Here is a 57,671-nt window from a genome sequence, read left to right on the forward strand (position 1 = left end):
CGGGCGAAGTCACCTACGGCGCCTGGGTTGCGGACGGTAGCGATACCTTCCCAGCCTTGGATAGTCCAACAGTGACGGATTACACGCCAGACCAGGTCACGGTGCCAAGCTTTAAGGATGACACGGCAGCCGATGTGGCTTAGTCGTTTACTACTACCCAACTGATCAAACGGTAACGCCAGGGAATCCAAAGAATCCGGACACACCAGTTGACCCGAAAAACCCCGACGGGCCAAAGTACCCCGCAGGGGTGGACCAGGACAGCCTGAACCGGACGGCCACGGAAACTGTGCGTTATGTGGACCAGAATGGCCAAACGGTGGCTACCAGCAGTCGGCAGACAATTCACTTTGTACGGACGGCAACGGTTGATATTAGTACCGCAACGCCAACCGTACGTTACGGAGCGTGGACACCGGCGACTGGCGATGGCACCTTTGCATCGGTTGCTAGTCCAACTGTTAAGGGGCTGACACCTGACCGGTCAGCAACCGGTGTTATGGCTGATGCAGGACCGTTCCCAATCAGCCTGGTTGTGACTTACTTTCCAACCGTTCAGAATATTGACCTGACGAACACCAAGACAACCGGTGACCTGCTCAATCCGGATAACCCAGACAGTCCGCGCTATCCAGGCGGTTTGACCGCTGGTGATTTGCAAATGACTGCGACCCGGACGGTGCACTTCGTTGATGGCTTCGGGCGGACGGTTGCGCCCGACGCGGTGGAAAGCATCCACTACGAACGGACGGCCAAAGTCGACTTTACGAACCCCGACAACCCACAAGTGACGTACGGAGCTTGGATTGCGGTTGGTACCAACGGCTTTGCAGCTGTCGGTGTACCTACTATTGCCGGGATGACACCTGACCGTACCATCGTGGAGGCCATGACGTTTAGCAAGCTGCCAGTGATATGTCCGTGACGGTGGTTTACCACACGACGCCGCGGCACGTACTACCACAGACAGGCGGCAGTGTGGCCACGACGACGGCACGGAGCTTGCCACAAACTGGCGGTACAACTACACCTGCACCAACTAAGGCTGCGCGCTCGTTACCACAAACCGGTGACGACCACGAGTCTGCGGCTTCGTGGATTGGTCTGACCGTTCTGGGCATGTTGCTCGGACTGGTTGGTTACAAGAAACGCCGCGACGACGAAGATTAGTCGTTTACTCCACACAAATAGCGTCGTTGTTAGTTACCCATTGGGGGCGACTAGCAGCGGCGCCTTTGCGTTACTTACGACTAGTTTACGCACCCATGCTAATGCTACAATGTGCATAGTGTTTTTATAACAGGGGGTTGTTATGCGTACTTTAATCATCGTGAGTCATCCGGACATTGCGGCCAGCAGCACGCAGAGCTTCCTGGCCGCCACTGCCGCACTGGAGTCTGACAACGAGTTGGTGGCCCTTGACGAGCTGCCCGCTGCTGGCCGTCACGAGCTCTGGGACAAAGTTGTGACGGCGGACCGCATCATCCTGCAGTTTCCGCTCTACTGGTATAGCGCGCCTGCTAGCTTATGGGCGTGGCTCGATGAGGAGTGGACCGACCGTCACGTCAGTGTTGGGCGTGATGCAACCTTGAGCGGCAAGGATCTGGCGTTGGTTGTGACAACTGGTCACCCCGATGCGGCGTTTCGTGTCGGTGGTCTGGAAAAGGTCTCACTAGATGAACTGATGGCACCATTCTGGGCGTTAGCACGCAAAGCCGGCATGGTGGTCGTGCCGGCGGTGTACATCAACGACTTTGCACACCAGGACGACCAGGAACGTACGCAGACGTATATTCGTTACCGGCAATTGCTCAGTATGCGTCACCCCGGGGCACCCGAGGAAATGGCCGCGTGGTTCGCGCAACGAGCAGCGGCCCTGGGCGACGAACTAATCGCTACTGAGCTGACGGATCGCGACGATGACTTGGGGCAACTACGTGGTGTGGTCGGGGATTTACGACGGGGGAGTGATGACTGATGGACGATGTCGAGAATCAAGCACAGGCGGAGCGGACGACCTGGTTGTTGACGCGGGTCCGGACCAACCAGCAACAGGCGTCAAAGTATCAGGAGCAGCTGTTTTGGGCCGCCTGTGCCGATTTTGTCCGCCAACAGGACCACGAGTTGACGGTTGCGCATGGCGAGGTTGATGGGCGGACCTGGGATCACGAACAGTGGTAAACTAAAAAAAACAGATTTGTATTGATGGAGGTTGTTTATGCAAAACAATTCACGGTGGGTCGGAATCGGCCCGAACATGGGCGTCGCGGTAGTTATGCTCGTGCTGGGAGTGGTCATTGCGGCCGCGCCCAAGCTGGTATTTAACAGTAGCGTGGCGATTATTGGTCTACTGCTGCTGATTCTGGGTATCTACCAGCTTATCATGGCGATTCGCCACCGGGGCGGAAGCCTGTACGGTGGGATTGTTTTGATTGTACTGTCGTTACTGGCAGAGGGGTTAGCGACTATTATCATTAGCATGTTACCCTTTTTCCTCGGCGTTATGCTGGTACTGTTTGGGGTGAACAAAATTCGCAACGCTACGGCTGACCGGGAATACGTGAACGTGCCGGCCTGGCCATCCGTTGTGTACGGCGTGTTGACCATCATTGCGGGAGCCGTGTTACTGTTCAATCCGTTTGGTACGGCGATGGTCGCCTTCCGTATCTTTGGTGGCTACCTCGTGGTGATGGCCATCCTGGAATGTGTGGATTGGTTCCGCCTGCGCCGCGGTTAAATAGTGACACAAAATGCCCGCTACGGTTGATGTAGCGGGCATTTATTTCTACTTATCCTGATTAATATAGATGGCCTGTTGCCCCATCTGCTTGTAGGCGGCCGCAAAGTCGTCCCAGTCTACGGCCTCGTTTTTCTGGCCGTACGGATTGTTGATGTAAATCAGTCGCTTGGCTTTGTTGTAGCCAGTAATCACGACGCTGTGCTGGGAGTAGGTCACCTTAATGTCACCTTGTGGCGTCGACCACTCTTCAAAGTCCTCAACCTTAGCAAAGGTGGCGGTGGTAATGGTCCACACCGGGTGGCCGGATGAGAGCGCGCGGATGACGGCACTAAAGTTACTGCCAGAAATGTCGGTGACGTTGCCGATGTAGTGCTTGGCTAACTTACGGATGGGCCCGTGGTAAACGCCCAGCCCCGGTGTATCACCGCTGACCGAACCCACAAATCCAACGTTTGGATTGCCGTGATCGCCGTCGTCGTACGTGAGCGGCACCGTCTTGATCGCGTCCGCCAGGTCGTTTTTAGACACGTCTTTACCGTAGTACTGTAGCAGCATGGCTAGCGAGGTGACTTCGCAGCCGTTGTACAACGCTGGAGACGACATTTGGTCAATCAACGGGACGTTGTACTTGACGTGACCCTTCACCGGAGCGTTCTGTTGCGTTGCCTGGTTTTCCCGATTGGTATTGTTTTGCGCAGTGTTGTCTTGTTGCTGGCGATAGAAAAGTAGCCCCGCCACGGCTAGTAACGTGATGATTAACGTCACCATCAAACGTACGGGATGTTTCATTGAATTGCCTCGTTCTTAATGAGATAGGTTCAACGTTAACACAAAAACGTCCCACAATTGCATATGGGGCGTTAGATTCACACTATTTTCATAATTAGTTACTTTCGTTAACCATTGCTACTTGATGTAAATCGCCTGTTGGCCCATCTGGTTATAGGCGGCCTGGAACTTGTCCCAGTTGACGGCTTTGTTTTTGTGACCATACGGATCGTTGACGTAGATAAGCTTCTGGGCGCGGTCGTACCCCGTGATGACGACCCCGTTCATTGAGTAGGTGATTTTGATGCGGCCCTGCGGCGTATCCCACCGCTGCCAATCATGGACGGGGGCAAAGGTGGTGGTGGTAATCGTCCACACTGGATGTCCCGTCGCCAGAATCCGCACGATTTGGTCAAAACTACTCCCTGAAACGTCACTGGCGTGATTCGTGTAGTGGTGCGCCAGCCGGATCATCGGTTGGTGGTAGGCGCCTAAACCGTAACTTTCTCCGGTGACTGAGCCGACGAAGCCCACGTTCGGGTTGCCGTGCTCGCCGTCTGGAAAGGTCCACGGCACGCGTGGTAGGTTCGCAGATAAGTTATTCTTGGTCTCGTGGTACCCATAATACTGTAGCAGCATTGCCATCGCGGTGACTTCACTACCATTGCCCAGTGCTGGCGGTGTGTCTTTGCGCAATAAGGTACATCAAGTTGCACGTGCTCCTGCACGGGCACAATGCCAGCGTTTAGCAGCCGCTGGTAGACATCCAGTTTGTACGCCCCGAATACAGCCAGAATAACGACCCCGAGGACGATTAGGCCGTTTAAAATCTTCTTCATTGGGTTCCGCTCCCCGTCCCTTACGTTTTCCTACCGTCAAGGTAACGCATCTGGGCGCGTTCTGCAGGGGGTCCGTCGGCAAAATTATAAACTCTTTATAATTTAACGATTATCAAAAGTTTAGCGGGAATAAAGAGGGTTGACCACAGTGTGGTTAGCTCCCAAGCACTAACGTAATAAGGACGATATTCCCGAACTTAGGAATATCGTCCTTATTACGTTAGGTACAGGAAGTTGCATTGTGGTCCACGGTTGTTGGTCGGCTTATTCATCAACCGTGTGACTACGGGTCCAAGTACGGTTGATGAATGCGTGCACACCCGCTACGAGCACAATGATGATGGTTGCGGCCATGAAGAGAATTCGGTACGAACTGCCGTCAATAATCAGGGCACCAACGAGTGGTCCCAGAGCACGACCACTAGCAGCACACCCCTGGACGAAGCTTGGTAGCGACCCTTTTGCGATTCGGGTGCAAAGCGGTCAACGTACGTCGAAATGGCGGGGAGTGCCGTGATTTCGCCCAGCGTCAGGATGGCCATGGAGGCGATAAAGATACTGTAGTGGTGCGCCACAATCAGTAGTGGGAAACTCACAGCGAGTAGGGCGATGCCACTGTAGATGCGTCCGTTGAGGTGTTTGGATAGCCAGTCGTCAAAGAACGTGAGGACGGGTTGGAAGGTGACGATGATGACGGCGTTAATGGTCCAGAGAAAACTGTAGTCGCGGACTTTGAGCCCCATACCGAGCATGTAGGCGGAGATGTTGCTGTTCCACTGTTCGTAGAAAACCCACACAATAATGAGAGTAATTAAAACGGTAATGACGGGCATGGCGAAGTGCACGCGCGACTTCGGTGCGTCACCGGGAACCGCGTGGCGGACTTGGGACCGACCGCGGTATTCGCCCAGCCAGATGGCAAATAACAATAGGTACATGGCGAAGGCTAGCGCGAAGACGATGGTGATACCCAGCGGCAGAACGAAGCCCACCGCCAAGGTCCCGAAGACCAGGCCGAGGTTGCTGGTGAAGTACAGCACGTTAAAAACATAGCTGGCCGGTCGGTTTTGAATCCGCGTAGCAAAGCCGTTGATGGCGGTCATCACGATACCGCTGCCGAACCCACTGATGACCAAAAAAAATAGGATAGGCTGGCCAGCCGTGGAACGGCACCAGCAACCCGGTGGCGGTACTAACCAGGATGACCCCAATCAGCATGGTGCGGTCTTCGCGCCACTTATCGAATAAGCGGCCACCGATGATGTTGCCCACCACCTGCGCCATTGAGTTGAAGAAAAGCACGATGCCGGCTGTCGTCAACGTTTCGCCCAGGTACTGGTGCATGTATATGGTGGTTAACGGCCATATAAAGCTGGCCCCCGTATTGGTAATTAGGTATCCGAGAAATAACCACTTGAGTTTGAGCTCACGTTGCGTTGACACTACCGACACTCCCTTTCGTTTCTTGCTCCGTAGGCTAGTATATATTTGCGTTTACGCCTTTGGCTAGCAAGATGAGCAAATGATGGGCAACATATGGGCACTTTGCTCATTTCGCGCGGGTGCAAAGCCGTTGCCAGCAACCGTTGTTAGTGTTCACCAGTAATTTGTGGGTGCAAATTTTGGTTGGGGCGGGGTGCGGGCGACCCACTACCCGCGTCTTAGTTATGGCACCGCGCATGCTCAAAAATTAGCTTTCCGGAAAAACCGCGTCGTTACGGGCAGTTTGGGCTTGTCATCACGTCTAGATGCGGTAAAATGGTGTTATTAGAACAATAAGAATAATGGGGTATAAAACATGTCAGTAGAAACGAGCCTCAAATACCAACAGAATTTTTTTTGATCATTTTGCCTCGGCGTGGGCCGACCAATCAACGTTCCGTATCTACCAGGGCATTGATGATACCGCCGCTAACTTGCGACTGGATGCACACGACGTCCCAGGATACATATTGGCGTACGACAAGCAGGCCGAACAGGAACTGATGGATTTTCTCCAAAGTGGCCTGGTAAGCTGGCTGCGTGAGCACGTACCGTTCTTTGACGTCACTGATGATGGGCGGGTCTTCTTTGGTGACTGGTACCACCGCCGTCAGTTTGGCCGTCTGGATGTGATTAACCGCACCATTTTGCACCAGACGGATGAACAGCGGGCTATCATGCCACAGCTATCCAGCTTTGCGGACCACCAGGCGACCTACCTGGACGACCAATTGGAGGACATGCGGCGGCAGGTATACCAGAACGCCACGGACCTTCACAACCAGTTGGAGATGCTGGAAGCGGACCAGGCGGGCGAAAGCGAGGCCAGCACCGGCGGCCGCGTTGCCAGCAATGCTGCTAGCAGTGGCGCTACGGGTAGCGGCCTACGGGGACTCTTGCGGAACTTCATTGATCCTGATGAAGACGGGGACGATGATGAACCGGCACCCGCACGCCCGGCCCGGCAGCCACAACGTCGTGGCAATGGGTTGGATATCAACCGCGTGCGGCGTCAGTTTGATCAGGCCAAAGCCGAGGCTGACAAGGAATTTGACAGTCAAAAGCGGCAGTTACAGGTTGCTGCGGCGGTTACTAACTACGAGTACCAGGCGCTCACGAAGCAGTACGACACGGTTGCCGACTTTGCGAACGTCCTCACCAACATGCCGGACGACTACATGCAGGCGCTGAAGGCACGGGAAGGGGGACGTCACGATGCTTAATCTCAACGACAAAGAAACACTTGATATCATTACGACCCAGATGGAGGCCGCCACTGCGCGGACACGGACCACGCTCAAGTACGAGGAACGGGTCAACCAGTTCTCTAGTAGCCCGGTCTGGTCTGCTAACGATACGGCGCATACGAACCTCATCCACGAATTCACGGAGTTACTAGCTAACAAGCTGGTCCAGTCCTTTAACGCGACCCAGGGCCTGCACGAAACCGACTTTATGGACCGTTTCTGGTTGCAAAGTACCGCAACGGACTCCGAACATTCAACCATTACGGCGTTCTTGGCCAGTGACGGTGATAACCACGAGCTGATGAGCATTATTGACCCGCTCAGCACCGATGGCTATATGGTCGCCACTAACCTGCCGACTTTGCTGCAGATTACGGCCCAGGATGGCCCCCAGATTGACTATAGCGAATCCGAAATGAAGGCCCTGAGTGCGTTGACTAAGGCGTTGTACGCGACGGGATACCAGTTCCGTAGTGTGGATGAAACCGTGCTGCAGCCGGTTGCGGGCCTGACCTTTGGCACCAAGTTTGATAACGACAAGCCGCTGACTAATAGTGCCACCATCACGGAGCCCGGCAATGTTCGTCTCTTTGTGGAAACGGACGATCCGGTTGCGAGCTTCCACGTTTATGACGATGAGGGCCACGACTGGATGGACCTCGGTGCGGCGTCGGAACCTGGTGACGGGTTGGCGTGGGAATCGACGACCATTCCGGATGAGTTGGTGGGGAGTAATTTGACCCTATCCGTTAACGTGCACAGCGACCAGAACGTCCCGGCGCTGGACGAGCTGTTTGTGACGGCGGCGAACAACGCCATCCTCATGCGGGAAACAACGCGTGAGGGCCAGTACGTGCTAGCGCTGCCGGACCACAACGATTTGACCGTGACGGTTGATGCCGAGCAGGGTAACATTTCGTTGGGCTACCCGGACGCGACGGTACAGGTCGTTGAGCTGGTTCACAACTACGCGTTCTTGGGCACGTGGTTACGGGGAGTGCTACCAAAGCGGCCAGCTTTTAACTAATAACGAATATTAATGGTAGCGTGAGTGGATTTCATGCAGAATGACACGAACATGACTATCTTTTCATGGCAGGACGGGGTATTATCTACGTGAGTCCTGCTTTTTTTGATACCAGAGCGGAGCAAGGCGGTTAGAAAGCGGAGTGTAACGTGCTCGCACCGAAAGGCCCGGGTTTGGCCTTTTGGTGGGAGCGGGTTACATGCAGCTTTCTGCCTTGGGGAGCTCGACGATCAAAGCACCATCTTTTCAGTAACAATATTTCAGTTAATTTTGAGGAGGCTGCACTAGATGGCAAATGAGTACCCACAGGTAATGGTAATTGGTGGTTCCGATAGTGACGGTTCCGCCGGAATTGAAGCGGATTTGCACAGCTTCTTCATGCGCGGTGTGTACGGCACAGTTGTACTGACCGCCGCGGTGGCAGGCAATTCGTACGGTATTCACGATAGTGTGACAATGCCGCTACCATTTATTAGTACTGAATTTAAGGTGTTGGCCGATGACTTGCACGTCCGGGCCGCCAAAACGGGGATGCTGGCTGATGCCGATTTAATTAATACGGTCGCCGACAACTGGGAAAAGTATGATTTTGGCCAGCTGGTGTTGGATCCCGTCATTGTTACAAAGCACGGTAACCTGCTGTTGGAGGCTGACGCATTCGAAACGCTGAAGTCCCGGTTGATCCCGCTGGCCGACGTCATGACCCCTAACTTCTATGAGGCTGAACATTTGGTTGGCCGCAAGCTAACCAGTAAGGCTGAAATTGAACAGGCTGCACACGAACTGCAGGCGATGGGCGCCAAGAACGTGCTGCTCAAAGGTGAGCGGGTCGGCGGTGACCAAACCACGGTGGACGACTTTGTTCTGCTCGAAGACGGCAAGTCATTCTGGCTACCGGCCGAGTTCTTTGACACCGACCGGCGTAACGGTACCGGCGACACCGTCAGTGCTGTTATTGCGGCCGAGTTGGCGAAGGGCACGGACGTAGAAAGCGCTATTCGGATTGCCCGCGCGTTCGTCACTAACGCAATCGGTCATGAGATTGCTGTGGGACACAAGTTTGGTCCGATTAACCACTGGGCTAACGATCCCGCATTTTAAAACAAACAAAGAGTGTCCGTTGCCGCATTGTTGCGGTAGCGGATTTTTTTGTTGACTGTGGTAAAAGTTTACTGAATTTTAGTAAAGAAAAGGTTTACATTTTACTTCAATCAGTTTACAGTGAAATCATGTTAGGGGGGGAGCGCCATCGCAACTTTGAAGGACATTGCTGAGCGGGCGTCGGTTTCTGTAGCGACCGTCTCACGGGTATTAAGCGGCGACACGACGCTATCCGTCGGGGCGTCCACCAGGCAGCGAATTTTTGCCGCGGCTGAAGCTTTAAACTACACGAAACATAAACGCCGGCAGTCGCAAAGTCGCGGTACTGTTGCTCTCATGCTGTGGTATACCGAGGCACAGGAGGACGGGGACTTGTATTACCGTTCCATTCGCTGGGGCGTCGAGAACGAGCTCGCTCGGCTGGGTTACCAGTTAACGCGAGTGTTTCCGGGGGAGGCATTACCGGCGGATCATGACATTACCGGGATAATTGCGGTGGGCAAGTATAGCGATGAGCAATTGGAGTCTATACGGCATCATTCAGTGCCCCTAGTGGTCGTTGATCAGGACGTCTTAGCTGCTGGTATTACTTGCGTGGTCCCGGACTTCGCCACTGCGGTGAAACAAGTGGCACAAAGATTTATCGGGGCAGGCCACCAACTGATGGGGATGATTGCCGGGCAGGAGCAGACCACTGACCATGTGACTTTGCACGACCCGCGGCCCGATTTATTCGTTAGGGCGGTTACGGACGGGAGTCGTGCCCAGCCGTTAGTGGCTACCGGGGAATTTTCAACCGAAAGCGGGTACGCAACAATGCGGGCGTTGTTGCAAAGTACGCCCAGAGCGCAGGTGCCCACCGCCTTCTTTGTTGCCAACGACACCATGGCGATTGGGGCAATTAAGGCGTTGCAAGAAGCCGACCTGGAGGTGCCGGGTGACGTGACGGTGGTCGGTTTTGATGACCTGGCCATTGGTCGCTACCTGACGCCGGCCCTCAGTACCGTGCACGTCGCAACTCAGGAAATGGGGCGCATTGGGGTGCAAGCTTTGCACTCACTAATTGGTGACCAAATACAAACGCCCACCCGCACGACGCTGGCTAGTACGCTCGTTAATCGGCAGAGTTAGATAAAACACACGATAAGGGGAATCGATTATGGACACAAATGAACTGGTTGAAGGTTTTCAGCAGCAATTTGGCCACAGCGCGGACGCGACGTACTTTGCGCCGGGCCGGATTAATTTAATTGGTGAGTATACGGATTTCAACGGTGGTCACGTGTTCCCGTGTGCAATCAGTTTAGGGACCTACGCTACGGTGGGTGCCAATGACCAGGATGCGCTGCGCCTTTACTCCGCCAACTTTGCGGAGCGGGGTGTGATTGAGATTCCGTTGACCCAGATTGACACACCCAAAGAAGGGCAGTGGACCGACTACGTGAAGGGGATGGCGCGCGAACTCCTGGCGCATGGTGCTAAGTTAACTCACGGATTGGACATATACATACAGGGCAACTTGCCGAATGGTGCGGGGCTGTCCTCATCCGCGTCGTTGGAGATGCTGACCGGGACGATTCTCCAGGCGGAGTTCGGCCTCAGCTTTGAACCCGTTGAGCTGGTCAAGATGGGTCAGCTAGTGGAGAATAATTACATTGGTGTGAACTCGGGCATCATGGACCAGTTTGCGGTAGAGATGGGTCGCGCCCAGCACGCAACGTTTATGGATACGAACACGCTGGAGTATGAATCCGTACCTTTGGATTTGCAGGACAATGTCATTTTAATTATGAACACCAACAAGCGTCGGGAACTGACCGATTCCAAATATAACGAGCGCCGGAGTGAATGTGAGGAAGCTTTAGCCCGGTTGCAGCGGCAATTGGATATACAAAGTTTGGGCGACCTGGATGAAAACACGTTTGACGAGTATAGCTACTTGATTTACGATGCCACGTTGATTAAGCGGGCGCGCCACGCGGTTGTAGAAAACCAACGTACGATTTGGGCGGCGACGGCGCTTAAGGCGGGTGACCTAGAGCGGTTTAGTCGGTTAGTTTCGGCCTCTGGCGTCAGCTTAGCGTATGATTTTGAGGTCACTGGCGTTGAGTTGGATACGTTGGTCACGACGGCTTTGCAGCAGCCGGGAGTATTGGGAGCGCGGATGACGGGCGCCGGTTTTGGCGGCTGTGCAATTGCAATTGTCAATAAGGATGCGGTTGCGGACGTCAAGCAGGCCGTCGGGGACCATTATCGCGATGTAGTGGGGTATGACGCGGACTTTTATGTGGCGGAGATTGGGAACGGGCCGGAGAGAGCGCAGCAGGCCGTTTAGAAAGCAGAGTCTAAGTAACTATCGCCGAAAGGCCCGGGTCTGGCCTTTTGGTGATAGTTACTTAGACGTCGCTTTCTGGCCTGTGGAGCTCGTTTTCATAAGCACGAATAACGGGGAAATGTGGTAGCATTCCCGGACCAGGTTGGTAAAGGCCCGGGTTTGGCCTTTTGGTTAGAGTTGCTTATGCGGCGTCTTCTGGGCTATGGAGCTCGTTTAAGGGAGAGAGCGCAGCAGGCCGTTTAGACGTCGCTTTCTGGCCTGTGGAGCTCGTTTTCATAAGCACGAATAACGGGGAAATGTGGTAGCATTCCCGGACCAGATTGGTAAAGGTCCACACGGTGGAAGGATGTGCGAATTGAGAACTGCAGTTGACCGGCATGGTGAATATATTTTGGCAACCAACCCGCAGTACACGGAGATGGATCGTGTGTATTTAACGAATCGTATTCTCGGGATGGTTGGTGATGCTGCGGCGGATGTGCCTGGTAAAGACGACGCGCTCGCTAATTTGGATGCGCTCATCGACGCGGCGGTTGTTAATGGCGTCATTGATGATGCGCAATCGGCACGGGCTATTTTGGGCTCTAGACTGATGGACCTTGCTACGCCAACGCCAAGCGGAGTGAACAGTACCTTTAATGATAAATATCAGGATAGTCCCCAAGCCGCAACGGATTGGTTCTACAGTTTATCACGGGCCAATAATTATATTCAGACGCGGGCAATCGCGCAAAACGTTGCATTCCGTACACCGACGGAGTTTGGCGATTTGGAAATCACCATTAACCTGTCCAAGCCGGAAAAGGATCCCCGCGATATTGCGGCCGCGGCCCGGCAACAGCAAAGTGGTTACCCGGCGTGCCAACTTTGCCTTGAAAATGAGGGCTATGCTGGGCGGGCTGATTTTCCTGCCCGGTCGAATCACCGTATTGTGCGTTTTGAATTGGGCGGGCAAACGTGGGGGCTGCAGTATTCGCCGTACGCCTATTTCAGTGAGCACGCCATTTTTCTGGATGCAGTCCACGAGCCCATGCATATCAACGCGCGCACGTTTACGAATTTGCTCGATATTGTGACGTGGTTGCCACACTACTTTGCGGGGTCCAACGCTGACCTCCCGATTGTCGGTGGCTCAATGTTGGCACACGAACATTATCAGGGCGGGCGCCATACGATGCCCATGCGGTGGCCAAAGTTGAGCGGGTAATCGACCTGCCGGATTATGCCGACGTACAAGCGGGAATTTTAAATTGGCCGATGAGTGTGATTCGCCTGACGTCAGCCAATCGGAGCAGTATTGCTGCTGCCGCGGAACATATTCGCGCGGTGTGGGCCGAATATTCTGATCCCGCCGTGGATATTCTCGCTGTGACTGACGACGGCACTAAACATCACACCGTGACTCCGATTGCGCGGCGTATGGGGGATGATTACCAGCTGGATATTGTCTTGCGCGATAATCAGACGTCAGCGAAATATCCGGATGGTATTTTCCACCCACACCAGGATGTTCAGCACATCAAAAGGGAAAATATCGGCCTGATCGAAGTGATGGGACTGGCTATTTTACCAGCCGTTTGTTGTCCGAGATGGATGAGGTGCGCAAATACCTGTTGGGTGAACCGAACCACATGGCGGTAATGCACCAAGAGTGGGCGGACCAGCTACGGGAACAGTACACGTGGACTGCCGATAACGCTGAGACCCAATTGCAGCAGGCCATCGGGCACGTGTTTGCGCGCGTATTGGCGGATGCCGGCGTGTTCAAGCGGACGGACAAGGGACGTAAGGCGTTTGGGCGGTTTGTTGATCAGTTGTAGATGAAACTAACGGTTTATAGCACAATGGATAAAGGTAACGCCCACTGCAAGGTTGTTTGACTTTGCGGCGGGCGTTTTTGCTTTTTTTTCTGTTGAGCATTGGTAGTTGAGAGTACCAGTGGAGTGTGCTACTATGCGAGGTCTGACTGCGGTCAAATCAGTAAACGCTCCAGTCTCTCGGCTGTGCTTTGCACACTGGCCTTGCAATTAGCAGACCCTAAGCGATGGGGCACACAACTGACTGGGGTCTGACCACTATCAAGTCAGTAAACGCTACAGTCTCTCGGCGGTGCTTACGCACAGCCTCCGAGTAGCACTCCCTAAGCGCTAAAGCGCAAAGGGACTGCGTAGAAAAAAAATAGGCCCCGTCGTCCGAACGGGGCCTCAAATGAGGGAGGTGTGGAATCTGGGAATTCCACAGTTATGAAGAAGAGGTAGCAGATGAGGTTCTGGGTTCCTCATCTCTACACTCATTATACTAGTCGCTAATTGTGAAGATTTTGCGGTGGTTTTTTTGTTAATTTGCGATAAATATCGTTGTTGGACAAAATATGCAAGGAATAATTGCAGATTTATACCGCTTGAGGGGTAGCGGGGAAATTTTCCTGATTAGTTAGGAGATGGTGCTATTTTCTTTCTGGATTTTTGGCTAAGTAGAGAAAGATGATTTGTTCGTATTTACCCTCGAAGTCGTCTTTACATGACTGGGCACTCTGCCTTGTGGGATTTGACTGCTGTCAAACCAGTAAACGCCACAGTCTCTCGGCGGTGCTTTGCACAGCCTCCGAGTGGCAGTCCCTAAGCGCTAAAGCGCTAAGGGACTACTCAAAAAGACTGCCGGGGGTTGAGCCGACAGTCCATGGAGTAAGGGTCTGTTGACCGGCGGGTAAACCGGCCAACTATTTTACTTTGGAGGAGTAAAATGAAAAAAAGTTGGGTTGGGTATCGGGATAAGTATTGCCTCATCTCGATGGTCCCTATATTAGCGGCTAATTGTGAAGAAAGTGTGACGAAAACAACACAGACATTTTAAAAGAATGTAAAGACGCGCAAATAATCCTGTGGGTTTACTATAAGTGTTGCTTTTGGAACCGCTTTCCGCTATTCTTTTGGCAAGAGGTGATTAATATGGAAATTCGTTTTGATGACGCTACTAGCAAGTTTATTCAAGACCGCCTGGGTGACAACAAGCTATTGCTGACCTTTGAAGACGGTGTTGGGCCTTACTCTCAACATGCCATGATGCACATGCAGACCCAATTTACCGTTAACATCGTCAAACCCGATGCGGATACTAGCGATTACGATCTCACCATCAACAGTAACCTCGGTCCCGTCTTGGTCAAAGGGTACTCCTCTGACTATCTGGACCCACACCTGTCACTGCACAATAACGCTAGTGATGGTAGCTGGTCGCTCCATGGCGACGTCGGCGTTCTTGACGATGATGTGCATTTCATCGACTTTATTACTAACGAACGTAAGTAATTTTCTAATGAAAATATTAATTAGGGTGGACTTTGTGCGCTTGTGCGGTAGAATCATGACGACTAATAATTTCGGAGGCCGTTTTGATGGTTGAGTATATGTTTGAGCGTGGGTTGAACATCCATGAAATTAAGGCACTGTATGGCGGTGCTGGTTGGCAAGCGGAGGCGGACAACGCCGCGACTTTGGCCGAAGGGTTGGCTAACTCAACGGTGATGACCGCGCGTGACAACGGTCGGCTTGTGGGATGGTGCGTGGCGTCTCCGACATGCACACCGTGTTGCTGCTGGATCAACTGGTCGTTCTGCCTGAATACCAGGAAGATGGTGTTGATGCCCACTTGCTACAGGAAATGATCGAGTACTTCCGGCAGGTAGAAAGCATCGTGGCGGTTGGTCATGACGATCACTTGAACCGTCTACTGCAAGACAACGGGTTTCGTGCCGGCGATGAAAAGAGCCCGTGCCTTATTCGGCCTAAACAGCTCGTTGAAACTGATTTTTAACGCATAAAGGCAACCTAGATTGACATGCGAAAAAGGGACTGACGCACATCTTCCGTGTACGGAGGGTGTGGGTCAGTCCCTTTGTTTTGCTCTCAACCACTATTACTCCCAGCCACCACTGACCACTACTTTGCCGGCGGTATGGCCGGTTTCCACCGCGGCAGTAGCCTCGCGGAGGTTGTCAACGGTAATGGGTGTCAGGTTCGTGGTGACGTCGCTGGTAATCGTGCCCGCCGCCAGTAATCCGGCCAGCCGCAACAGGATGGCTCCCTGGGAATCGAGGTCTACCTGGTTGTCAGTCTTGGCGAACATGTACTCAAAGTCGAGGCTGGCGGCCTTGTTCTTGAGCAACGTGACGTCCAGTGGTGCGGTCGGAGTCACTAGCGCACCGACGTGTCCCAAAGGTGCAACCAGTTTGGTCGCCGGCATAATGTAGGGTTCAGTCTGGTGGAGGATGGCCACGCCGTCCACGGTGGCAAAGCCGGCCCGCTGGACGCTCTCGATGAGGTTGTCATGATAATCAACCGCCACGTCCACGTGGTGTTGTTGTAGCCAGTCAAAGTGGCGTGGGCTGGCCGTCGCGATGACTTTGAGCCCGGCCCAGTGCGCTAGCTGGGCCATCATGGATCCGACACCGCCCGCCCCGTTAATGATGAGCAGACTTTGCCCCGCGTTAGCACCGGCATCGGGGAGGAAGCCCATCCGTTCAAAGAGGAGTTCCCAGGCCGTGAGCCCCACCAGTGGCAAAGCCGCGAGGGCCGCATCGTCAGGACCCGCCGGCGCTTTGGCCGCGATGCGCGCATCCACCACGTGGTAACGCTGATTGGCACCGGGGCGCGTGGTTGTACCGGCGTAGAGCACCCGGTCGCCCACGTGAAAGCCCGTGACCTGATGACCTGTTGCAACGATGGTTCCGGTAGCGTCGTAGCCCTGAATGGTCGGTTCCTCGGACTCGGATATGTTGACGCGTAGCTTAGTATCAATAGGGTTGACGCTGACCGCCTGCACTGCGACCACTAAGTCCATGGGGCCGGCGGTCGGCATGGGCAAGTCTACATACTGCAATGCGTCTGGGTCAGTGAGTGGAAGTCCGGCGTAGAAGCCGATACCGATGTTTTTTTGTCATGGTGCTCTCCTTTGCTTGGTGAGAAGTGTTGTTTACGGTGGTCTGAAACGGATGCTGGATTGCTGAATTTTGTGGGCAAAAACTTTGATTGTGGCTATCTTAATTAGCTTGGTGGGGAATGCTGCCGTGCGCCTGCGTTAGTCGTGATTACTGAAATGGGTTGCGCAAGGCAGAAAGCGACGCATAAGGTACTATCACCAAAAGGCCAAGTGCAGGGTGTAATCAACTTGGTGGGGGAATGCTGCGGCGCTTCCACGTTAGTCGTGCTTATTGAAACGAGCTCCGCCCCGCAGAAACTTGCGCGTAACCCGCTACGGCAATGAAGCCAAGCCCGGGCTTCACCGCCGTAGCAAGTTACACTCCAGTTTCTGAACGCGGGGCTCCGCTCTCTCCAAATATTTAAAACTCATTACAAACTCCCCCAAGCCGTGCGTGTCACCCCAATGTTTGGTACACTTTGCCTTAACGAGGTGAAACAAATGAGTAAACACGCTGCACATACAACTGTCAATAACACTAAAAAGAGCGCCCGGAATATTGTCATCGCCATGATCGTCGTGGCCCTGATTGTCATCACCGGTTGCTGGTACGCCACCACCCCTAGCACCTTCATGGAAAAGTGGAGCACCATCAGCTTCGGCGTCATCTTTACCTTTAGCATCATGGTCCTGACCGTCCTCGATGGCCGTGCCCGCTCCCGTGGCGTACGCTTCCTCGTCGACTGGGTCGGTGGCACCGTCTTGCTGGTGTTAGCGCATGTTTACATGATTGGCATCACCTGGGAATGGAAGTTCCTCGGCTACGGCACCCTAGCAATCGCCATCCTGGCCTTGATTGCCGCCTGGAGCCTCAAACCACTCGCCATCAAGCGTGAATTTGAAGACGCAGAATAATTGAATTGCCGGACGCCCGTACCAATGGGCGTCCTTTTTAGTGCACGTGGAAGTGCTGTCTGTGGGCCGCCAGGTACTGCCCGGTATGGCCACCAGTGCTCATGGCTACCTGGTATGGTGTACCACTCGCAACAATTTGTCCACCTTCGCTGCCACCACCTGGCCCCAGATCCAAAACGTAGTCGGCGTTCGCTAACACGTCGAGGTCGTGTTCGATGGCCAGTACGGTGCCCCCCTGGTCAAGGAGCCGCTGGAACACGCCGAGCAACACCTGCACGTCTAACGGGTGCAAACCAACTGACGGTTCGTCAAAGACGAAGAGGGTACCTTGCTGACTCCGACCCATGTGCGCTGTGAGCTTGAGGCGCTGCGCCTCACCACCAGACAGGGTGGGCGTACTTTCACCCAAATGTAAGTAGCCTAACCCCATGTCGTGCAATGTCTGTAACGTCTTGGCAACCGCGGGGATGTCCGCCAACGTCGTCATGGCGTCATCCACGGACAGGTCGAGGAGGTCAGCAATGCTGTAGCTGTGCCACTTGACGGTGAGGACGTCAGGGTTGAAGCGTCGCCCGCCACAAGTGGGGCAGGTTTGCTGCATGTCCGGCAGGTACTGAATGTCCAAACTGATGACGCCGGTACCGCCACAGGTGGGGCACGCCCCGGCCTTTACGTTGTAAGAAAAGTGGCTCGCGGTATACTGCCGTTCTTTGGCCGCCGGTTGGTCTGCATACAGAACCCGGAGGTTGTCGAGAATGTTAGTGTAGGTAGCAACCGTCGAGCGAATGTTCTTGCCGACCGGCGTGGCGTCAATGGCTACGACCCGCCGTACGCCGCCCCGTTGAACATCGCGTACAAAGCTGGGTGCGGGGTGCGCCTTCGTGGCCGTTAGTGCGGGTACAAGGGCGTCGAAGACCAAAGTAGACTTGCCCGCGCCCGAGAAGCCGCTCACGACGGAGAATTGGTTAACCGGAAAGTCGGCGTGAACGTTGTGCAGGTTGAAGCGATCCGTGACGGTGAGCCCAAAGTGTTTGTGGAAGTCGTCCTCATGGTTGAGCGCCGTGGGCCGCACGACTAGCTGGGCACTGCCATTAAGAAACGGGCCAATGAGTGAGTGGGGCGCAGCAGCAACTGCGTCCGGTGTGCCCTGATTGATCAACCGTCCACCTTCCGCACCTGCCGCTGGTCCAATCTCCAAGACTGTATCGGCAGCATTGATAATGGCGGTGTCGTGGTCCACGACAATCACCGAGTTGCCCTGGTCAACTAGACTGTGCATCACGTCGATTAACCCCTTGACGTTGGCGGGGTGCAAACCAATTGATGGCTCATCGAGAACGTACAGGACGCCGGTTGTCTGGGTGCGCAGGGTCCGGGAAAGTTGAATGCGTTGCAGTTCCCCAGTGGATAAAGAGGCACCGACCCGCGCTAGCGTTAAGTAGCCTAACCCCAGTTCAGTGAGAGGACGCATAATTTGGTCCAATTCACTAATGATGTCCTCAGCGAGCGATTGCATGTCCGCGGGTAACCATGCGTACACGGTGGGGATGAATTTCCGTAGCTCCGTGAGAGTGAGGTCGCTGACCTCCGCGATGTTCTTACCGGCCAGCTGTTGCGTCAACAACTCGACTTTGAACCGTGCCCCGTGACAGGTGGGACACGTGCCAAATTCATAGAAACGGTTAAGGCGCGCAATTGCCCGCTCGTTGGTAGTGGTGGCCATGCTGTCCTCAACGGCGTTAAAGGCGTTCTCGAACTGCGCGTTGTCCATGTGGAAAATCTTGCCGGTTTTGCTCGGGATGTTGATGGCGTACTTTTTCCGTGGCCCGTGCCACACCATGTCCTGTTGTTCTTTGGGAAGGTCTTGAAACGGTACGTCAATATTAATGCCAATTTGCTCAGCCACGATGTGCATGAAGTTCCGTCCGGGTAACCGCCACGACGCCACCGCGCCCTCACGAATAGTTTTCGTGGGGTCGGGGATGAGGCGGTTGGTCGCCAAAGTCTTTGCCTGGCCGGTTCCACCACATGTGGGGCAGCGCCCGCGGAATTAAAAGCAAAGTCCTCCGCGGAGTACGCCTGGAAGTGGACACCACATACGGGGCAAATAATCTCGCCCATGTGGCTGACGCCGTCATTGGGCCGGTCCATACTTTGCGCAATGCCCAGTGTTGGCGGCACCTGGTGGCCGTTCGGACAGCGGGGTGAACCTAGACGGGAGAACATGAGGCGCACCACGTTGAGTGCCTCAGTTGTGGTCCCCACGGTCGAACGGATTCCTGGCACCACTGGCCGTTGACGCAAAGCAATGGCGCTAGGAATATGCTCGATTGTGTCCACCGCCGCACGACTTGTCTGCCCGAGACGCCGCCGGGTGTACGTCGACAACGCGCTGACGTAACGCCGCATCCCCTCAGCGTAGAGGACGCCCATAGCCAAAGATGATTTACCCGAACCGCTACGGCCGGTTATGGCGACTAGTTGGTGGAGGGGGATGTCAACGTCAACGTTTTTGAGGTTATTGACGTGGGCCCCACGCACGGTGATGTTTTGGGGAATCGTGTTATGATGCATAGATAAACCTTCTAACTATATGAAAGAGTGTGAGTAACTTTGAGTAAAATCGAATCAGCGGCTTTGCAACACCGTTCCGTCCGCCAGTTTGCGGACGTTGCCCTCAGTGAGGAGCAACTACGGACCCTCGAGGCCATTGCCCAGGCAACGGCTACCAGTAAATTTATGCAGCAGTTTAGCCTGATTCGGGTCAGTGACCCGGAATTAAAACGGCAAATTGCGGCCGTAACCACGTATGACTACGTGGCTGGTCCGGGTCAGCTATACGTCTTCGTGCTGGACCAAGCTCGTAACGTGCGGCTCGTTGAGTCTGTTCATGGTGACTTGCACCAGTTAACCAACTGGGACGCGCTGCTGGGCTGCGTTTTCGATGCGACTTTGGCCGCCCAAAATATGGTGGCCGCGGCCGAACGCAGCGGGCTGGGCACGGTCTACCTGGGGAGCGTGCTGAACGACCCGCGGCGGATGATCGAGTTGTTGCACCTGCCCCGCTACACGTTCCCGTTGTTGGGACTCAAAGTGGGGGTGCCCGCCGACGTCCCGGCAATCAAGCCCCGGTGGCCCCGGAGCGCCGTGGTTGGGGTGGACAAGTACCCACATATTGATGCAGAGGCACTACGCGACTATGATACCACTATCAAAAAGTACTACGCTGGCCGGGCCACGAACGCGAAGGATAATACCTACACGCAATACATTCAGCAGCACCTGGTCGATAGTATGCACCACCGCGACGACATTGGGGCAATTTTACGGGCTCAGGGTTTCGACCTACCACAATAAGCGTGACCAAAAGCGAATCAACGCTTACCACTATTAGACAACAAAATGCTAAATTTTGCGTTGAGAATCGCCAAATTACGCCTCAAGTATGATGAGTTTAGCCGTAAATTCGGTATGCTGTTATATGTAGGTAATAATATCGATGACACGCTAGCTATCTGGGGGCAGTGTTTTGAAAAAAAATTTTATTGGTGGACGATGAGGACAGCATGATTACCTTTTTGCGTCCCGAATTACAATTTGAAGGTTACGCCGTGGAAGTTGCCAACGACGGGTTAACGGCGTGGGATACGTTCAACCACGATCAATCGAGTATCGACCTGATCATCTTGGACTGGATGTTACCGCGACTGGACGGCCTCGAGGTGATGCGGCGTATTCGCAAAGTGAGCGATATTCCCATCATCATGATGACTGCCCGTGATTATGTGGGCGACCGGGTCGCCGGCCTGGATAACGGCGCCGACGACTACATCACCAAACCGTTTGAGATTGAGGAGTTGTTAGCCCGTATCCGCGTCATTTTGCGGCGCGAGGACCGGCGGGGTGGCAAACGCCAGTTGCAGGTGGCTAACTTGGTGCTGGATACGAAATCCCGGCAGGCAACCGCGGACGGTGTGAGCGTGCAGCTGACCCAACGTGAGGCGGCACTGCTGGCGGTGCTGATGCGCAAAGTCGGTGAGACCATGACGCGCGACGAACTCTTGGACGCGGTTTGGGGTGACAGCTTTGAGGGTCAGGTTAACATTGTAGATGTGTACATTCGTTACCTGCGCACCAAGATGAAGGACTTCGCGGACGTGCCGCGGATTCAGACCATCCGTGGTGTGGGCTACACGTTGCCGAGCGAGGTGACCGCGTGAGGCGCCGCGCACGGCCGACGACTAGTTCGGGGCGGATGGCGCGGGCATACGCCACTTTGCTCATCTCCCTGATGGTGGTGGTCGGATTTGCGACCATTACGGTGGTTGGTATTAACATGGTCCACAGCCGTTACGAGAATACGGCCAACACCATGACGGCCCTGAAGCGCTCCTTCGCGGCGGACGATAAACCCGATTGGGATTATTGGACGGCCACCAGCTCGCTCAATACCAGCACAACGTTTGTCCGCGTGCGGGCCTACCGCGGTGATAAGCACGTCCGGACCTTCTACTCCCGGCATACACGTAGGTTTTTGCGTGACGATTGGCGGAGTGCCCGGCTACTGAAGAACATCAACATCCGTTACCAGAGCAAAGTGGGTGTGTATTACCGGGCGTCATCCTGGAATCAACGTGATGGTGAGGACGTGCATTACGAGATTTGGGTCAGCCTGAATAACGTGTTGGCACTGTTCCGAACGCTGTTTGTGACCATTGTGGGTATCACCATTATGGGGCTGGCGATTGGGATCCCCGTAATTTACGTACTGGCCCGCAAACTCAACGAACCGTTGTTGGGGCTGACCACGGCCGCGCAAAACATTGTTAATGCCGATCAGACTAATTATCAGGAAACGCTGCCGGTTCCGGACACGCCGGATGAAGTGCATAATCTCAGCATTGAGTTTAACCGGCTACTCCAGTCGTTGAACCAACAAGTGTTGCGTAACCGCCAGTTTGTGTCTGACGCGTCGCACGAGCTGCGCACCCCGATTGCGGGCATTCGCGGGCACGTGGCGCTGGTGCAACGGCATGGACGGGACCATCCGGAGATTATTCCCGACTCACTGACTGCGATTGACGGGGAATCACTCAAGATGCAGCACTTGATTGAGAGTTTGTTGCAGCTGTCCCGGATGGATCAGGCAGAGTTGCAGCGGAGCAACGTCGATTTGGTCTCCGTGATTAGCAAAGGTGTGGCGCAACTGCAGCCGCAGGTGTCGCAGACCATCCGGCTACAGGTTCCGGCCCACGCGGAAGCGTACGTCAATGCCGACAGCGTTGACCAGATTTTGTCAGCATTGGTCATGAACGCGCACAAGTACTCGGCTGCTGACTCCGTGATTGACGTGGTGCTACTTGAAACGGGACCTCGCGTGACGTTGATGGTGAGTGATAACGGTGTGGGTATCCCCGACGACGAGAAGCCCAAGGTGTTCGACCGGTTCTACCGGGTGGATTCCTCGCGGTCAAAGAAGGTGGCGGGCACCGGTCTGGGTTTGGCAATCGTACAGAAGATTGTGGAGCTTAATGACGGCGACGTTACGATTGCAGATAACAAGCCACGGGGCACGCGGTTTGTGGTGACGTTACCTGGTAAAAACGAAAACGTTATCTGAGAAATTCTCATCTTAAGTTTAGAACTTATAGGTAGCGGGCTTCGAGAGTATCTCCTTACAATGGAGGTAAGCTCGGAGCCTATTTATTTGGCGCCAAAACTAGAGCGACGCATTTAACATGACGCGTGAAGAGGGTGACGACAACGCAACGTATTCGGCAGTGGTTGGCACGACCAACCGTTTCGTTTATAGCCCGCACGGTTCTGTACTTACTCATCATGCTGTTGCTGGTGTACTTGTACAGCTACCGGGGGATTAGTAATAGCCATTTTATTTATAACGAATTTTAGTGTGTGACGGCCCCGCCACCGATGTCGATGGTGGTTGCAGCAACGCACACAGTAATTTTACCTAACGAAAAAGGAGCGGCACAATGACAAACATTGTAGCGACCATTGACCAACTGGCGGCCAAGTATCCTAACCGGATTGCCTATGACAACCTGGGTCACATTAACACGTATGGCGAGCTGAAGCAGTATAGTGATGCATTGGCGGACTACATTATGGCCCGCAACTTACCGGCCCAGTCACCCATCATGGTGTACTGTGACCAAACCTTTACCAGCGTAGCCACATTTCTCGGGTGCGTGAAATCCGGGCACCCGTACATTCCCGTGGATACCCACTCGCCCAACGACCGGCTGACCATGATTAACGCGATCGCGCAGCCCAGTCTGGTGATTGCGGTGCAAGATCTGCCGATCGATCTAGACGTGGATACCGTCAGCGCTGTAGCTTTGAAGCTCATTTTGAATACGCCCGACACCCAGGTACGACCACAATACGTGGCTGGTGATGAGACGTTCTACATCATCTTTACGTCCGGGACGACGGGTCAGCCCAAGGGTGTACAGATTAGTCACGATAACCTACAAAGTTTCACTGACTGGATGGCTACCTTTGAGCTCCCCGATACGCCCATCAGCCTCTCGCAGGCGCCGTATTCATTTGACCTGTCCGTGATGGACTTGTACCCGACGTTATTGGCCGGCGGCACGGTGCGCGTGCTGCCACGCGAAACGACGGAAAACTTGAAGGACTTATTCATGGCTTTGCCACAGGTACCCGTCAACGTGTGGGTTTCCACACCATCGTTCATGGACATTTGCTTGATGGAACCCAAGTTTGACGCGGCGCACTATCCCGACCTGACCCACATCTTCTTCTGTGGGGAGGAGCTGACCCACCAGACCGCGGCCAAGGTGCTAGCACGCTTCCCCGATGTGCGGCTGTTTAACACGTACGGGCCCACCGAAGCGACCGTAGCGGTATCCGCAATTCAGGTTACTCAGGCCGTTTTGGATCAATACGACCGGTTGCCGATTGGTTACGCCAAAGCGGATACGCAGATTACACTCGTTCCGGGCACGGAGCGGACGGTTAACGGCCAGACTGAGGGCGAGCTACTGCTTACGGGTCCCAGCGTTTCGCGCGGATACCTCAACCGTCCCGACAAAACCGCGGCGGTGTTTGAGCAAAGTAACGGCCAGCAGTCCTACCATACGGGGGACTTGGGCTTTATTGCGGAGGACGGTCTAGTGTTCTACCGCGGGCGCACCGACTTTCAGATTAAACTCAACGGTTACCGTATCGAGTTGGAAGAGGTGAACCACTTCCTCAACCAGGTGCCGTGGATTGAGCACGGGGTGGCGGTGCCACAGTACGACCGCAACCACAAGGTCCGGCAACTCCTGGCGTACGTAGTGTTGGATGAGGGGCAGTTTGAGGACCACATCAGCGCTACTAAGGCGACCAAGGAGTACTTAGGTAGCCGTATGATGAGCTACATGTTACCGCAGCGGTTTGTATACCGCGACGAGTTACCAATGACCGCTAACGGGAAGGTGGCCATTAAGCAACTAATTGGTGAGGCGAACCCATCATGATTAACGTACAGCCATACGCCAACCCCATGTACTTTGTTTGGCTCGTCCTGGCGCTGATTCCGCTCATGGTGGGCCTGTTCTACGGCCGGCGTTTGCAAATATACGAAGCCATTTTGAGTGCGGCGGTGCTCGTGCTCATCTTTGGCGGCAACAAGTGGCACCAGGGCGTGGCCTTGATTGTGTACATGATCTGGCAGGTCGTCCTGGTGCAGGTATATGCGCGTTATCGTCGGCAGCATAACGCTACGTGGGTGTTTATCGTTACCGTAATCGTCAGCATCATCCCGTTGGTGCTGGTCAAGTTAACCCCAGCGATTACTGGAGGGCACAACTCGTGGTGGGGCTTCCTGGGTGTCAGTTACCTATCGTTTAAGGCCGTCCAGGTCATTATGGAATTACGTGACGCAACCATTAAAACGATGCCTATTTGGGACTTTGTGCGGTTCCTGTTGTTCTTCCCTACAGTTTCGTCGGGACCGATTGACCGATTCCGCCGCTTCCAGAAGGATTACACCGAGGCGCCGAGCCAGTCCGACTACCTGTATATGGTGGGCAAAGGGGTGCACAGCATCTTCTTGGGCCTGCTGTACAAGTTTGTGCTTGGCTACCTCTTTGGTTCGGTCATGCTGCCGTCCGTGGCGCAAGCGGCACTGGCGCAGCGAGGTGCATTCTTTGGCCTCGGATTATCGTGGCCGCTCGTCGGTTATATGTATGTGTACAGCATGTATTTGTTCTTCGACTTTGCGGGCTACAGCCTGTTCGCCGTCGGGGTCAGCAACCTTATGGGCATCGACACGCCGGTGAACTTTAACCAGCCGTTTAGGGCCCTGAACATCAAGGACTTTTGGAACCGTTGGCACATGACCCTATCGTTCTGGTTCCGCGACTTTGTGTTTATGCGGACAACCTTCTTCATCATGAAGCATAAGTTGGTGAAGAACCGCGTGCACGTGTCACAGGTTGCTTACCTGGTGAACTTTCTGATCATGGGCTTCTGGCACGGTGTGACTTGGTATTACATCGTGTACGGCCTGTTCCATGCCGGCGCGATTATCATTAACGATATCTGGCTGCGGTACAAGAAACGACATCGCAAGCAACTACCGCACAACCGCTGGACCCAGGCTTTAGCCATCGTGGTGACGTTTAACGTCGTCTGCTTCAGCTTCTTAATATTCTCAGGATTCTTAAATACACTTTGGTTTACACACGGAATGAGGTAAATAATAATGGATGCAAAGGCAACAGTTTTAGCAATTTTAGAGGACTTAACGGGTGAAGACGTGAGTGGTGACATGAACGTTAACCTCTTTGATACGGCGTTGATGGACTCCATGGACACCGTCCAACTGGTGTTGGAACTAACCAACCAGCTGGATATCGATATTCCCGTTTCTGAATTCGACCGGTCACAGTGGGACACGCCACAGAAGATTGTTGACCAGGTTGAGGCCAAGCTACAATGAGTAGCCGGCGCAAGTTATGGCACATTCTCGGCCCGGTCATTATTGCCGGTGCCTTGCTGGCGGGTGGCCTCGTCATACCGTGGCATTATGGTCCCTTGAGCCAGTCCACGGTTAATCGCGCCGCCGTGTCGATGTCGCCCGACGTGTTCTTGGGTGAACGCATCAAACGGCAGGCAGTGAGCGAGGGGTACGTACCGTTTATGGGGTCCTCAGAGTTATCCCGCATGGATCCGTTGCACCCGTCCGTGTTGGCGACGAAGTACAAGCGTAATTACCGGCCGCTCCTCATGGGGGCACCAGGTACGCAGTCGTTGACCCAGTTTTTGAGCAGCCAGACTCTGTTAGCGCATAAGGCCCCCAGCAAAGTGGTGTTTATCGTGTCCCCACAGTGGTTCACGCCCAAGGGACAACAGGCATCCGCGTTTGACTACTATTATTCACCTTTGGATACGATTGTTTGGTTACAGCATGCACACAACACCGCTGCAAACCGTTATGCGGCTCAACGCATCTTGAGTATGCCCTCCGGTAAGAACGGCGGGGTGATTGCAGATGCGCTACTGCGTATTGCGGCTGGGCAAAAGTTGACCACGAACCAGCGGCGGTTACTGCTATCCGCCGACAAATATTAACCAATGAGGATGCACTATTCTCGCGGTTCCAGCTGCGGAATAACTTGCCGCGGATTGATAAGGCTGCCAAGCAGTTACCCGCTCACGATAACGTGCAGGAGTTAACGCAGCGGGCCAACGAGCTGGGCAAGGCCGGTACTCGGGGCAACGAGTTGGGCATCGACAGCCACTTTTTCCGTGAGCGCTTGGGGCACGGTCAGTTGGGCAGACTACGTGGGAGCCAGAGCGGCTACGATTACCGGCAGTCGCCGGAGTATAGTGACCTCGAACTTGTGCTAAACCAGTTTGCCGAGCATAACACCCAGGTTCTGTTTGTCATTCCGCCGGTTAACGGCCGCTGGGCGCGGTACACGGGACTATCCCAAAGCATGATGCAGCAGACCGTGGCTAAGATTAAGTACCAATTGTCTTCCCAAGGTTTCAATCACGTACTCGATTTGAGCCGTGATGGTGATGAGCAATACTTTATGCAGGACACGATTCACTTAGGTTGGCGCGGCTGGCTGGCAGTGGATGGGGCGGTGAAACCGTTCTTGGAACAGAAACAGGTTGAGCCGCAATACAACATTCAAAATCGCTTCCTGACGAAGACCTGGCAGCAGACGCTGTCACCGACGGGGGTGGGCGTAAATGGGCGGCAGTAAACGGTGGTTTATTACCCTGTGGAGCATTATTGTAGTGCTGCTGGCCATTGACGGCGCACTGATAATTCGGCACCAGTTAGTTCATCATGACCTACGCACCAGTCAGCGGAGTAAAAGCAAAGCCGGCGCGCAACCGACAGCCAGCCGTCTGTACGGCTACACGCAGTCGGCTGCCGCCAACCAATTGTTGGTTGCCAAGCTGAAACCAATGTCCTTTTCTGGCACCGCCATTATTGTGCAGAATGGCCACGTGGTTGGTCAGTACAGTCACGGGATGGCCGATGATGGTAAGGGTGTGAAGAACAGTCCCAACGTCAGTTATGAAATTGATTCGGTGCAGAAGAATCTGACGGCGGCGTTAGTGATGCGCACGATTCGTTCGGGCAAGCTGTCGTTTAACAGTCACCTGAGCGACTTTTACCCGCAGATTCCTGGTAGTCAGGACATTACGATTCGGCAGATGTTGGACATGACGTCGGGGCTGAGTGCACCGGACTCGTTACACACTCCGAATAAAGATATGAGTGACGCAGAGGTGGTTCAAAGTGCGATTGAGAGCCTAAAATATAATGCTATGCAGCATGGCAAATGGTCGTATCAGCCGGTCAACTTTACGTTGCTGGCAGGCATTATTGAAAGGGTAACGCGAAAAAGTTATGCTGATTTGTTTATGCAAACAATAGCGCGGCCGTTGGGGTTAAAAGGCACACACATGGCCGATGCGACCTTAACGGGGCAAAGTAGTGCACAAGGTTATAATACGTCCAGTCCAGAAGACTATTCTAAGCCATATAAAATGTTAAAGGGGCAGATACAAAGTGAATTAGGCACAGGTCAAATATTCATGACACCTGGTGACTTATACCGTATCGAGAGTAGTCTGTTAAATGGTAAGTTGCTTAGTGCAGGCGAATCGCAAGCATTGTACGGTCCTCGTGATAGCGTGATGTATAGCGGTGGCTACTATCATGACGGCACGAATTATCTGTACGCTAATGGGTACGGATATGGTTTTGAAGCATTTGTTCGGATCACGCCAGATGGTAAGAATGCGGTCGTTGTTATGTGTAATAAAACGTTGCCGTACGATCAAATTAAGGCGGCTATTGACGGCGTCGTCCAGTGGTGGCTAGTCCAGAAGCACGACGGTGACGTGATTCAGTAGATTGATTTAGCCAAAGTTAACTGCATAAACAGAAAATGGTGTCCTCACCCTAACCGGTGGAATCTGGTTAGCACGAGGACACCATTTTTGTTTTGGTTGATGTGGATGTGGGCAAGACTTTAATCAGTTAATACGTTTCAGTAACTAGTTTGTGCATGACTGGGTGGACGTAGTTGGAGGGGGTGAACGGTGGCCGCTGTTTGGGGCTTGAATTCGCGCCGGAAACCGCGGGGGTTATGCGGTTGTAGTCTTCGCCCTGGCAGCGGCCACCGTTCGCCGCCTCCAACGTAGTACGCCAAGTCAGGCACAAACGGCGTTAGCTCAACAATACTGCGTCATCGGTGAGCTCGGTGCCGCTCTGCTGTTTGAACAGCTCGAGCAAGTCTGGCACCGTCAGGCCGGCCTTTTCATCTCCTTGAATATCCACCACGATGCGCCCGTGATCCAACATGACCAACCGGTTGCCGTACTTGAGGCGTCGGCCATGTTGTGGGTAATCATCAGGGTGGTCAGGTGCTGCTCCTGCACGATTTTGTCGGTTAGTTCCATAACGGTGGCACTGGTCTGCGGGTCCAAAGCCGCCGTATGCTCATCCAGTAGTAGGAGGGAAGGCTGCAGGATGGTCGCCATTAACAGCGTGACTGCTTGCCGTTGCCCACCGGATAGTAGACCAATTTCCGCACCCAGCCGGTCTTCAAGGCCCAGGCCGAGGCTGGTCAGCTTTGCTTTGAACAACTGGCGCTCGTTGTGCTTCACACCGCGCGTCCAGAAGTTGCGCCAACTACCGCGCTTGAGGGCGAGGGAGAGGTTCTCCTCCACCGTTAGCAGCGTGGCCGTACCCTGCTTGGGGTCCTGGAATACCCGGCTGATGAGTTTTGCGCGCTTGTTCACGTTCTGGTAGGTGACGTCCTGGCCGTCAATCTTAACCTGCCCGTAATTCACGGGGAGTGACCCCGCTACGCTGTTCAACAGTGTGGACTTACCGGCCCCGTTACCACCAATGATGGCCACAAAGTCGCCTTGGTTCAGTGTGAGGTTGATGTCCTTGAGCGCGTGGTTTTCGTTTGGCGTACCCTTTTCAAAGTACTGGTGTAGGTGCTTGACCTCTAAAACTGCCTTGCTCATATTAATCATCCTCCTTCATGGACTTACTGTTCTTCCGCCGTTGCTGCATTTGGCCGACTTTCTTTTGGACCAAAGGCAGGGACAGGAAGAGCGTCAGCATCAATGCGTAGAACAGGCGGAGGGCGTTGGCGTCAACACCCAGCTCCAACACGATGGCGATAATAAGTCGGTAAATGATGGCACCGACAATGATGGTCAGCAGACGTTTGCCAAAGCTGATGTTACGCAACAGGATTTCGGCAATGATGATACCAGCCAGGGCAATAACAATGGTACCAATCCCCATGGACACATCCGCATAGCCGTTAGTTTGGGCCATGAGGGAACCAGATAGGGCAATCAGACCGTTACTAATCATGTAGACAATAATCTTCATGGCGTCGGCGTTAATACCGTTGGCGGCGGACATGTCCTCGTTGTTACCCACGGCACGAGCAGCCAACCCCATTTCGGTGTTGAAGAATGCCACCAGCAGGATAATTACAATGGCAATAACGACACCGCCGACTACGATGGTGGTGGTCGTGCTATCGCCAATACTGATCATGCTAAAGACGGTCTTCATGGCCCCAGTCAAGGGAACGTTGGCCATGCCCATGACGAAGAGGTTAACCGAGTACAACCCGGTCATGGTTAAAATCCCTGATAGCAGGTCGGGAATGTGCAACTTTGTGGTCATGATACCTGAGACCCACCCGGCGAGTGCCCCGCCGGCAGCGCCCATAAGCGTTGCCACGACGGGATTAGTGCCCTGCGTGATGGCGTGGGCGGTGATTGCGGCCCCCAAAGGGAAACTACCCTCGGCGGTCATGTCGGCAATATCCAGAATGCGGAATGTTAGGTACACCCCAATTGCCATGATGGCCCACAGGAAGCCCTGCGCCACACTTGATGTCAGAATATCGATGTCCATAATGATTAACCTCTCTCTGTTGGTGCGAATTGGTGGAACGGATTACTTCAGCGTTGATGCATCAATGTTGAAGAGTTTCATGCGCTTAGCGTCAGTGACGAGTTCAGTTTTGGCTGGCTTTTCTACTGCCAGGTCCTTGACCTTCTTGCCCTTGATAATCTTGACGGCCATCTTGGCGGTCTGGCGGCCTAATTCCTTGTAGCTAATCCCGCGGGTGGCAACCCCAGCCTTTTTGATCATCGTTGCGTCGGCGGTTACAACCGGTACCTTGGCGGATTCAGTGACTTTGCCGATAGTGTTCATAGCCGCGGCACAAACGTTATCGGTGGGGATGTACATGGCGTCGGATTGCTTGGCCAAAGCCGCAGCCGTCTGCTGAACGTCGTTGGTAGTGGCGACCGTCTTTTCAACGGGCGTCAGGCCCAGAGACTTAATGACCTTCTTAGCGGTTTTAATCTGTACGACGGAGTTTTCCTCGGCCGCGTTGTAGAGCAGACCAATCTTCTTGGCCTTCGGGAACATTTTGTGTAGCAGTTTAATTTGCGCGGCGGTGTCAACCTTATCGGTCACCCCGGTAGCGTTGGTATCGGGATGGGTGACGTTGGTGACCAAGCCGCCGACTTAGGGTCGGTGACGGCCGTGAAGAGCATTGGCGTTTTGCTATCCTGCTTTTGCAGTGCCTGAGCAGCCGGGGTGGCAATGGCTAGGTTTAGCACGTTTTTGTCCTTCTGCAACTGCTGACTCATGGTTTTCAGATTACTTTGGTCGCCCTGAGCGTTAACGTAGTCAATCTTCAGGTTCTTGCCATCCTTGTAGCCTTCCTTGGCTAGTTCCTGCTCAAAACCCTTGCGCGCATCATCCAGCGCGCTTTGGCTAACCAGCTGCAGGACACCGATTTTCACGGTTTTGTCACTGCTACTGGAACTACTATTCTTGCCACAGGCGGCCAGCAGGGTAACTGCGGTCAAAGTGGCGGCGACGGCGATAATTTGTTTGAACTTCTTCATGTTGATTCCCTCCCAGGAAAGTAAAATGACCGGTCACGTGGTGCAATGCGTCCACGTGGCCGGCCAGTTATCTCTTCCGGAAGATAGAAAACGCCACGTGTTCGAATTGCTTCGATCCATGTGGCGGTTGTAAGCATTATAAATTGCTACGGCCATCATGGATACAAACCAGCTGGTTTGCATCCATGATGCAAACCGCTAACTGTAATAGCCGTAGTAATACGCGTTATTCAAGTTGATGCGTCGAATGTTAGACATAAGCGACACTCCTTGATAGCAGTTTTTATTACAGGGCTAAGAATATCCTCATTGGATTTTAAAGTCAACATGTTTTTGATCGGTCAGTGGTAATTTGGTCGGCTGTAACCGGTGACGCGCCTTATTTGACGCGGCTTACAGGAATGTTCAATTTTTTTCATCATGTTCCGGTTAACCACGACGCTCACCTTGTCTGGAGACTCAACGGCTAGTTGCTTAGGCGTCTTGCCCTTAATGATTTTGAGTGCCATCTTGGCAGTTTGGCGACCGAGTTCCTTGTAGCTGATACCGTTTGTGGCGGTACCACCAGCTTGGACCATCGTGCTAGCAGCGGCAACTACAGGGGTCTTGGTAGCAACCGAGACTTTACCCACGGTAGCCATGGCTGCGGCTACCGTGTTATCAGCGGGTACGTAGATGGCGTCGACTTGCTTGGCGAGTACCTGTGTCGTCTGGGAAACGTCGTTGGTGGACGCGACTGTCTTGGTGACCACCTTGAGCCTTGAGCCTTCAGCGCAGTCTTAGCGAGTTTAATTTGCATCACGGAGTTGGCCTCAGCGGCGTTGTAGAGCAGGCCCACAGTTTTGGCCTTTGGAACCAGCTTCTTCAGCAATTTAATTTGCCCGGCTACGTTAACCATGTCGGTGACACCAGTGGCATTCTTGTCGGGGTGTTTCAAGTTAGTGGCCAGGCCAGCGGACTTAGGATCAGTGATGGCGGTGAACAGGAGCGGTGTCTTGCTGTCGGCCTGCTGCATGGACTGTGCGGCCGAGGTCGCAATAGCTAGGTTCAAAGTGTTCTTATCTTTGGCCAACCGCTGCGACATGGTTTTCAAGTTACTCTGGTCGCCCTGAGCGTTGAGGTAATCTAGCTTGAGGTTTTTGCCCTCTTTGTATCCGTGCTTAGCCAATTCGGCGACGAACCCTTTGCGGGCATCGTCCAAAGCTGTTTGATTAATCTGCTGCAAAATTCCAATTTTAATCGTTTTATCGGTGGTCGCGGCCTTGGCTGTGCTCTTGCCGCAAGCAGCCAGCAGGGCAATTGACGCAACCGCAACGGCAGTACTAATTACTTTGGTTAACTTCTTCATCATGTATTCCTCCAGAATGTTTGGTACGGGTTGTTGAACCCATTAACAGAAAATGGCCAGCCACAGGACGATTTTCATCCATGTGGCTGGCCATTAGTTTCCGGAAAACAAAATCGCCACATGGATGAATGTTAATCCATGTGGCGAGTCGATGACGTGCTTAAGAACTTCGGCCTCATGGATGTGAACCAGGCGCGGTTCACATCAACGTGTGAACCGCTATCCGAAAAAGCCGAAGAAAAAGTTATTCAGTTGTGTCTGTGTATGTTGATGCATAATGTGACCTCCTGAACGGGTAGCGGGTAACAACTTGTTGAACCTAGGTTATAACGTCGCGGGGACTGTGTCAACATCTTTTTTTTAATATTGTGTGTAGCAAAATCTCATTGATGCTAATTAGCGCAGAGGCTTGCCGCTTGGACGCGGTCCTTGAAGGCGCAAGCAGGGACCAAAAAGTGACGCGTTGTCTGCGCGCCACTACGGTTGAGAAAGTTATTCTAGTTCATCGCGATAAAGCCCTACGACCAGTCCCAAAATGGTCACCGTGTCGAAGTACATATCGGCCATAGTATCATTTTCAGGGTGGAGTCGTACCCGACCAGATTCACGGTAGAAACGCTTAACGGTGGCCTCATCATCTTCGGTCATTGCGACCACCACTTGACCGTTTTCAGCTTCACTTTGCTTACGCACAATGAGCTTATCACCATTGAGAATGCCCATCTTGATCATGGATTCACCCTGGACGCGCAACATGAACAGCTCATCCTCGGCGTAGTTCAGTCCTGTGGGGATGGGGAAGTAATCCTCAATGTTTTGCGTGGCGGTGATGGGCACACCAGCCGCAACGGTACCAACGAGGGGGATACCCTTTTCTGGGGACATACCAATGTAGTCGTAACCGGCGGGAGTGAGCTCCAAAGTGCGGGGCTTAGATGGATCCTTGGCAATGAGTTGAGCTGCCAGTAATTTTTGGAGGTAGGCCGCAACGGTTGATGAGGAACTCAAACCAACCGCCTCACCGATTTCACGAACGGTCGGTGGGTAGCCACGGTTAGAAATAGAGTCGTTGATGCTCGTGAGTATTTGTACCCACCGTTTCTTGACGGTCTGCTCAGCCATATTTATGTGTCCCCCTGTTTGTTTCTTGTCTCCAAGATAGCATGACGAACACGTGTTTGCAAGCGGTATAGCAACATTTTCGGCGGATTTAAGGTTATTAATGGTGATAATTTGTTCGCTAGGCGATGCTTGGCCCAATTTGGTTGTCTACGGCGTCGGCTGGATAGATGAGCTTCGGCATAGGTGGGGGACTAGGGTGAAGGAGTAGGTGGTTACGAACACGCGGGTGGCCTTTGGGAATGCGGCTTACGTGCCCTCCGTCCCAAAGGCCATTCGCGGGTTCTCGTCAATTTGGTGGTAATCTTGGTAAACGGTCTAGCTTAGTCCTCCTACACAAACTGAACAAGTGGGGACTACTTATGCTCTGCTTTTTAACCGAGTTGCTCTACTCTGTAAACGAGTTGCGCCCCGCAGAACCCGCCGTATAAGCAGTCCCAATCAGGAATCCAAGGGCGGGATTCCCAATTGGGACTACTTATGCTCTGGTTTCTAACCGCGGGGCTCCACTCTCTAAACGAGTTGCACAGCCCAGAAAGCGGCACATAAGCCATAAAAATCCAAAGGCCAAAAGCGGGCCTTCAGATTCTTATAACTTATGCTCTGCTTTCTAAGCGGGCTGCTCCACTCTCTGCCTAAACGAGTTGCGCCCCGCAGAACCCGCCGTATAAGCAGTCCCAATCAGGAATCCAAGGGCGGGATTCCCAATTGGGACTACTTATACTCTGGTTTCTAACCGCGGGGCTCCGCTCTCTAAACGAGCTCCGCAGCCCAGAAAGCGCCACATAAGCCATAAAAATCTAAAGGCCAACAGCGGGCCTTCAGATTTTCATAACTTATGCTCTGCTTTCTAAGCGGGCTGCTCCACTCTCTGCCTCAATCTGTTATCATGTACCTAGAGCGTAAGTGGTATTAGTAAAGGTGGTGTCAATCAATGGAATTATTATTAACGGTTTTAGACGTAGTGCTCCTCGGCTGCGTGGGCTACAACGTGTACTGGCAGTCGCAAATCGAAGTGCGCGCTAACTATGCGTACATGCAGATGTTTTGGGGCGTCGTGTTCGCCATCTTGATTGCTTCCACGTACACCGCCAGCTGGGCGTACGTCGTCTTCCTCGCACTGTTCGTCCTGTTGAACGTCTCCGCGGGTTACGGCGGCATCGCCAGCGACCGTATCGTCGGTTACGGCATGTTTCAGCGGGTGTTGCGCCTGTCCACCCTGGCAGGTGTTACCATTCTGCCCGTGCAGACAGTCCGTGGTCGGCAGCTTGTCATCGTCGTCTTTGCCTTTAATCCGCGTCGATACGTGCGCATGACTTTCCGTCAGCCGCTTGAAGCCCTGACCGTCAAGATTCGGCAAATGGTGCCTGATAACGTACCGGTCGAGATTCAGCAGGTACAGTAAATTTTTAACCTGTCAATAAATGAGAGCGGACCACAATGCGGTTAGCTCCCCAGCAATAACGTAATAATGCCGATATTCCAGAACCGCGGAATATCGGCATTATTGTGTTTGGAACAGGGAGCTGCATTGTGGTCCACGTTTGTAGGCCGCGTCGATGCTCATCGATTTTGCGAAGTTGCTATTTATGATTGAGCCTCATTTTGTTGGCTAGCGGATCAGCGTCATGACGATGGGGATAGCAATCATTGCCAACACCGTCGAACCCGCTACACCGACAGCGGCAAATTCACTGTCCGCGTCGTACAGCCGGGCGACCACCGGCGCGTTGGTCATCACCGGCATGCAAGACTGAATAATGAACACGGTCTTCATCAGTGCCGGCATGTCCGCCCCAGCCAGGAGCAGGGACATAATTAGCGGGGCAAAGACGAAGCGGCCCAACAGGACCCCTAAGAAGTCTTTATCCAAACGTAGCGCGTTACGAATACCCGACTGCTGAATCGTGATACCGATGAAAAACATTGATCCAGGCACGGTGAGGTCACCTATGTACTCCAAGTCTGCAGCAAGGAAGTTAGGTAGCTGGATGTGCATCATGACGATGATAATCCCAACGATAAAACCTAACAGTGGTGGCGAAAAGATCTTACCCAAAGCCCGTTTGAAATCAAATTCGGCATCGCCGGGGCCATCACGTTGGATGAGGTAGACCCCAACCGTCCAGAAAACGGTGGTGTTAGCCATGTAGTACACCAACACGTACGGGACGCTACGGGCGCCAAAGAGGGCCATGTTCAACGGCAAACCGATAAAGACGGTGTTGGAATTGAGGAACATCGAACAAAACAGTCCGATGCGGCTACGGTCAACGCGCAGGAAGAGGGCTACCACTGCAGACAGCACGCCTAAAATGGCCATCGAAATCAGCGGGTAGCGTAGGTCGGGTAACAAGCGAATCAACTCGTTGGCGGTAAACTTTTCGCTGACGGTGACCACCATATACGCGGGTAAGGCGACCTGCGTGATGATTTTGGCAATAATTTTGCCACTTTGGGCGCTGAGCCAGTGGCGTGCTGATAACCAGTACCCAACGGCAATTAAAATAATAATTTCGGCCACGCCGAAAACACTAGAGATAAATGCTTGCAATAATCTAGACCCCTTCGGTTACTTATTTCGCGGTAATAATATGTTGCAAAGGCACGTCGAAGGTGTCATGTGGCCAGGCGTTTTCTGGCCGTATCTGTACAGACAGGGCTAGCGCAACCGTGGTGCCATGGTATCCGGCCAGAAAGCGGTCGTAGTAACCACCGCCAAAGCCGAGACGGTAACGCGATGTACGCGTGTACGCTAAGCCCGGGACTACAACCAGGTCGGGTGCATTGTTGACCAGTTCAGGTTGGTAGGGCGGTTCCAGTAGACCAAAGTCGCTTTTGACCAATGCTTCGCGGCTGGTAAACGGTAGGAAAGCCATCTGTCGGTGCGGCATGGTCTTGGGTACCACCACGTCTTTGCCATCCGCGACGGCCGCCGCAATCACACCGCTAGTGTCGACTTCAAAGCCACCGCTGATTGTCGTGGCGATGGTGCGAGCCGCTTGCCACTCGGGCAGTGCCCGTAGTTGCGCCAAGAGCGCCTCGGTTTCGGTTTGGCGTTGCTCAGCTGGCAATGCACGCAGGGCGGCAATTTGTTGTTGACGTGCGTCACGTTTATTAGTTGTCATCGTGTACCCCGTGGGCGGCCAGCCATTCGTTGAGCACGACGGCCTGGTTGTTAGTAGTGTCTTTGGCTCCGAACAGAAGCACAACGGTATTGCCCTCTTGTAGTTGCGCGTTCACCGTGTCAATTAACTCGGTTGTGGCCGGATTTTGTGCTAATTCGTCCTGGTATCGACTCTTAAACTCAGTAAACTTTTCTGGGTCGTGGTTGAACCACTTACGCAGTTCGGTGGTGGGCGCAATGTCCTTGGCCCACAGGTCAATGTGTGCGTCCACCTTTTTAATGCCACGGGGCCACAAGCGGTCCGTCAGAATACGGAAGCCGGGTGTCCCAGGATGTTCGTAAATACGTTCCAGTTTGATTGTCATTATTCATCACCCCAAAACTACACTACCGCCCACAATGGGATAAGTAAAGCTACCACATAATGGCATTAGCGTTAGATTACCATAATAAAGATGTTAATGCACGCGGGAGACTGGCGTCGGAGCCATGCTGGACACCGGTGTCGTTCCGTTCGCTATTCATTGGTAGCATGCAAAAAGCGCGTAACGTTGGCGATTAAACGCAAATGTGACGCGCTTTTTGGCGCAAGGTGCATATTCACTATTCCGCCTGAATCAGCGCCCGCATAACTTTGCGCTGCATGGGTGTGGTTAATTGGTTCTGGCGCCGCACCAGCGATACCGTAAACAGCGGTTGGCCGGGGTCGGTGAGGCGAATCAGCTGGAGGTGGTCCTCCGGCGTCACCGCGAGGTCCGTGAGCAGCGCGATGCCGACGTCCTGGTGCACCATAGTTTTGATGAGGCTAACATCGTCGCTACGGAATACCACACGCTGGCGTACGCCCGCACTATGATTCAATGCGCGGAAAGCTGGGCGTGAACGTACTGCTCACCCAAGGCCACAAATGGTTCGCCTACGAGTTGGGCAAAGGCGACGGCACCGTCCTGCCCGACTTTGCGTTGTGGGGCGGCGATAATGGCGAACGGGCGGGCAAAGAGCTGCTCAACCTGCAAATCGTCGGCGACCAGCGGACCCACACTCCCAAGCAGGGCCATGTCGAGTTCGCCAGCGCGGAGACGTTTAAGCAGGTTGCCAGAACCTCCCTCGATAGTCTGCAGATGGTCCATGCTGCCGTTATTAACCAGGTGGGGAATTAACTTTGGAAAATAGTAATTACCAATAATGGGTGGTAATCCCAACCGTACCGTGGTCACCTGCAGGGCGTCGAGATCCTGTTGTGTTTGGCGTAATTCGCTCAGAATGCTCCGGGCGTGCGTCGCGAGTTGCTCGCCGGCAGCGGTGACGGTGAGCGTGTTGTGACTGCGGTCGCGGTGAATTAATTCAATGCCGTATTGTTCCTCTAATCGTTTGAGGGATAACGATACCGTGGGCTGGCTCACCCGAAAAACTTTGGCGACGGCGGAAAAACTTTTTAAATCTACAAGTTGGACAAAGTATTCAAAGTCGCGTGTGTTCATCACAAAACGCCGTCCTTTCTGGTGTGTGGCCGTTCATATAAAAAGATTTTATCACAACTGGCACGTTTGACTATAAATTTTTCTGTGATTTATGCTGTACCTCGTTAAGACGAAAGAGCAACAATCTCGCCACAATATATCAGCAAATTGATGAGGAGGAATCGCTTATGCAACTCACAGCACAGCAAATTATCAATAACCCATTTTTAAACAAAGGTACAGCCTTTACTAAGGAAGAACGCGACCAATACGGTTTGAACGGTGTGTTACCGCCAGCCGTCCAGACTTTGGACCAGCAGGTAGCCCAGACGTACGCACAGTACCTACAGAAGCCATCCGCACTGGAAAAGCGGATCTTCTTGATGGACATTTTCAACCACAACCACGTTTTGTTCTACGCCTTGTTTGGCCAGCACGTCGCTGAATTCATGCCAATTGTGTACGATCCAACCATCGCTGACACCATCGAGAACTACAGCGCGCTGTTCATTGACCCACAGAACGCAACGTACCTGTCGATTGAGGACCAGGACCACATTGAGGACGCCCTGAAGCTAGCGCCGATGGCCGTGATATTCGTTTGATTGTGGTAACCGATGCGGAAGGTATCCTCGGTATCGGTGACTGGGGTACGCAGGGTGTCGATATCGCTGTCGGCAAGCTGATGGTGTACACGGCCGCCGCAGGGATTGACCCTAGCCAAGTGCTGCCGGTTGTGTTGGACTCTGGGACCAACAATGAGTCGTTGCTGAACGATGACCTTTACCTCGGTCTGCGGAAGCAGCGCGTGTACGGTGAAGAATACCATGCCTTTGTGGACAAGTTCGTTGCTAGTGCGCGGAGCCTGTTCCCGAAGCTCTACCTCCACTTTGAAGACTTTGGTCGTAGCAACGCTGCTGACATCCTGGACCAGTACAAGGATCAGCTGACGACGTTTAACGATGACATACAGGGCACTGGGATTATCGTACTTGCCGGTATTCTGGGTGCGCTGAACATTTCCAAGCAGAAGATGACCGACCAGGTGTACATGAGCTTTGGTGCTGGTACTGCCGGTGCCGGAATTACCCAGCGTATTTACGAAGAATACTTGCAGCAGGGGATGGCACCGGAAGAAGCACGCAAGCACTTTTACCTGGTGGACAAGCAGGGTCTGTTGTTTGACGACATGCCTGACTTGACGCCACAGCAAAAGCCGTTTGCTCGTAGCCGCAGTGAGTTTACTAACGCTGACGAACTGACCAGCTTGGCGGCAGCGGTTAAGGCCGTGCACCCAACCATCTTGGTGGGTACGAGTACCGTTCCGGGTACTTTCACTGAGGAAGTAGTGACTGAGATGGCTGCTCACACCGACCGGCCAATCATCTTCCCGTTGAGCAACCCGACCAAGTTGGCTGAAGCTAAGGCTGAGGACCTGATTAAGTGGACCGATGGCCGTGCGCTGGTTGCTACGGGGATTCCGGCGGCTGACGTTGAGTACAAAGGTGTAACCTACGCCATTGGCCAGGCTAACAACGCGTTGGTTTACCCTGGCTCGGTCTAGGTACCATCGCCGCTACCAGCAAGCTATTGACTGACGGCATGATTTCGGCTGCAGCCCACAGCCTGGGTGGTATCGTTGACCCTGATCAGGCTGGTGCCGCAGTGTTGCCACCAGTTAAGCAGCTGGCGAAATTCAGCCAGACGGTTGCGAACGCCGTAGCACAGGAAGCGTTGGACGAAGGTCTGAATGAAGACCCGATTACTGATGCTAAGCAGGCAGTTGCGGACACCAAGTGGACGCCAGAGTACAAGCCACTCAACCTGTAATTAGTCACTGATTGAGGGAGGAAACAACATGACAGCATTAGCAACATCAATTCAAAGTGTCCTGACGATTCTGTTGATTATCGCTTTGGGATACATGCTTCAACGCAAAGGGTGGTTCCCGGATTCATTTGGTGGCACCGTTTCGAACTTATTAATGAAAGTCGCCCTGCCAGCATCCATCTTCATTTCGGTGTTGGAACGGTTGACGTTAGATAAATTGGTCAGCTTAGCCAGTGGTTTGGTATACGGCTTCATCGCCGTTGCTATCGGCTACCTCGTCGCCTTTGCACTCGTGAAGATTCTCAAGGTGCGTCCGGGTCGTCGGGGGACGTTCATCAACATGTTTGTGAACGCCAACACCATTTTTATCGGTTTACCACTGAACTTGGCCCTCTTTGGTAACAAGTCCATGGCCTATTTCCTGATTTACTACGTGGTCAACACCGTCTCCACGTGGACGCTGGGTGCCTTCCTGATGCTCAGGATGACCCCACGCGCGTCAAGGGTAGCGCCGAAAAGGGTAGCTTTAACTGGAAGAAGCTGTTGCCAGCACCACTAGTTGGTTTCTTGGTCGCATTGGTCTTCCTGTTGCTCCGGATTGACGTGCCAAACATTGGCTGGCTCAGCTTTGCAACCAACACGTTGGATTACGTTGGTAACCTGGTTACGCCATTGTCCCTGATTTACATCGGGATTGTGTTGGCCAAAGCTGGTTTGGGTAGTATCCACTTTGACCGTGATAGTATCGTAGCGTTGCTCGGCCGGTTCGTGCTGGCCCCGGCCGTTATGTTCGCCATCATTATGATTGGTAGCGGCATGGTTGGCGGGATGCCAAGCATGGAGCCCAGACACTGATTGTGCAGGCCTCCGCACCTGGCCTTGCCGTTCTGCCAATCCTGGCGGAACAGGCACATGGGGACGTGAAGTATGCTACCAACGTGGTGACGACTTCGACCGTGCTGTTCGTGATCGTGATTCCGATTATTATGGTTTTGATTCAGGGTATTTAGAGAGTGGAGCAGGCCGCTTAGAAGACAGAGCATAAGGCGTTCCAACCGAAAGACCCGGTTTTGGTCTTTTGGTTGGAATGCGTTATGTGGCGGCTTCTGGCCTGTGCAACTCGTTTTAGAGAGTGGAGCCCCGCGGTTAGAAAGCAGAGTATAAGTAAGCCCGGGCGAGAATCCCGCACTTGGATTCTTGGCTGGGTTTGCTTATACGTCGCTTTCTGCGGGGCGGAACTCGTTTCAACAAGCCATTGCCGCGGGGAGTGTCAGCTGGCTAGAGAACGACTTGAGGTGAACGCTGATTCTTAAAGGAAGACGCGTCCATCAGTATATAGGACGACTGCAGATTGCGGTCGTCTTTTTGCGTTGTTGTACCCGCACATGGGCTTTGGGGCTTTTGCAGACTACAGACACCTCTACCTGGTTATGAAACACGCGCCCTGGGTAGATACGTGTGTTTTCACCTCACTTTGAATTGTTTTCACGTTATTATTGCGGGAAAACTGGTAAAATTAGGGGTAGATTATTACTGAGCAGGTTTGTGGAGGTACTACATGATTCACGGTTTAGGCGTCGACATCACGGAGATTGCACGGATTCAGCACGCGCAGGAGCGTAACGCACACTTTGCGGCCAAAGTGTTGACGGACGCTGAGTTGCGTCAATTTAATGCGTACTCCGGGCGCCGGGCCTGGGAGTATTTGGCTGGCCGTTTTTCCGCCAAGGAATCGTACAGTAAGGCTTACGGCACGGGGATTGGAGCAGTTGGCTGGCAAGACATTGAAATTATCGATGGTGGGCAGGGGCAACCGCACGTCTCGGGACCGTTTAGCGGCCACGCGCACGTATCGATTAGTCACACGGATGATTTAGTTATGACCGAGGTCATACTGGAGGAAGAGAACTAATGACAGTAATTGGTACGCACCGTCCGACGCGAGTATTAGTTGATGAGGCGGCAATCAAGCACAACGTTAGTGGCGAAGTGGCACGCCTGGACGACCAGACGGAGCTTTTTGCGGTCATCAAAGCTGATGCTTATGGTCACGGCTTGTTGCGCGTCGCCCGCGTGGCGCTCGCAGCTGGGGCGCGTGGCTTTTGCGTTGCCATTTTGGACGAGGCTTTGGCGCTGCGTGAAGCTGGTTTTGAGCAACCAATCTTGGTTCTTGGGGTGGTATCTCCCGAGTACGTTCAACTGGCCGCCATTAACCACGTTGCCGTGCCGCTGGTTGATGCGGAGTGGCTGGAGTCGGCCCGGCCGTACCTCGCCGCGGATCATCCACTCGCGGTGCACGTGGCCTTGGATACGGGGATGGGGCGCATTGGGTTCCGCAATCTGGACGATTTGCGGGCAGTGTTGGATACAATTACGGGCCTAGATGGACTGCAAATTGAGGGCGTCTTCACCCACTTTGCCACGGCGGACGATCCGGATACCAGCTATTTCCAGGAGCAGGTAGCTAAGTTTAAGCAACTGGTTGCAGCATTCCCTGAGCGGCCGCGGTACGTGCACGTCTCAAACACCGCGACGAGTCTATGGCACGCGGCCTGCAACGGCAACATGATTCGCTTTGGTGTGGGCATTTACGGCTTGAACCCCTCAGGACGGGCGATTGAGCAGACACCCTACGAGTTGCAACCGGCTATGAGCGTGGTATCGGCACTAGTGCAGTGCAAGCAGATTCACGCTGGCGATGCAGTTTCTTACGGCGCCACGTATCGAGCTAGCGGGGATGAATGGATCGGCACGGTGCCCATCGGTTACGCTGACGGCTACCCCCGGCGGATGCAAGGCTTTCACGGCCTGGTCGACGGTCAGGAGTGTACCATCGTGGGGCGGGTCTGCATGGACCAATTGATGATCAGAATGCCACGGGCGTACCCAGCGGGAACCAAAGTCACACTGGTAGGTCAGGATGGCAATAACGTTATTTCGTTGCAGGACGTGGCCGATTATGCCGGTACCATCCACTACGAGATTGCCTGTGCCATGAGCGAACGAATACCACGGGAGTCAATCAATCCGGTTGGTGCTTAGACCCCAATTTGTAATTAATTGATGGTAAAAGCACCAAATACTAATGATTTTCTGTGTAAATTGTGCTAGCGTTATGGTTACGAGGAAAAAGCGACTGGGGGAGTTACACCATGAGTGATTATCAGGATAAGCTTTCTGTCAGCATGGACGCGTCGGTTGAGGAAAAAAATCGAGGCGTACTGTGAGCTGAATGATGTGGACATGCAGACGGCGGTCCAAGAGGCGTTGAATGAGTTCATTAACATGCACGGCGAAGAGATTGCCCAGTTAATTGCGGGCTACCGGGCGATGGGTAACTTGAATGAAGAGATTTGTGACGAGTTTACCGCTTGCGAAGCGGAGGCGTACTCACACTTTTGTTAATGTTGGGGTGAGGTATGGCAGAAAAAGTAAAGCGCGGGGACGTCTTCTTCGCTGACTTGTCGCCCGTTGTGGGTTCAGAACAAGGCGGAATGCGTCCCGTATTAATTATTCAGAATAATGTTGGGAACCACTACAGCCCGACGGTCATTGTGGCCGCCATTACGAGCCGCATCTCGAAACCCAAGATGCCGACCCACGTTGGTTTAGTCGGGGGCAAGGACGGTATTGAACGCGATTCCGTGGTGCTGCTGGAGCAGATTAGGACAATCGATAAGCAGCGTTTGCGGGACCGCATCGCCACGCTACCTGACGATAAGATGGTGCAGGTCGATGAGGCCCTAGGCGTGTCGGTTGCGTTACGGCCGATGCACCCGACGGGCAACGGCAAACGGCGCAATACCCATAGTACCAAGTCCTCAAAGTAGCGTTGTGGTTCTACATATTACATAAGCACCAGCGAGCCGGTAGCATTTGTTGCCGGTTTTTTTAGTACGCCTAGGCAACGGATAGGCGCGTGAACTTAATTGTCGGTAGATTTGCCCCGGTCGGTAGTGCTTACGCCTGGGTATGTATGGTATGATAGAAACCGATTAGATTTCGCTTAGAAAAAGGGAACGCAAGTGATCCCGGGAGGTTTGTTATGCTGATTAAGTCATTAGTGCGTAAGAAGGAATTTTTGACGACCGTCAAGGAAACCGTCACTTTGGAAGAGGCCCTGAAGGTACTGGAGGACTCCGGTTTTCGGTGTGTGCCAATCCTTGACGAAACGGGTACCATTTTCCGTGGTAATATCTACAAAATGCATATTTACCGCCACAAGAGCCAGGGTGGCGACATGACTTTGCCCGTGACCCACCTGCTGAAGAACGCAACCAAGACCATTCCGGTCAGCGCGCCGTTTTTCAAGGTGTTCTTTAACATTAAGGATTTGCCTTACATCGCGGTACTCGATGAATCGGCCAACTTCTACGGTATCCTCACACATACTGCTTTACTGAACATGCTGTCCGACGCTTGGAACATCAGCGTGGTTCATACGTGCTGACGGTTGCTAGTTCGGATGAACGTGGTGATCTGGCCGTGATGAGCAAGATCATTTCCAAGTATGCCTCCATTGCTGGTTGCCTGACGCTGGATGCTAAGCGCGGCGAATACGTGCGGCGGACGTTGTTTACTTTGCCAGCAGGTACGGACGAAACCACGGTGAACGAAATTGTTCAGCGATTGGAACGTAAGCACTTCAAAGTTGTGGAAATCGATAACCTCCAGAGTGGGCAACTCATGCGGGTTGATGAAGGCGAGTAGTACTTCAACTTGTTTATAGCCACAAAAATGGCGCCAATTACCGCTTACCGCGATAGTTGACGCCATTTGTTTGGTTACAGATAAGTGACGGGTTTAGAAGACGATGACTGGTGTCCCCAAATCTACGGCCGCGTACAACTTCGTCATGAAGTCTGGTGGGTTGTTGATACAACCGTTACTACCGTGGGATAGGTACCAGTCGCCCCCGAATTTAGGCTGCCAGGAGGCGTCGTGGAGGCCCACACCGGTGTAGTCAATCGGCATCCAGTACTTCACCTTGGTAGCGTAGTCCTTACCCGTTTGACCAATTCCCCGCAAAGTGGCGTCTTGTTGCTTCGACCAGACGAAGTCAACGCCCACTGGTGTAGAATCCCCGGCGCTAGGCTTACCCGAGACAATGTCGGAGTCCAACGTCAACTTGCCGTCTTTGTAGTAGTACTCGTGCTGGTTTTGAAGGTCTACCTCTACGTACGTATTACCGATATCAGTCCCATCAGCGTGGTAGCCAGAACCAGCCGTAGTGGCCTTGACGGTGAAGTCTTTGCCCGCCTTAATGCGGCTGATGACGTCTTGAGTGGTAGCGTTTTGCTGAATTGACCAACCGTACGTACCACCCGGAACTTTGACCGTACCACGTTTGGTGGAGTTGAACGTCCGTTCCTTGCCGTTCGTATCGTACTTGTCACCCATAGCCTTGACGAAGTTTTTTTTACGCCCGTCTCATCAACGGTGATTTCGCCATTGTTGTAACCCAGCCATTGGTACAGATCAGACTTAGTGATGTTCTCACTGTGGTTTTCAACGGTGACCTTGCCGCTTTCCTTAGCCAACTGCTGTAGCTTGGTTTTAGCCTGAATAAACTTGTCCGATTTGGTGGTTACGGCAGGTTTGATGTAGGTTTGGTTAACCTGAACCGTCTGTTGATCGTCGCGAATAGCGGATACAATCGTCTGGTTTAGTTTATCTACGTCAAGTTGGTTACCGTACACTTCTTTGGTGACCTGGAGACCAGACTTGTTGAACGACATGTTGGCGTCCTTGGAGGCCTTCCGCTTCGCGTTTACCTTGGTGGTTAGTGCTTTGGTGTAAGCATGTAACTGTTTGGTGTTGATGACCGGGTCAACTTTGGCGCTACTGCCACTCAAACCCAAAGCGTGTCCCAACCAGGCCCACTGGTTCTGTTGCTTTGCCAAAGTGGACAAGGTCTTAGTAAATGACCGACGAATCCCTAACTTTGTCCCACTAGTGGTGGCGACGGTTTTCTTACCGTCCTTAATCTGGTACTTGAGGGAGCTAAAACGCTTCTTCAGTGTTTGGTTGGCTTCGGATTGGGTCTGACCGCTAATCTTGACCCCCAGAACGGTGGTGTGCGGTAGGTAGCGTTGTCCGTAGTGTATTGCCACGCCGCTATAAATGCCGACGAGCACAACCGCTACGGCCGCGATGCCAATGGTTAACTTATTCTTCGAATTCACCGGGGAAACTCCTTCCACGTGTGCCGGACCGCGCCGGCGACCACACGCACGTATACTATAAATGTTTGCACCATGATAACAAAAATCGTTATCAAAAGCCATTGTTACAAAAATATTACAGTCTCCAGTATACCGGTTTTTGCGCGTATTTCAATACGCAGACGTATCTTTAATAACTTGGGGCTGACGTTTAATTGGGGGATGGGTTCGGGGGAAGGATAGTATAAGGGTACCGATTGAAGGGGACTATGCTGGGTGGTTGGAAGGTTGCTGGTGGAAAGCGTTGCAACGCTCTCCCGGTACTCGTGGTTATGGAAACGAGCTGTGCAGGCAAGAAGACGCCGCATAAGCGACTCTAAAAAGGCAGGTAGGGGGCCGCCTGCCGGACACGCCACAATTCTCGGTCTGGCTACGGTTAAAACAGTTCACGCTACAGTCTCTCGGCGGTGCTTGCGCACAGCCTCCGAGTGGCGGGCTCTAAGCGCTAAAGCGCTAAGAGCCCGCGCAAAAAAGTCCCCCTCGAGCCCAGCTCGGGGGGACTTCCTTACGTTCTGCGTCAGGTTTAAAATTACTGACGGAACTTGATGTCGGACTTGGAGAAAGCACCATCGATGATCTTCTTCAGTTCGTCTGAAGAAGCCTTCATGGACTTTGCTTCGTCGTCGGACAGAGGCAGTTCGATAATCTGCTCGATACCGTTGCGGCCGATAACGGCTGGCGTACCGATGAAGACATCGTTGATGCCGTACTGACCGTCCATGTATACGGACAATGGCAATACTGCACTCTCGTCGTTCAGGATGGCTTAGTGATACGGGTAGCGGCAGTACCGACACCGTAGTAAGTAGCACCCTTCAAGTTGATGATGGTGTAGGCAGCGTCACGAACGCTCTCGAACAGCTTGTTCAGCTTGTCCTGAGTCAATTCTGGGTGTGCCTTCGTGTATTCGGCAATGGTCAAACCACCGATAGTGGTGTGGCTCCATGCAGCGAATTCAGTGTCACCGTGTTCGCCCAAGATAAAGCCGTGGACGTTGCGTGCGTCAATCTTAGCTTCATCAGCCAAAGCCTGACGGAAACGAGCAGTGTCCAGGGAAGTACCGGAACCGATAACCTTGTCCTTAGGGAAGCCGGAAATCTTCCAAGTAGCGTAAGTCAAGATGTCAACTGGGTTGGCAACGACCAGGAAGATACCGTTAAAGCCTGATTCAACAACTGGTTCAACAACGGCGTTGATGATACCCAAGTTCTTGTTAACCAGGTCCAGACGAGTTTCGCCCGGCTTCTGTGGGGCACCGGAAGTGATTACAACGATGTCTGCGTCTTTGCAGTCGCTGTAGTCAGCGGAGTAAACCTTCTTCGGTGCCGTGTATGGGAGGGCATCGGAAAGGTCAATTGCGTCACCCTTCGTCTTGTCCTTCACAATATCAATAATCCCAAGTTCTTGTGCAACGCCCTGCTGGACCATTGCGAATGCGTAACTGGAACCAACGGCCCCGTCACCAATCAGAATAACTTTCTGGTGCTTAGCAGCTTCTGCCACGGTAGTATCATCCTTTCTGAAATAACCTTATACAATACGATTCCGATTATAGCATACCTACCGGGACGCGTGAACACATATTGTGGTGCTGAGACCGACATTTACACCCTCCGTACTGGCCTGGGAGCGACCCACACCGACGACCGTATGTGGTACAATTGCGGTACGACTGCGGGGAGCTGAAACTGCCCGTTTTTGCGTGTGGCCCTTAAACGGACCGCGACAATATTGATAGTAGCGATGGGGGCAAAAAGTAATGAAGATGGTCATCGGCCTGGGCAATCCGGGCAAAAAGTATGCTGGCACCAAACACAACGTGGGCTTTATGGTGGTGGACTCGTTAGCCCAGCACCTGAACGTGCACCTGACTAAATTGGAGCATGACGCGGTTACCGCCAGCACACGGATTGATGGTGAGAAGGTGTTGTTGGTCGAGCCACAAACCTACATGAACGAATCGGGGCGTGCCGTCAAGCAACTGATGCATTTCTACAAGCTAGCTCCCGAGGATATCATTGTGGTTCAGGATGATTTGGATATGCCGGTAGGTAAGCTGCGTCTGCGGGCGCGGGGCTCTGCCGGTGGCCATAATGGCATCAAGGACATCATTAACAACATCGGCACCAACGACTTTGCGCGCGTCAAGATTGGCATTGCCCACCCTACGCAAACCACGGTTGTTGATTGGGTATTGACGCCATTCAAAGGCGACAACGCGATTGTGGTTGGTGAGGCGCAAGACTTGGCCGTTTCACTGCTGTTTGACTGGCTGCAAGGGGAAGACTTACCCGAGTTAATGAATAAATACAATTAAGGGGCATAGTCGTGATGATGGCTATGCATGATTGAACGCCACGGGACATCGTGGCTGAGGTTAGACTTTTACTATGGAAAAAAACTAGTTTCACCGCTCTATTTGCGGATGCGCCAGAACTGCGACCATTATGGCCACAGCTAGATTATGGTCGCCACCTGCTCACGGGGTTGACCGGATCCGCTAAAACGCTGCTAATTGAGGCCGCAATTACGCGGGTGGGTCACCCGCTCTTAGTGGTTGCAAGTGACCGCAATCATGCCGAGGAATTGGTTGCCGATTTAGGTAACCGTCTCGCGGCTTCTTTGTTGTACCAGTTTGCCGTTGATGACGTATTGAGCCTGGAGGCGGCCAACACTTCACTTGATGAGCGGAACGACCGTATTGGCGCGCTGAACTTTCTGCTGAGTGACCAGCAGGGTGTGGTTGTGACCACGTTAGCCGGATTGCGGCGACTTTTACCGCCGGTGGCTGACTGGCGTCATGCTGGACTAACGATTGGTCCGGACAGCGAGGTTGACCCCGCGGCTTTGGGTGCACAGTTAGTGGCCAGCGGTTACCGGCGCGACTCGTTAGTGAGCGCACCCGGGCAGTTTGCTATCCGTGGTGGCATTATTGACGTTTATCCACTCGACCGTGATAATCCGGTGCGTATCGAGCTGTTTGACACGGAGGTCGATTCGATTCGCGAATTCGACGCCGATAATCAGCGCAGTTTGGACAGTGTCGATAGCGTGACGCTACCACCGGCTAACGACATGTTAGCCGATGAGCAAAGGTTGAACGCTACGGCTGACCGGATTCAGCGCGCCGTTGACCTAACGGACGCTGCGCGCGCTGCCGGAACCAAAGCACACGCTGACGGAGCGGATGCGCTCGATGCGAACGCCGCCTTTGTCCAACGGGCCAGCCGGCTAGTGGCCGATCTGCGCGAGGGGATTGTTGATGGCAACCTCGCTAACTATGCTGCGGCGCTGTACCCCGAGCAAACCACCATCACGGATTACCTGCCGGCGGGTGCGGTGGTGTTTTTTTGACGACTACCCGCGCCTTCTGGATACGGACGCAACCAGCGTTGACGGCCAAAGTCGCGATGTTCCTGGCGGCGAGTTGATGCCCACGTTACAACCGTTACCCGAATTGGAGAAGGCGGACAAGCACCCACACGTGCTGATTTCGCTGTTCCAAAAGGGGATGGGTAATCTCCGCCTGACCAGCATCACCAACGTGGCCACACGTAACGTGCAACAGTTCTTTAGCCAGATGCCGCTCTTCAAAACGGAGGCGGACCGCTGGGCAAAGCAGGGGCAGACCGTGGTGGTATTGGTGAACGACCAGCGGCGGGCGGAGAAAACCGCCGAGACCATGCACGACTTTGAAATCGACGCTAGCATTGCCAGCCCTAAGCGAATACTGCTGGGACGATTACAGGTCATCGTGGGCAACTTAGAGGCCGGCTTTGAACTACCCAGCCAACACCTGGTGGTCATCAGCGAGCACGATTTATTCAACGCAAAGCGGGTGCGGAAGGCGCGGCACCAGACCCTGGCTAACGCCGAGCGACTGAAGAGTTATAACGAGCTTAAACCCGGGGACTACGTGGTGCACGTGAACCACGGGATTGGTCAGTATCAGGGACTACAAACACTCACCGTTGACGGCGTGCACCGTGACTATCTGACCATCAACTATCGTGATAACGGGCAGCTGTTTATCCCCGTTGACCAGTTAAACCTGGTGCAAAAGTACGTTTCGGCGGAGGGCAAAAAGCCGCACGTTAACAAACTGGGCGGCTCCGAGTGGGCTAAGACCAAACGGAAGGTTGCCGCTAAGATTGAGGACATTGCGGATGACCTGATTGAGCTGTACGCGGCGCGGCAGGCGGAAAAGGGGTATGCCTTTCCACCTGATGATGACCTCCAAAGCGACTTTGAAGCCGAATTCCCGTACCCCGAAACACCGGACCAAACTCGGAGCGTGAAGGAAATCAAGCGGGATATGGAGCGGGACCGCCCGATGGACCGCCTGCTGGTCGGGGATGTCGGCTTTGGTAAAACCGAGGTGGCGCTACGGGCGGCGTTCAAGGCAATCACGGCCGGTAAGCAAGTTGCGTTGCTGGTACCGACCACCATTTTGGCTCAGCAACATTTCGATACCATGACCGACCGCTTCAGCGACTTTCCCATCAGCATCGGCATGCTGTCACGTTTTCGGACGGCCGCACAGAACCGGGCCACAATCGCTGGCCTGGAGGATGGGACCGTTGACATTGTCGTGGGTACGCACCGACTCCTAAGCAAAGACGTGCACTACAAGAGCTTAGGTTTACTCATTGTCGATGAGGAACAACGTTTTGGCGTGAAGCACAAGGAGCGGATCAAGCAGTTACGTTCCAGTATCGACGTCCTGACGCTCACGGCCACGCCGATTCCGCGGACGCTCAACATGTCGATGCTTGGGGTACGCGACCTGTCCGTGATTGAGACACCACCAACGAACCGTTACCCCATCCAGACCTTCGTGATGGAGCAGGATGCGGGCGCAGTGCGAAGCGCCATTACGCGTGAACTGGAGCGCGGGGGGCAGGTGTTCTACCTGCATAACCGCGTGGAGGATATCGAACGGACGGTTGCTGACTTGGAGACGCTGGTCCCAGAGGCGCGGATTGTCTATGCTCACGGCCAGATGAGTGAATCACAGTTGGAATCGGTGATTTACGACTTTATGCGCGGTGAGGGTGACATTTTGGTCACGACGACCATTATTGAAACCGGGGTCGACATGCCAAACGTGAACACGCTGATCATTGAGGACGCTGACCACTACGGACTGGCGCAACTTTACCAGTTACGTGGTCGCGTTGGTCGGTCTAGCCGCGTGGCGTACGCGTACTTTATGTACCGGCGCAACAAGGTGTTGACTGAAGTCGCCGAAAAGCGTTTGTCAGCCATCCGCGACTTTACCGAGCTGGGCAGTGGCTTTAAAATTGCGATGCGTGACCTATCCATTCGTGGCGCCGGGAACCTCCTGGGCGCACAACAGCACGGGTTTATCGATTCGGTCGGCTATGATCTGTACACCCAGATGCTTAAAGAGGCGGTGGACCGGAAGCGCGGCCAGGCACCAGCGGACCGGCATACGGACGCTGAGGTGACGTTGAGCGTTGAAGCGTACCTTCCCGGCGATTATATCGAGGACAACCGGCAGAAGGTTGAGCTGTACAAGCGGGTCCGTGAAACCGAAAACGAGGAGCAGGAACGCGAGCTTGAGGACGATTTGATTGACCGCTTTGGCGATTACCCGCAGCCCGTGACTGACCTGTTACGCATTGCCCGGTTAAAGCGGACGGCCGATGCTGCTTTGGTGGACAAGATTCACCAGCAGGAGCAGAAACTCTTTGTGACGATTAGCAAAGTCGCCACGGAACAGCTTGCTGGCGAGCCCATCTTTGCGGCTCTAGGTGCGACTAAGCTGCGCGCCACCGTCGCAGAGTCGGATGGACGGTTGGTGGTGACGTTGGCAATCCCTCGGGGGATGGCGACCGACGACTGGCTGACCGAACTGGAGGGCTTCGTGACCAAACTGGCCGACATGAGGACGGTCAAATGAACGCCGCGCACAGTAAGCGCCTCATGCGGGGGGCCTGGATTCTCAGCGTGGCGGGATTAATTGCCAAATTACTCAGTGCGGTGTACCGCGTGCCGTACCAAAACCTAGTCGGCAATACGGGGTTCTACGTTTACCAGCAGATTTACCCGTTGTACGGAATTATTATGACCATGGCGCTAACCGCGGGGCCGGTGTTCGTTGCCAAAGTAGCGGTGACTACTCCGGACCTGGTTACCCGACAGCGTACCTTGAAGCGCCTGGCCGGAGTGCTGGCCATTTGGGGCGGGGTCGTGTTTATCGGCGGCTTTGCTGGTGCGGGCATCATCGCCAGTTGGATGGGCGATGCACGACTCGCACCGCTGGTCCGTGTGGTCGGTTGCATGGGCCTCACGTTACCGCTGTTAGCGATGGGGCGGGGCTACTTTCAGGCCCAGTACAGCATGACCGAAACCGCATGGAGCCAAGTGGTGGAGCAGGTAGTGCGCGTTGGTGTGATTCTGACCGTCGCCGTCATTGCGGTCCACGCATCGTGGTCTCATTACCTCACTGGTACTTGGGCGATGACCGGTGGCGTGCTGGGCGCGCTAGCCGCCGCTGCAGTATTAGCCATCAGCTGGTTGCGGCAACGCGCTAAACGTCCGCGGCTGACTGACTTCGGGGCTGGGCAGGCGCGGACGCAGGTACCGTCGTGGTCACACCTAATGTGGCAGACCTTTAGCGAGGGCGGTGCGTTGGTCCTGTACGCCGCCATCCTATTGATTTTGCAACTCGTTGACAGTTTTACGGTGGCAAAGTCGCTGGTGGAATCCGGAATGACGATGAGCGCGGCCGAAAACCTGAAGGGAATTTATGACCGCGGTCAGCCCATGGTACAGTTGGGGTTGGTCGTGGCGACCGCGCTGACGCAAAGCCTGCTGCCACCGTTAAGTGGGGCACATCAACAACACGCTGACCACACCTTTACCCGTACGGGAACCGTGCTGGTGCACCTCAGCGTTGCCGTTTCTTTGCTGGCGACGGTGGGACTATGTGCCGAAATGCCGTTGTTAAATCGGGGGTTATTCGGTGACACGGATGGCACGTTGGTGTTGCAGGTCTACATGCTCATTATTGCGGTGACTGCGGCGATTAATGCCTGTGCCAGCATCTTACAGAGTCAGGATTTGGTGCGGGTGCCCACAATCGCAATTCTTGCGGGTGTACTGGTCAAAGCGTTAGTTAACAGCTACTTTGTGCACCATTGGCAGACTGCCGGGGCCTCCTGGGCGACGGTACTAGGATTGGGCGTGACCATGATGGTCATTTACCTAGCCCTGGATCCGCTGATTCGCCGGCGTATTTGGTCCGGCGGCTTTGGCTGGCGACTGCTGGTCGTGGCCGCGGGCATGGGCGCCGTTGTTTGGACGGGCGTGACGTTGACCGGTACCGTGGGTCGCGTAAGCGCTGTTATTTGGGCAATCCTTTGGGCCATAGTGGGCCTTATTGTAGCGGTAGCGCTGGCAGCGTGGACGGGACTGTTTACCCGGCGCGAGGTGCTAGCACTCCCCGTGGGCGCACGGATTTTACGCATGACGAAGCATTTACGTAAAGGGGAATAATATGCGATTAGATAAATTTTTAAAGGTGTCGCGCATCATCAAGCGGCGGACGGTTGCAAAGGAAATTGCCGATAAGGGGCGCATTCAGGTGAACGACCGCGTGGCCAAGTCCAGCACCGACGTGGCGGTAGGCGACACGTTAACCATTGGCTTTGGTAACAAGACGTTGGTTGTGCGTGTGGATGAACTGGTTGACACCACTAAGAAAAACGATGCGGAGAGCATGTACACGGTTATTGACCAACAATCGTCGACAAACTAGCGGTGCGCTTGACCGCCAGATTTGTTATACTCAAGTCATCGAAGCATGATGTAGATGATTAGTATGATAGTACAGTTGTGGGGAGGAAACCGCGATGGCCAAGGCCCAGATTAGCCATTTGGATAATGCGTATACGCGTGCGCAGCAGGTTGAACGTGACCAGCAAGCAGCGCGTAACCGGCGTCGGCAGATTCACCGGCGGCGTCGTGTTATTTTAGTGGCGGTTCTGGTTCTCGTGCTGGTGGGCGGTGGCGTCCAACTTTGGCGCGTACACCAAGCACAAGTACAGGCGACCGCACGCGTGGCCACGGCCAAAAAGCAGTTACACAAGGTGACCACCAAGCAAAAGAATCTACAAATTCAGGTGAACGAACTAAACAACGCCGATTACCTAGAAAAGTTGATTCGGGCCAAGTACTACATGTCGAAGTCGGGCGAAACCATTTTTAACATTCCGGACAGCGATGACAGCATTCCGGGCGATAAGTAAAACGGGTTATTCCGAGGAGGAAATTATTTTTTTTATGTCAGTTGCAGTTGGTGCACAATTAAGCGGTAAGGTCACTGGAATTACCAAGTTTGGGGCGTTCGTTGATCTTGGCGATGGTCAAACAGGGCTGGTGCACATTTCCGAAGTAGCGGATGCCTTTGTCCAGGATGTTCATGACTTTGTGAGCGTCGGCGATGCAGTGAACGTGGTCGTGCTGTCCGTCGATGGTAGCAAGGTTGGCCTGTCAATTCGTAAGGCCAGCGGTAATGAAGCGCTGGCGACAGAACACGCCGATACCATCAAGAAGGAAGCGGAGCACCACGGCGACCAGCGTACAGATCATGGTCACGCTGGTCGTACTGATAGCGCGCGGCCACACACTGGTCACGGTGCGCCCCGTAACGGTGGGCACAACGCGGCCGGGCGCAGTGCCCGCCCGGCAAACCGCAAGGAGCACGGTGGCAAGGAAGGCTTTGACGACCTGCTGTCCGACTTTTTGAAGGAAAGCGAGCAGCGTCTGTCCACCATTCGGCATAACACCGAGGGTAAGCGTGGCGGTCGCGGCGGTCGTCGGAGCTAGTTCCGTTGGCTCGAGATGGTAATGATAGGTCTGATTGTTGCAACCCTTAGTGCGGTTGACGCAGTCGGGCCTTTGTTTTGCAAAGGGGGTATTCGATGGTGGAACTGAGTCCGGCGGGAATGGAGCGGATATTAGCTGAATACGCGTTGCCGGCTGAAACACGGGTCCTGATTGCGGTGTCTGGTGGATCCGATTCGATGGCTCTACTGACGTTGCTAGCTGGCAGTGCTGGTACCACGAATTTGGAACTCGGGGTCGTGCACGTTAACCACCAACTGCGCGATGTAGCGGATCAGGAGGCCCAGTTGGTGCGTGACTATGCTGAACGACTGGGTGTCACTTGTCGTGTTGTTGACTGGCCCCGGGACGAGCATCCCCGCAGTGGTGTTGAAGCAGCGGCCCGTCAGTTTCGTTACGCCGTCTTTACCCAGCTGGCCCAGCGGGAGCACTACGACGTGTTGATGACGGCCCACAATCTGGGGGATCAGGCGGAAACCGTCCTGTTTCGGTTGGCACGGGCAGGTAGCGTCGCTGGTGCGACTGGCATCCACGCTGATACCGAACAACGGGGGCTACGGGTGGTGCGGCCGCTTTTGGGGGTGCCGAAGCAAAGCCTCCAGGATTATTGCGATCGCACAGGCGTCCCCTACGTACACGATCAAAGTAACGACGATACCGCGTACGACCGCAACTTTTTACGGCACGAAGTTTTGCCAACCCTGAGTTCACGTTGGCCCGATACTGAACAGCACCTCGCACGCTTTGCCGAGGAATTAACGGGCTTGCAGACGCTCGCCGATGTGACATTACGTCATTTGTCAGGAAAAGTCAGACTAAAGTCTGATGAGTTTACCTGGCAAGATGTCCAGAATGAGTCCACAGCTGTTCAAAAACTATTATTACAACACCTTTTATCCCAGTGGCACCCGGCAGTTAGTCATCGGCAGGTACTGGCGGTTTATTCCGCCCTTAACGTTAACGATGGGCGTGAGCGAATCGTGGCTTTGAGTGCGGCACAGGCCTTATACATTCAACGTCGGCACGTGCGCCTGCGTTCACCCGTGGTCGTGGCGGACTCCACTTGTACTCTTGGTGGCCTGAATGCACCGGCAAGCGGAGCGGGCGGCGTGTGGCTGCTGGCCAGTGACAATGTGCCCAATGGTTACCGGGTAATGTCCGCGCCCATGGTTTGGCAGCTACCAGTGACCATCCGGCACCGGCAACCAGGCGATTGGTTGCAGTTGGCCCACGGCGAGCACCAAAAGCTAGGCCGTTTTCTCACCAACATGCACGTGCCGGGCACTGACCGCGACCAACTATGGGTGGCTGCTTCCGGCCATCAGGTTTTGTGGGCTGAAAATGCCCGCCCGGGGCAATTGTTTACGGGCGAGCAAACTGCTAAAATCAAGGCACAGTTAGTTTTCCGACCGGACGACGGGGGTAATAACAGGGATGAATTCTGATATATTGAAAGTTTTGTATTCAGCACAAGACATTGACGCAACGGTACGCCGGTTAGCGGCAACCGTCCACGATGATTATGCTGACGCTAAGCCGCTGTGTGTCTGCGTTTTGAAGGGCGCGGTTGTCTTCATGACCGACTTTATCCGCGCGTACGACGATTATTTGGAAATTGACTTTATGGATGTTTCCAGCTATTACGGTGGTACCGAGTCGACGGGGGATGTCCGAATTGATAAGGATTTGGATACCAGCGTCAAGGGACGCGACGTTCTGATTGTCGAGGACATCGTGGATACGGGTACGACACTCAAAGCCCTGAAAGCTTTGTTTGCGCATCGCGGTGCACGCTCAGTTAAAATCGTGGCGCTACTGGATAAACCGGCGGGCCGTACGGTGGATGTGCAGGCCGATT

Annotated in this window: 43 protein-coding genes and 14 pseudogenes (1 of these 57 running past the window's edge); 40 read left to right on the forward strand and 17 right to left on the reverse strand. The window is 53.8% G+C overall.

All coding sequences use genetic code 11. The features are described 5' to 3' along the window. From JCM12539_RS15105 to JCM12539_RS04855, 6 genes are all read left to right on the forward strand, one after another. The coding region (locus tag JCM12539_RS15105) for a mucin-binding protein (protein ID WP_173585385.1) at positions 1–143 on the forward strand (143 nt) is incomplete at its 5' end. Positions 144–250: 107 nt separating this feature from the next. Beyond that, positions 251–925: a mucin-binding protein gene (locus JCM12539_RS04835; RefSeq protein WP_054649690.1), complete on the forward strand. Its 675-nt coding sequence runs from the start codon at positions 251–253 to the stop codon at positions 923–925. Next, a complete protein-coding gene (locus tag JCM12539_RS04840; RefSeq protein WP_054649692.1) occupies positions 916–1,170 on the forward strand; it encodes an LPXTG cell wall anchor domain-containing protein in 255 nt (84 codons plus the stop codon). The genes JCM12539_RS04835 and JCM12539_RS04840 overlap by 10 nt, the downstream gene beginning before the upstream one ends. Positions 1,171–1,312: 142 nt before the next feature. Beyond that, positions 1,313–1,978 (forward strand): NAD(P)H-dependent oxidoreductase, encoded by a 666-nt coding sequence (locus JCM12539_RS04845; protein WP_054649694.1) that lies wholly within the window; start codon positions 1,313–1,315, stop codon positions 1,976–1,978. Next, the gene (locus tag JCM12539_RS04850; RefSeq protein ID WP_054649696.1) at positions 1,978–2,181 is read left to right on the forward strand and encodes a hypothetical protein; all 204 of its coding nucleotides are present in this window, start codon (positions 1,978–1,980) and stop codon (positions 2,179–2,181) included. Before JCM12539_RS04845 ends, JCM12539_RS04850 begins: the two co-directional genes overlap by 1 nt. A 37-nt stretch (positions 2,182–2,218) precedes the next feature. Further along, positions 2,219–2,737: a DUF308 domain-containing protein gene (locus JCM12539_RS04855; RefSeq protein WP_054649698.1), complete on the forward strand. Its 519-nt coding sequence runs from the start codon at positions 2,219–2,221 to the stop codon at positions 2,735–2,737. A gap of 48 nt (positions 2,738–2,785) precedes the next feature. Here the strand turns inward: JCM12539_RS04855 and JCM12539_RS04860 are convergent, their stop codons facing one another. The 3 genes and pseudogenes from JCM12539_RS04860 to JCM12539_RS15535 all read right to left on the reverse strand — a co-directional run bounded on the left by JCM12539_RS04860 (position 2,786) and on the right by JCM12539_RS15535 (position 5,790). Further along, a complete protein-coding gene (locus tag JCM12539_RS04860; RefSeq protein WP_054649700.1) occupies positions 2,786–3,529 on the reverse strand; it encodes a C39 family peptidase in 744 nt (247 codons plus the stop codon). Positions 3,530–3,646: 117 nt separating this feature from the next. Then, a complete protein-coding gene (locus tag JCM12539_RS04865) occupies positions 3,647–4,204 on the reverse strand; it encodes a C39 family peptidase (RefSeq protein ID WP_054649702.1) in 558 nt (185 codons plus the stop codon). Positions 4,205–4,611: 407 nt separating this feature from the next. After that, a pseudogene (locus JCM12539_RS15535) lies at positions 4,612–5,790 on the reverse strand (MDR family MFS transporter). A 509-nt stretch (positions 5,791–6,299) separates the two neighbouring features. On the opposite strand from JCM12539_RS15535, the gene JCM12539_RS04875 reads away from it, so the two are divergent. The 8 genes and pseudogenes from JCM12539_RS04875 (at position 6,300) to JCM12539_RS04910 (ending at position 15,352) form a co-directional block, all read left to right on the forward strand. After that, positions 6,300–7,052 (forward strand): SbcC family exonuclease, encoded by a 753-nt coding sequence (locus JCM12539_RS04875; RefSeq protein ID WP_225350246.1) that lies wholly within the window; start codon positions 6,300–6,302, stop codon positions 7,050–7,052. Next, positions 7,045–8,103 (forward strand): hypothetical protein, encoded by a 1,059-nt coding sequence (locus tag JCM12539_RS04880; RefSeq protein WP_054649704.1) that lies wholly within the window; start codon positions 7,045–7,047, stop codon positions 8,101–8,103. Before JCM12539_RS04875 ends, JCM12539_RS04880 begins: the two co-directional genes overlap by 8 nt. Positions 8,104–8,391: 288 nt before the next feature. After that, complete coding sequence (thiD, locus tag JCM12539_RS04885) at positions 8,392–9,204, forward strand: bifunctional hydroxymethylpyrimidine kinase/phosphomethylpyrimidine kinase (protein WP_054649706.1); 813 nt, start codon at positions 8,392–8,394, stop codon at positions 9,202–9,204. Between the two features lie 156 nt (positions 9,205–9,360). Further along, positions 9,361–10,335 carry a LacI family DNA-binding transcriptional regulator gene (locus JCM12539_RS04890; RefSeq protein ID WP_082405348.1) on the forward strand — a complete coding sequence of 325 codons (975 nt, stop codon included), beginning with the start codon at positions 9,361–9,363 and terminating at the stop codon, positions 10,333–10,335. Between the two features lie 28 nt (positions 10,336–10,363). Beyond that, positions 10,364–11,539, forward strand: a complete 1,176-nt coding sequence (locus JCM12539_RS04895; protein WP_054649710.1) for a galactokinase — start codon at positions 10,364–10,366, stop codon at positions 11,537–11,539. Positions 11,540–11,885: 346 nt separating this feature from the next. Then, a pseudogene (locus tag JCM12539_RS04900) lies at positions 11,886–13,359 on the forward strand (UDP-glucose--hexose-1-phosphate uridylyltransferase). 1,128 nt (positions 13,360–14,487) lie between these two features. After that, the gene (locus JCM12539_RS04905; RefSeq protein WP_054649712.1) at positions 14,488–14,847 is read left to right on the forward strand and encodes an iron-sulfur cluster biosynthesis family protein; all 360 of its coding nucleotides are present in this window, start codon (positions 14,488–14,490) and stop codon (positions 14,845–14,847) included. 247 nt (positions 14,848–15,094) lie between these two features. Then, on the forward strand, positions 15,095–15,352 hold the full coding sequence (locus JCM12539_RS04910; RefSeq protein ID WP_054649714.1) for a hypothetical protein: 258 nt from the start codon (positions 15,095–15,097) through the stop codon (positions 15,350–15,352). A gap of 102 nt (positions 15,353–15,454) precedes the next feature. Here the strand turns inward: JCM12539_RS04910 and JCM12539_RS04915 are convergent, their stop codons facing one another. Further along, positions 15,455–16,465 (reverse strand): zinc-binding alcohol dehydrogenase family protein, encoded by a 1,011-nt coding sequence (locus JCM12539_RS04915; protein ID WP_054649716.1) that lies wholly within the window; start codon positions 16,463–16,465, stop codon positions 15,455–15,457. 492 nt (positions 16,466–16,957) lie between these two features. On the opposite strand from JCM12539_RS04915, the gene JCM12539_RS04920 reads away from it, so the two are divergent. Continuing rightward, on the forward strand, positions 16,958–17,371 hold the full coding sequence (locus tag JCM12539_RS04920) for a hypothetical protein (RefSeq protein ID WP_054649718.1): 414 nt from the start codon (positions 16,958–16,960) through the stop codon (positions 17,369–17,371). Positions 17,372–17,408: 37 nt separating this feature from the next. Here JCM12539_RS04920 and JCM12539_RS04925 read toward each other — a convergent pair. Continuing rightward, positions 17,409–19,945: pseudogene (locus JCM12539_RS04925) on the reverse strand (excinuclease ABC subunit UvrA). A gap of 39 nt (positions 19,946–19,984) precedes the next feature. Between JCM12539_RS04925 and JCM12539_RS04930 the strand changes: the two are divergent. The 9 genes and pseudogenes from JCM12539_RS04930 (at position 19,985) to JCM12539_RS04965 (ending at position 28,786) form a co-directional block, all read left to right on the forward strand. Further along, positions 19,985–20,728, forward strand: a complete 744-nt coding sequence (locus JCM12539_RS04930) for a nitroreductase family protein (RefSeq protein WP_054649720.1) — start codon at positions 19,985–19,987, stop codon at positions 20,726–20,728. A 182-nt stretch (positions 20,729–20,910) separates the two neighbouring features. After that, positions 20,911–21,591, forward strand: a complete 681-nt coding sequence (locus tag JCM12539_RS04935; RefSeq protein WP_263849751.1) for a response regulator transcription factor — start codon at positions 20,911–20,913, stop codon at positions 21,589–21,591. Next, positions 21,588–22,991, forward strand: coding sequence for a sensor histidine kinase (locus JCM12539_RS04940; RefSeq protein ID WP_156302067.1), 1,404 nt, complete (start codon positions 21,588–21,590; stop codon positions 22,989–22,991). Before JCM12539_RS04935 ends, JCM12539_RS04940 begins: the two co-directional genes overlap by 4 nt. 134 nt (positions 22,992–23,125) lie before the next feature. After that, positions 23,126–23,281 carry a teichoic acid D-Ala incorporation-associated protein DltX gene (locus JCM12539_RS12625; RefSeq protein ID WP_061777620.1) on the forward strand — a complete coding sequence of 52 codons (156 nt, stop codon included), beginning with the start codon at positions 23,126–23,128 and terminating at the stop codon, positions 23,279–23,281. Positions 23,282–23,364: 83 nt separating this feature from the next. After that, positions 23,365–24,879 (forward strand): D-alanine--poly(phosphoribitol) ligase subunit DltA, encoded by a 1,515-nt coding sequence (gene dltA / locus JCM12539_RS04945; protein ID WP_054649724.1) that lies wholly within the window; start codon positions 23,365–23,367, stop codon positions 24,877–24,879. Further along, on the forward strand, positions 24,876–26,102 hold the full coding sequence (gene dltB / locus JCM12539_RS04950) for a D-alanyl-lipoteichoic acid biosynthesis protein DltB (protein WP_054649726.1): 1,227 nt from the start codon (positions 24,876–24,878) through the stop codon (positions 26,100–26,102). Before dltA ends, dltB begins: the two co-directional genes overlap by 4 nt. Before the next feature lie 6 nt (positions 26,103–26,108). Next, the gene (dltC, locus tag JCM12539_RS04955; RefSeq protein WP_054649728.1) at positions 26,109–26,345 is read left to right on the forward strand and encodes a D-alanine--poly(phosphoribitol) ligase subunit DltC; all 237 of its coding nucleotides are present in this window, start codon (positions 26,109–26,111) and stop codon (positions 26,343–26,345) included. Then, positions 26,342–27,621 (forward strand): annotated as a pseudogene (gene dltD, locus JCM12539_RS04960) (D-alanyl-lipoteichoic acid biosynthesis protein DltD). The gene dltC and the pseudogene dltD overlap by 4 nt, the downstream one beginning before the upstream one ends. Beyond that, entirely contained in the window at positions 27,608–28,786 is a 1,179-nt protein-coding gene (locus JCM12539_RS04965) for a serine hydrolase domain-containing protein (RefSeq protein ID WP_054649730.1), read from the forward strand. The pseudogene dltD and the gene JCM12539_RS04965 overlap by 14 nt, the downstream one beginning before the upstream one ends. A 316-nt stretch (positions 28,787–29,102) precedes the next feature. Here the strand turns inward: JCM12539_RS04965 and JCM12539_RS04970 are convergent. The 5 genes and pseudogenes from JCM12539_RS04970 to lexA all read right to left on the reverse strand — a co-directional run bounded on the left by JCM12539_RS04970 (position 29,103) and on the right by lexA (position 34,301). Next, positions 29,103–29,911, reverse strand: a pseudogene (locus tag JCM12539_RS04970) (ABC transporter ATP-binding protein). A 1-nt stretch (position 29,912) separates the two neighbouring features. Beyond that, positions 29,913–30,818, reverse strand: coding sequence for an ABC transporter permease (locus JCM12539_RS04975; protein ID WP_054649774.1), 906 nt, complete (start codon positions 30,816–30,818; stop codon positions 29,913–29,915). 48 nt (positions 30,819–30,866) lie between these two features. Then, positions 30,867–31,831 (reverse strand): annotated as a pseudogene (locus JCM12539_RS04980) (ABC transporter substrate binding protein). 341 nt (positions 31,832–32,172) lie between these two features. Next, a pseudogene (locus tag JCM12539_RS04985) lies at positions 32,173–33,179 on the reverse strand (ABC transporter substrate binding protein). Between the two features lie 492 nt (positions 33,180–33,671). Then, complete coding sequence (lexA, locus tag JCM12539_RS04990; protein WP_054649732.1) at positions 33,672–34,301, reverse strand: transcriptional repressor LexA; 630 nt, start codon at positions 34,299–34,301, stop codon at positions 33,672–33,674. Between the two features lie 931 nt (positions 34,302–35,232). Between lexA and JCM12539_RS04995 the strand changes: the two genes are divergently transcribed. Continuing rightward, positions 35,233–35,703 carry a hypothetical protein gene (locus JCM12539_RS04995; RefSeq protein WP_054649734.1) on the forward strand — a complete coding sequence of 157 codons (471 nt, stop codon included), beginning with the start codon at positions 35,233–35,235 and terminating at the stop codon, positions 35,701–35,703. Positions 35,704–35,910: 207 nt separating this feature from the next. Here the strand turns inward: JCM12539_RS04995 and JCM12539_RS05000 are convergent, their stop codons facing one another. The 4 genes and pseudogenes from JCM12539_RS05000 to JCM12539_RS05020 form a co-directional block, all read right to left on the reverse strand. Continuing rightward, positions 35,911–36,852, reverse strand: coding sequence for an AEC family transporter (locus JCM12539_RS05000; protein WP_054649736.1), 942 nt, complete (start codon positions 36,850–36,852; stop codon positions 35,911–35,913). A 22-nt stretch (positions 36,853–36,874) separates the two neighbouring features. Then, positions 36,875–37,426, reverse strand: coding sequence for a 5-formyltetrahydrofolate cyclo-ligase (locus JCM12539_RS05005; RefSeq protein ID WP_082405350.1), 552 nt, complete (start codon positions 37,424–37,426; stop codon positions 36,875–36,877). Beyond that, complete coding sequence (locus tag JCM12539_RS05010) at positions 37,416–37,790, reverse strand: DUF488 domain-containing protein (protein WP_054649738.1); 375 nt, start codon at positions 37,788–37,790, stop codon at positions 37,416–37,418. Before JCM12539_RS05010 ends, JCM12539_RS05005 begins: the two co-directional genes overlap by 11 nt. 238 nt (positions 37,791–38,028) lie before the next feature. After that, positions 38,029–38,906, reverse strand: a pseudogene (locus JCM12539_RS05020) (LysR family transcriptional regulator). Between the two features lie 167 nt (positions 38,907–39,073). Between JCM12539_RS05020 and JCM12539_RS05025 the strand changes: the two are divergent. The 7 genes and pseudogenes from JCM12539_RS05025 (at position 39,074) to cbpA (ending at position 45,425) form a co-directional block, all read left to right on the forward strand. Continuing rightward, positions 39,074–40,715, forward strand: a pseudogene (locus JCM12539_RS05025) (malolactic enzyme). A 28-nt stretch (positions 40,716–40,743) separates the two neighbouring features. Continuing rightward, positions 40,744–41,725, forward strand: a pseudogene (locus JCM12539_RS05030) (AEC family transporter). A gap of 548 nt (positions 41,726–42,273) precedes the next feature. Beyond that, the gene (gene acpS / locus JCM12539_RS05035; RefSeq protein WP_054649744.1) at positions 42,274–42,627 is read left to right on the forward strand and encodes a holo-ACP synthase; all 354 of its coding nucleotides are present in this window, start codon (positions 42,274–42,276) and stop codon (positions 42,625–42,627) included. After that, complete coding sequence (alr, locus tag JCM12539_RS05040) at positions 42,627–43,757, forward strand: alanine racemase (RefSeq protein WP_054649746.1); 1,131 nt, start codon at positions 42,627–42,629, stop codon at positions 43,755–43,757. Before acpS ends, alr begins: the two co-directional genes overlap by 1 nt. 156 nt (positions 43,758–43,913) lie before the next feature. Further along, complete coding sequence (locus tag JCM12539_RS05045) at positions 43,914–44,120, forward strand: antitoxin (RefSeq protein ID WP_225350248.1); 207 nt, start codon at positions 43,914–43,916, stop codon at positions 44,118–44,120. Positions 44,121–44,134: 14 nt separating this feature from the next. Further along, complete coding sequence (locus JCM12539_RS05050) at positions 44,135–44,545, forward strand: type II toxin-antitoxin system PemK/MazF family toxin (protein WP_054649750.1); 411 nt, start codon at positions 44,135–44,137, stop codon at positions 44,543–44,545. 215 nt (positions 44,546–44,760) lie between these two features. Continuing rightward, a pseudogene (gene cbpA, locus JCM12539_RS05055) lies at positions 44,761–45,425 on the forward strand (cyclic di-AMP binding protein CbpA). 93 nt (positions 45,426–45,518) lie between these two features. On the opposite strand, the gene JCM12539_RS12630 reads toward cbpA, so the two are convergent. The 3 genes and pseudogenes from JCM12539_RS12630 to JCM12539_RS05070 form a co-directional block, all read right to left on the reverse strand. Next, positions 45,519–46,115: a L,D-transpeptidase family protein gene (locus tag JCM12539_RS12630; protein ID WP_082405351.1), complete on the reverse strand. Its 597-nt coding sequence runs from the start codon at positions 46,113–46,115 to the stop codon at positions 45,519–45,521. Between the two features lie 233 nt (positions 46,116–46,348). Next, positions 46,349–47,002, reverse strand: a pseudogene (locus tag JCM12539_RS13930) (peptidoglycan binding domain-containing protein); the annotation flags it as partial. Positions 47,003–47,468: 466 nt separating this feature from the next. After that, a pseudogene (locus JCM12539_RS05070) lies at positions 47,469–48,442 on the reverse strand (L-lactate dehydrogenase). Positions 48,443–48,698: 256 nt separating this feature from the next. Here JCM12539_RS05070 and pth point away from each other — a divergent pair. From pth to hpt, 8 genes and pseudogenes are all read left to right on the forward strand, one after another. Continuing rightward, complete coding sequence (gene pth, locus JCM12539_RS05075) at positions 48,699–49,256, forward strand: aminoacyl-tRNA hydrolase (RefSeq protein ID WP_054649756.1); 558 nt, start codon at positions 48,699–48,701, stop codon at positions 49,254–49,256. Positions 49,257–49,375: 119 nt separating this feature from the next. Further along, positions 49,376–52,865 (forward strand): annotated as a pseudogene (gene mfd / locus JCM12539_RS05080) (transcription-repair coupling factor). After that, the gene (locus JCM12539_RS05085) at positions 52,862–54,463 is read left to right on the forward strand and encodes a putative polysaccharide biosynthesis protein (protein ID WP_054649758.1); all 1,602 of its coding nucleotides are present in this window, start codon (positions 52,862–52,864) and stop codon (positions 54,461–54,463) included. Before mfd ends, JCM12539_RS05085 begins: the two are co-directional and overlap by 4 nt. Position 54,464: 1 nt before the next feature. Then, positions 54,465–54,725, forward strand: a complete 261-nt coding sequence (locus tag JCM12539_RS05090; protein ID WP_054649760.1) for an RNA-binding S4 domain-containing protein — start codon at positions 54,465–54,467, stop codon at positions 54,723–54,725. 94 nt (positions 54,726–54,819) lie between these two features. Further along, on the forward strand, positions 54,820–55,215 hold the full coding sequence (locus JCM12539_RS05095; RefSeq protein ID WP_054649762.1) for an FtsB family cell division protein: 396 nt from the start codon (positions 54,820–54,822) through the stop codon (positions 55,213–55,215). Between the two features lie 34 nt (positions 55,216–55,249). Continuing rightward, positions 55,250–55,795 (forward strand): S1 RNA-binding domain-containing protein, encoded by a 546-nt coding sequence (locus JCM12539_RS05100; protein ID WP_054649764.1) that lies wholly within the window; start codon positions 55,250–55,252, stop codon positions 55,793–55,795. A gap of 95 nt (positions 55,796–55,890) precedes the next feature. Next, complete coding sequence (tilS, locus tag JCM12539_RS05105; RefSeq protein WP_054649766.1) at positions 55,891–57,258, forward strand: tRNA lysidine(34) synthetase TilS; 1,368 nt, start codon at positions 55,891–55,893, stop codon at positions 57,256–57,258. Beyond that, positions 57,248–57,671 carry the 5' portion of a hypoxanthine phosphoribosyltransferase gene (hpt, locus tag JCM12539_RS05110; protein WP_054649768.1) on the forward strand. 113 nt of this gene lie beyond the right edge of the window, so 424 of the gene's 537 nt are visible here — the first part of the coding sequence; it begins with the start codon at positions 57,248–57,250; the stop codon falls past the right edge of the window. The genes tilS and hpt overlap by 11 nt, the downstream gene beginning before the upstream one ends.

It is taken from the genome of Lacticaseibacillus pantheris DSM 15945 = JCM 12539 = NBRC 106106 (assembly GCF_001311175.1).
GTDB classification, from domain to species: Bacteria; Bacillota; Bacilli; order Lactobacillales; family Lactobacillaceae; genus Lacticaseibacillus; species Lacticaseibacillus pantheris.

What these genes read in the sequence shown, in the direction of transcription:
- JCM12539_RS04840 (WP_054649692.1), top strand. Translation starts at nt 916, where the DNA reads ATGTCCGTGACGGTGGTTTACCACACGACGCCGCGGCACGTACTACCA.
- JCM12539_RS04845 (WP_054649694.1), top strand. Translation starts at nt 1,313, where the DNA reads ATGCGTACTTTAATCATCGTGAGTCATCCGGACATTGCGGCCAGCAGC.
- JCM12539_RS04850 (WP_054649696.1), top strand. Translation starts at nt 1,978, where the DNA reads ATGGACGATGTCGAGAATCAAGCACAGGCGGAGCGGACGACCTGGTTG.
- JCM12539_RS04855 (WP_054649698.1), top strand. Translation starts at nt 2,219, where the DNA reads ATGCAAAACAATTCACGGTGGGTCGGAATCGGCCCGAACATGGGCGTC.
- JCM12539_RS04860 (WP_054649700.1), bottom strand. Translation starts at nt 3,529, where the DNA reads ATGAAACATCCCGTACGTTTGATGGTGACGTTAATCATCACGTTACTA.
- JCM12539_RS04880 (WP_054649704.1), top strand. Translation starts at nt 7,045, where the DNA reads ATGCTTAATCTCAACGACAAAGAAACACTTGATATCATTACGACCCAG.
- thiD (WP_054649706.1), top strand. Translation starts at nt 8,392, where the DNA reads ATGGCAAATGAGTACCCACAGGTAATGGTAATTGGTGGTTCCGATAGT.
- JCM12539_RS04895 (WP_054649710.1), top strand. Translation starts at nt 10,364, where the DNA reads ATGGACACAAATGAACTGGTTGAAGGTTTTCAGCAGCAATTTGGCCAC.
- JCM12539_RS04905 (WP_054649712.1), top strand. Translation starts at nt 14,488, where the DNA reads ATGGAAATTCGTTTTGATGACGCTACTAGCAAGTTTATTCAAGACCGC.
- JCM12539_RS04910 (WP_054649714.1), top strand. Translation starts at nt 15,095, where the DNA reads ATGGTGCGTGGCGTCTCCGACATGCACACCGTGTTGCTGCTGGATCAA.
- JCM12539_RS04920 (WP_054649718.1), top strand. Translation starts at nt 16,958, where the DNA reads ATGAGTAAACACGCTGCACATACAACTGTCAATAACACTAAAAAGAGC.
- dltA (WP_054649724.1), top strand. Translation starts at nt 23,365, where the DNA reads ATGACAAACATTGTAGCGACCATTGACCAACTGGCGGCCAAGTATCCT.
- dltB (WP_054649726.1), top strand. Translation starts at nt 24,876, where the DNA reads ATGATTAACGTACAGCCATACGCCAACCCCATGTACTTTGTTTGGCTC.
- dltC (WP_054649728.1), top strand. Translation starts at nt 26,109, where the DNA reads ATGGATGCAAAGGCAACAGTTTTAGCAATTTTAGAGGACTTAACGGGT.
- JCM12539_RS04965 (WP_054649730.1), top strand. Translation starts at nt 27,608, where the DNA reads ATGGGCGGCAGTAAACGGTGGTTTATTACCCTGTGGAGCATTATTGTA.
- lexA (WP_054649732.1), bottom strand. Translation starts at nt 34,301, where the DNA reads ATGGCTGAGCAGACCGTCAAGAAACGGTGGGTACAAATACTCACGAGC.
- JCM12539_RS04995 (WP_054649734.1), top strand. Translation starts at nt 35,233, where the DNA reads ATGGAATTATTATTAACGGTTTTAGACGTAGTGCTCCTCGGCTGCGTG.
- JCM12539_RS05005 (WP_082405350.1), bottom strand. Translation starts at nt 37,426, where the DNA reads ATGACAACTAATAAACGTGACGCACGTCAACAACAAATTGCCGCCCTG.
- JCM12539_RS05010 (WP_054649738.1), bottom strand. Translation starts at nt 37,790, where the DNA reads ATGACAATCAAACTGGAACGTATTTACGAACATCCTGGGACACCCGGC.
- acpS (WP_054649744.1), top strand. Translation starts at nt 42,274, where the DNA reads ATGATTCACGGTTTAGGCGTCGACATCACGGAGATTGCACGGATTCAG.
- alr (WP_054649746.1), top strand. Translation starts at nt 42,627, where the DNA reads ATGACAGTAATTGGTACGCACCGTCCGACGCGAGTATTAGTTGATGAG.
- JCM12539_RS05050 (WP_054649750.1), top strand. Translation starts at nt 44,135, where the DNA reads ATGGCAGAAAAAGTAAAGCGCGGGGACGTCTTCTTCGCTGACTTGTCG.
- JCM12539_RS12630 (WP_082405351.1), bottom strand. Translation starts at nt 46,115, where the DNA reads ATGGGTGACAAGTACGATACGAACGGCAAGGAACGGACGTTCAACTCC.
- pth (WP_054649756.1), top strand. Translation starts at nt 48,699, where the DNA reads ATGAAGATGGTCATCGGCCTGGGCAATCCGGGCAAAAAGTATGCTGGC.
- JCM12539_RS05085 (WP_054649758.1), top strand. Translation starts at nt 52,862, where the DNA reads ATGAACGCCGCGCACAGTAAGCGCCTCATGCGGGGGGCCTGGATTCTC.
- JCM12539_RS05090 (WP_054649760.1), top strand. Translation starts at nt 54,465, where the DNA reads ATGCGATTAGATAAATTTTTAAAGGTGTCGCGCATCATCAAGCGGCGG.
- JCM12539_RS05095 (WP_054649762.1), top strand. Translation starts at nt 54,820, where the DNA reads ATGGCCAAGGCCCAGATTAGCCATTTGGATAATGCGTATACGCGTGCG.
- JCM12539_RS05100 (WP_054649764.1), top strand. Translation starts at nt 55,250, where the DNA reads ATGTCAGTTGCAGTTGGTGCACAATTAAGCGGTAAGGTCACTGGAATT.
- tilS (WP_054649766.1), top strand. Translation starts at nt 55,891, where the DNA reads ATGGTGGAACTGAGTCCGGCGGGAATGGAGCGGATATTAGCTGAATAC.